The 43,923-nt window shown below is 73.1% G+C and carries 42 protein-coding genes and 1 riboswitch; of the genes, 22 read left to right on the forward strand and 20 right to left on the reverse strand.

From position 1 onward, the window contains the following. Positions 1-64: 64 nt before the first annotated feature. The 6 genes from ACIQV3_RS38605 to ACIQV3_RS38630 form a co-directional block, all read right to left on the reverse strand. Positions 65-949 (reverse strand): ECF transporter S component, encoded by an 885-nt coding sequence (locus ACIQV3_RS38605; RefSeq protein ID WP_403721485.1) that lies wholly within the window; start codon positions 947-949, stop codon positions 65-67. Then, entirely contained in the window at positions 946-3,036 is a 2,091-nt protein-coding gene (locus ACIQV3_RS38610) for an ATP-binding cassette domain-containing protein (protein WP_403721487.1), read from the reverse strand. The genes ACIQV3_RS38605 and ACIQV3_RS38610 overlap by 4 nt, the downstream gene beginning before the upstream one ends. A gap of 6 nt (positions 3,037-3,042) precedes the next feature. Next, the gene (locus ACIQV3_RS38615) at positions 3,043-4,194 is read right to left on the reverse strand and encodes an energy-coupling factor transporter transmembrane component T (RefSeq protein WP_403721570.1); all 1,152 of its coding nucleotides are present in this window, start codon (positions 4,192-4,194) and stop codon (positions 3,043-3,045) included. A gap of 272 nt (positions 4,195-4,466) precedes the next feature. Further along, on the reverse strand, positions 4,467-5,138 hold the full coding sequence (locus tag ACIQV3_RS38620; RefSeq protein WP_403721490.1) for an SCO2322 family protein: 672 nt from the start codon (positions 5,136-5,138) through the stop codon (positions 4,467-4,469). Further along, positions 5,138-6,403: a prenyltransferase/squalene oxidase repeat-containing protein gene (locus ACIQV3_RS38625; protein ID WP_403721492.1), complete on the reverse strand. Its 1,266-nt coding sequence runs from the start codon at positions 6,401-6,403 to the stop codon at positions 5,138-5,140. Before ACIQV3_RS38625 ends, ACIQV3_RS38620 begins: the two co-directional genes overlap by 1 nt. A 142-nt stretch (positions 6,404-6,545) precedes the next feature. Next, positions 6,546-6,627, reverse strand: a riboswitch (cobalamin riboswitch). A 79-nt stretch (positions 6,628-6,706) separates the two neighbouring features. Further along, positions 6,707-7,771 carry an MBL fold metallo-hydrolase gene (locus tag ACIQV3_RS38630; protein WP_403721494.1) on the reverse strand — a complete coding sequence of 355 codons (1,065 nt, stop codon included), beginning with the start codon at positions 7,769-7,771 and terminating at the stop codon, positions 6,707-6,709. Positions 7,772-8,025: 254 nt separating this feature from the next. Between ACIQV3_RS38630 and ACIQV3_RS38635 the strand changes: the two genes are divergently transcribed. Then, entirely contained in the window at positions 8,026-9,504 is a 1,479-nt protein-coding gene (locus ACIQV3_RS38635) for an aldehyde dehydrogenase (protein ID WP_403721496.1), read from the forward strand. Further along, on the forward strand, positions 9,504-9,737 hold the full coding sequence (locus tag ACIQV3_RS38640) for a ferredoxin (protein WP_403721498.1): 234 nt from the start codon (positions 9,504-9,506) through the stop codon (positions 9,735-9,737). The genes ACIQV3_RS38635 and ACIQV3_RS38640 overlap by 1 nt, the downstream gene beginning before the upstream one ends. Positions 9,738-9,992: 255 nt before the next feature. On the opposite strand, the gene ACIQV3_RS38645 is transcribed toward ACIQV3_RS38640, so the two are convergent. Further along, positions 9,993-10,580 carry a TetR/AcrR family transcriptional regulator gene (locus ACIQV3_RS38645; protein ID WP_403721500.1) on the reverse strand — a complete coding sequence of 196 codons (588 nt, stop codon included), beginning with the start codon at positions 10,578-10,580 and terminating at the stop codon, positions 9,993-9,995. A 433-nt stretch (positions 10,581-11,013) separates the two neighbouring features. Further along, positions 11,014-11,292: a hypothetical protein gene (locus tag ACIQV3_RS38650; RefSeq protein ID WP_403721502.1), complete on the reverse strand. Its 279-nt coding sequence runs from the start codon at positions 11,290-11,292 to the stop codon at positions 11,014-11,016. Positions 11,293-11,408: 116 nt separating this feature from the next. Here ACIQV3_RS38650 and ACIQV3_RS38655 point away from each other — a divergent pair, with 116 nt between their 5' ends. The 6 genes from ACIQV3_RS38655 to ACIQV3_RS38680 all read left to right on the forward strand — a co-directional run bounded on the left by ACIQV3_RS38655 (position 11,409) and on the right by ACIQV3_RS38680 (position 19,367). After that, complete coding sequence (locus ACIQV3_RS38655; protein ID WP_403721505.1) at positions 11,409-12,395, forward strand: helix-turn-helix transcriptional regulator; 987 nt, start codon at positions 11,409-11,411, stop codon at positions 12,393-12,395. A gap of 201 nt (positions 12,396-12,596) precedes the next feature. Next, on the forward strand, positions 12,597-12,764 hold the full coding sequence (locus tag ACIQV3_RS38660) for a hypothetical protein (RefSeq protein ID WP_403721508.1): 168 nt from the start codon (positions 12,597-12,599) through the stop codon (positions 12,762-12,764). A 288-nt stretch (positions 12,765-13,052) separates the two neighbouring features. Further along, positions 13,053-14,378 carry an FG-GAP-like repeat-containing protein gene (locus ACIQV3_RS38665; RefSeq protein ID WP_403721511.1) on the forward strand — a complete coding sequence of 442 codons (1,326 nt, stop codon included), beginning with the start codon at positions 13,053-13,055 and terminating at the stop codon, positions 14,376-14,378. 258 nt (positions 14,379-14,636) lie between these two features. Next, positions 14,637-15,938: an FG-GAP-like repeat-containing protein gene (locus ACIQV3_RS38670; RefSeq protein WP_403721513.1), complete on the forward strand. Its 1,302-nt coding sequence runs from the start codon at positions 14,637-14,639 to the stop codon at positions 15,936-15,938. A gap of 214 nt (positions 15,939-16,152) precedes the next feature. Continuing rightward, the gene (locus ACIQV3_RS38675) at positions 16,153-17,295 is read left to right on the forward strand and encodes an FG-GAP-like repeat-containing protein (RefSeq protein WP_403721572.1); all 1,143 of its coding nucleotides are present in this window, start codon (positions 16,153-16,155) and stop codon (positions 17,293-17,295) included. After that, positions 17,295-19,367, forward strand: a complete 2,073-nt coding sequence (locus ACIQV3_RS38680; protein ID WP_403721515.1) for an FG-GAP repeat domain-containing protein — start codon at positions 17,295-17,297, stop codon at positions 19,365-19,367. The genes ACIQV3_RS38675 and ACIQV3_RS38680 overlap by 1 nt, the downstream gene beginning before the upstream one ends. 171 nt (positions 19,368-19,538) lie before the next feature. Here ACIQV3_RS38680 and ACIQV3_RS38685 read toward each other — a convergent pair whose 3' ends face one another. Beyond that, positions 19,539-20,234 (reverse strand): TetR family transcriptional regulator, encoded by a 696-nt coding sequence (locus ACIQV3_RS38685; RefSeq protein WP_403721517.1) that lies wholly within the window; start codon positions 20,232-20,234, stop codon positions 19,539-19,541. A 272-nt stretch (positions 20,235-20,506) separates the two neighbouring features. Here ACIQV3_RS38685 and ACIQV3_RS38690 point away from each other — a divergent pair, with 272 nt between their 5' ends. From ACIQV3_RS38690 to ACIQV3_RS38700, 3 genes are all read left to right on the forward strand, one after another. Next, positions 20,507-21,871: a glycosyltransferase family 4 protein gene (locus tag ACIQV3_RS38690; protein ID WP_403721519.1), complete on the forward strand. Its 1,365-nt coding sequence runs from the start codon at positions 20,507-20,509 to the stop codon at positions 21,869-21,871. A gap of 61 nt (positions 21,872-21,932) precedes the next feature. Further along, positions 21,933-22,667 (forward strand): class I SAM-dependent methyltransferase, encoded by a 735-nt coding sequence (locus ACIQV3_RS38695; RefSeq protein WP_403721522.1) that lies wholly within the window; start codon positions 21,933-21,935, stop codon positions 22,665-22,667. Beyond that, positions 22,664-23,752: a prenyltransferase gene (locus tag ACIQV3_RS38700; protein ID WP_403721524.1), complete on the forward strand. Its 1,089-nt coding sequence runs from the start codon at positions 22,664-22,666 to the stop codon at positions 23,750-23,752. The genes ACIQV3_RS38695 and ACIQV3_RS38700 overlap by 4 nt, the downstream gene beginning before the upstream one ends. 85 nt (positions 23,753-23,837) lie before the next feature. Here the strand turns inward: ACIQV3_RS38700 and ACIQV3_RS38705 are convergent, their stop codons facing one another. Both ACIQV3_RS38705 and ACIQV3_RS38710 read right to left on the reverse strand, forming a co-directional pair. After that, a complete protein-coding gene (locus tag ACIQV3_RS38705; protein WP_403721525.1) occupies positions 23,838-24,026 on the reverse strand; it encodes a hypothetical protein in 189 nt (62 codons plus the stop codon). Positions 24,027-24,162: 136 nt separating this feature from the next. Further along, on the reverse strand, positions 24,163-24,465 hold the full coding sequence (locus tag ACIQV3_RS38710) for a hypothetical protein (protein ID WP_403721526.1): 303 nt from the start codon (positions 24,463-24,465) through the stop codon (positions 24,163-24,165). A gap of 126 nt (positions 24,466-24,591) precedes the next feature. Between ACIQV3_RS38710 and ACIQV3_RS38715 the strand changes: the two genes are divergently transcribed. Both ACIQV3_RS38715 and ACIQV3_RS38720 read left to right on the forward strand, forming a co-directional pair. Then, positions 24,592-25,236: a hypothetical protein gene (locus ACIQV3_RS38715; protein ID WP_403721528.1), complete on the forward strand. Its 645-nt coding sequence runs from the start codon at positions 24,592-24,594 to the stop codon at positions 25,234-25,236. 84 nt (positions 25,237-25,320) lie between these two features. After that, a complete protein-coding gene (locus ACIQV3_RS38720) occupies positions 25,321-25,761 on the forward strand; it encodes a hypothetical protein (protein WP_403721529.1) in 441 nt (146 codons plus the stop codon). Between the two features lie 116 nt (positions 25,762-25,877). Here the strand turns inward: ACIQV3_RS38720 and ACIQV3_RS38725 are convergent, their stop codons facing one another. From ACIQV3_RS38725 to ACIQV3_RS38740, 4 genes are all read right to left on the reverse strand, one after another. Beyond that, complete coding sequence (locus ACIQV3_RS38725) at positions 25,878-26,888, reverse strand: LLM class F420-dependent oxidoreductase (protein WP_403721531.1); 1,011 nt, start codon at positions 26,886-26,888, stop codon at positions 25,878-25,880. Between the two features lie 103 nt (positions 26,889-26,991). Continuing rightward, a complete protein-coding gene (locus ACIQV3_RS38730; RefSeq protein WP_403721533.1) occupies positions 26,992-27,813 on the reverse strand; it encodes a hypothetical protein in 822 nt (273 codons plus the stop codon). 148 nt (positions 27,814-27,961) lie between these two features. Next, positions 27,962-28,969: an N-acetylmuramoyl-L-alanine amidase gene (locus tag ACIQV3_RS38735; RefSeq protein WP_403721535.1), complete on the reverse strand. Its 1,008-nt coding sequence runs from the start codon at positions 28,967-28,969 to the stop codon at positions 27,962-27,964. A 104-nt stretch (positions 28,970-29,073) separates the two neighbouring features. Further along, entirely contained in the window at positions 29,074-29,715 is a 642-nt protein-coding gene (locus ACIQV3_RS38740; protein ID WP_403721536.1) for a class I SAM-dependent methyltransferase, read from the reverse strand. Positions 29,716-30,203: 488 nt separating this feature from the next. Between ACIQV3_RS38740 and ACIQV3_RS38745 the strand changes: the two genes are divergently transcribed. Continuing rightward, complete coding sequence (locus ACIQV3_RS38745) at positions 30,204-30,845, forward strand: gamma carbonic anhydrase family protein (RefSeq protein WP_403721538.1); 642 nt, start codon at positions 30,204-30,206, stop codon at positions 30,843-30,845. Here the strand turns inward: ACIQV3_RS38745 and ACIQV3_RS38750 are convergent. Then, on the reverse strand, positions 30,842-31,402 hold the full coding sequence (locus ACIQV3_RS38750) for an AAA family ATPase (protein ID WP_403721574.1): 561 nt from the start codon (positions 31,400-31,402) through the stop codon (positions 30,842-30,844). The two genes, ACIQV3_RS38745 and ACIQV3_RS38750, sit on opposite strands and share 4 nt — an antisense overlap. A 173-nt stretch (positions 31,403-31,575) precedes the next feature. Here ACIQV3_RS38750 and ACIQV3_RS38755 point away from each other — a divergent pair, with 173 nt between their 5' ends. Further along, entirely contained in the window at positions 31,576-32,655 is a 1,080-nt protein-coding gene (locus ACIQV3_RS38755) for a hypothetical protein (RefSeq protein WP_403721539.1), read from the forward strand. A gap of 57 nt (positions 32,656-32,712) precedes the next feature. On the opposite strand, the gene ACIQV3_RS38760 is transcribed toward ACIQV3_RS38755, so the two are convergent. Continuing rightward, a complete protein-coding gene (locus ACIQV3_RS38760) occupies positions 32,713-33,597 on the reverse strand; it encodes a LysR family transcriptional regulator (protein ID WP_403721542.1) in 885 nt (294 codons plus the stop codon). A gap of 77 nt (positions 33,598-33,674) precedes the next feature. Between ACIQV3_RS38760 and ACIQV3_RS38765 the strand changes: the two genes are divergently transcribed. After that, positions 33,675-34,400 carry a hypothetical protein gene (locus ACIQV3_RS38765; RefSeq protein ID WP_403721544.1) on the forward strand — a complete coding sequence of 242 codons (726 nt, stop codon included), beginning with the start codon at positions 33,675-33,677 and terminating at the stop codon, positions 34,398-34,400. A gap of 176 nt (positions 34,401-34,576) precedes the next feature. Here ACIQV3_RS38765 and ACIQV3_RS38770 read toward each other — a convergent pair whose 3' ends face one another. Further along, entirely contained in the window at positions 34,577-34,999 is a 423-nt protein-coding gene (locus ACIQV3_RS38770; RefSeq protein ID WP_403721547.1) for an ATP-binding protein, read from the reverse strand. An 84-nt stretch (positions 35,000-35,083) separates the two neighbouring features. On the opposite strand from ACIQV3_RS38770, the gene ACIQV3_RS38775 reads away from it, so the two are divergent. Both ACIQV3_RS38775 and ACIQV3_RS38780 read left to right on the forward strand, forming a co-directional pair. Beyond that, a complete protein-coding gene (locus tag ACIQV3_RS38775; RefSeq protein WP_403721549.1) occupies positions 35,084-35,932 on the forward strand; it encodes a helix-turn-helix domain-containing protein in 849 nt (282 codons plus the stop codon). Further along, positions 35,892-36,152 carry a DUF397 domain-containing protein gene (locus tag ACIQV3_RS38780; protein WP_403721551.1) on the forward strand — a complete coding sequence of 87 codons (261 nt, stop codon included), beginning with the start codon at positions 35,892-35,894 and terminating at the stop codon, positions 36,150-36,152. The genes ACIQV3_RS38775 and ACIQV3_RS38780 overlap by 41 nt, the downstream gene beginning before the upstream one ends. Before the next feature lie 26 nt (positions 36,153-36,178). On the opposite strand, the gene ACIQV3_RS38785 is transcribed toward ACIQV3_RS38780, so the two are convergent. Continuing rightward, positions 36,179-36,643: a hypothetical protein gene (locus tag ACIQV3_RS38785; RefSeq protein ID WP_403721554.1), complete on the reverse strand. Its 465-nt coding sequence runs from the start codon at positions 36,641-36,643 to the stop codon at positions 36,179-36,181. Between the two features lie 253 nt (positions 36,644-36,896). Between ACIQV3_RS38785 and ACIQV3_RS38790 the strand changes: the two genes are divergently transcribed. Continuing rightward, positions 36,897-38,969, forward strand: coding sequence for a serine/threonine-protein kinase (locus tag ACIQV3_RS38790; protein ID WP_403721556.1), 2,073 nt, complete (start codon positions 36,897-36,899; stop codon positions 38,967-38,969). A 15-nt stretch (positions 38,970-38,984) separates the two neighbouring features. Here ACIQV3_RS38790 and ACIQV3_RS38795 read toward each other — a convergent pair whose 3' ends face one another. Next, positions 38,985-39,854, reverse strand: coding sequence for a hypothetical protein (locus ACIQV3_RS38795; protein WP_403721558.1), 870 nt, complete (start codon positions 39,852-39,854; stop codon positions 38,985-38,987). Between the two features lie 60 nt (positions 39,855-39,914). On the opposite strand from ACIQV3_RS38795, the gene ACIQV3_RS38800 reads away from it, so the two are divergent. The 3 genes from ACIQV3_RS38800 (at position 39,915) to ACIQV3_RS38810 (ending at position 43,832) form a co-directional block, all read left to right on the forward strand. Next, complete coding sequence (locus tag ACIQV3_RS38800; protein ID WP_403721561.1) at positions 39,915-40,367, forward strand: DUF3592 domain-containing protein; 453 nt, start codon at positions 39,915-39,917, stop codon at positions 40,365-40,367. 132 nt (positions 40,368-40,499) lie between these two features. After that, positions 40,500-42,626 (forward strand): acyl-CoA dehydrogenase, encoded by a 2,127-nt coding sequence (locus ACIQV3_RS38805; protein ID WP_403721564.1) that lies wholly within the window; start codon positions 40,500-40,502, stop codon positions 42,624-42,626. A gap of 18 nt (positions 42,627-42,644) precedes the next feature. Then, complete coding sequence (locus ACIQV3_RS38810) at positions 42,645-43,832, forward strand: thiolase C-terminal domain-containing protein (protein ID WP_403721567.1); 1,188 nt, start codon at positions 42,645-42,647, stop codon at positions 43,830-43,832. Positions 43,833-43,923 lie beyond the last annotated feature (91 nt).

Raw genomic sequence — 43,923 nt, forward strand, 5'->3', positions numbered from 1 at the left:
TACTATCCCGCCTCGTATGTGACCTAGGTCCTGTGGGGCGGGTCACCGCCCCACCACCCCGATCTCACCCTCCGTGGCCGACCGTACCCCTTTCATGGGGAGGCGGCTGGGCTGATCCGGCCCCCGGATCGAAGGTCACGGGGGCGTCGAACGCCGCTTTTCGAGTGGCCCGCCGCAATGCCTTCAGCAGGGTCGCGCCGAGCGTGAGGGTCAGTACGACGGTCAGCGCGGCCCGGCCCAGGTCCCAGCCCACCGAGGTCGCCAGGCAGAACGCGAGGAAACGCACGAGGTTCGCCGGGAGCGGGTCCCCGGGGGTGAAGGAGATCCCCTGCGGGTGCGTGCCCTGCAGGATCACCCAGCCCTGCAGGTTCATGATCGTGCCGTACGCGAACGAGCCGAGGAACCCGTACAGCGCGAGCATCGCCAGCTCGGCCCGCCCCCGGATCCGGTCCGGACCCGGCAGCAGTCCGGCGCCCAGCGAGAACCAGCCCATCGCCAGCATCTGGAACGGCATCCACGGCCCGACGCCGCCCGTGAGCAGGGCCGACGCGAACATCGTGACCCCGCCCAAGACGAAACCGAAGCCCGGGCCGAGCACCCGGCCGCTCAGCACCAGCAGGAAGAACATCGGCTCCAGGCCGCCCGTACCGGCCCCGAGCGGGCGCAGGGCGGCCCCGACCGCGGCCAGTACGCCGAGCATGGCGACGGCCTTGGCGTCCATGCCGTCGTCCGCGATGGTCGCGACGACCACACCGACGAGGAGGGGCAGCAGGGCGGCGAAGAGCCAGGGGGCGTCCTGGGCGTGGGCGAAGCCGGACTGGCGGTCGGCGAGGAGCGGCCAGCCGAAGGCCGCGATGCCGATGAGGGTGACGAGGAGCAGGGCGGCGGCGGCGCGGGGGCCGATGCGGAGGGGGCGGGAGCGGGGGGTGCGGGAGCGGGGGGTGCTCATGAGGCCGACCCGGCGGTCGTGGCTGCCCCGGCCGGTCCGGATGTCCCGGGCGTCCCGGTTGCTCCGGCTGCTCCGGCCGGTCCGGCCGGGGCAACCGGTCTGGTGGAGAGGGCCGCCTTGACCTGGGAGACCGTGAGCCAGTGGCCCGGGGCCAGGATCTTGGCCACCTGCGGGGCGAAGGCGGGGGAGGAGACCACGACCTCGGCGGTCGGGCCGTCCGCGACGATCTCGCCATCGGCCAGGATCACCACGCGGTGGGCCAGCTCGGCGGCGAGCTCCACGTCGTGGGTGGCCAGGACGATGGCGTGGCCCTCGGCGGCGAGCCCGCGCAGGATCTCCACGAGACGGGCCTTGGCGGCGTAGTCCAGGCCGCGGGTCGGCTCGTCGAGGAGCAGCAGGGCCGGGCGGCCGGTCAGGACCAGCGCCAGCGCGAGGGCCAGGCGCTGGCCCTCGGACAGGTCGCGCGGGTGGATGTCGTCGGGGACGTCGGGGAGCAGCGCGGCGACGAGGGCACGGCAGGTGCCGGGCGCCTGGCCGGCGTCGTGGTCGGCGGCAGTGCACTCGGCGGCGACGGTGTCGGCGTAGAGGAGGTCGCGGGGCTCCTGGGGGACGAGGCCGACGCGGGTCACCATCTCGGGGGGCGGCGTGCGGTGGGGGGTGCGGCCGCTGACCGTGATCTGGCCGGTGGTGGGCTCCAGGGTGCCGATCAGGGTGGCGAGGAGGGTGGACTTTCCGGCGCCGTTGCGGCCCATGAGGGCGATGGTCTCGCCCTTCGCCACGGTGAGGTTGATGTCGCGGAGGACTTCGGCGCGGCCGCGGCGGAGGGAGACGGCCTTGACCGTGGCCGGAGTCGGCCCGGTCGGCCCCGTCGGCCCCGTGGTCCCCGTGGTCCCGTTGGGGTCGGCCGGGGCAGGCCGGGGGGTGCGGGGGCCGCGGCGGCGCAGCCGGGCGAGCAGGCCGAGGCGGGGGCCCTGCGGGCGGCTGTCCCCTACCCGCCCTTCGCCCGTTCCCCGGGGCTCCGCCCCGGACCCGGCCTGGGGCTGCGCTTCGGACCCCGCCGGGAGCTGCGCCCCGGCCCCGGTACGGGGGCCCGTGCCGGCCTCAGCCTGGAGCTGTGCCCCGGCCTCTGCCTGGGGCTGCGCTCCCGGCCCTGCCTGGGGCTGTGCTTCGGGCCCGGTACGGGGGCTCGTACTGGCCTCTGCCTGGGGCTGCGCGCCCAGCCTCGGCTGGGGCTGCGCCCCCGGCCCCGTGGTGGGTTGGGGTTGTGGGGGCTGGTTCAGGTGGGTTCGTAGGGGGGTGGCCTGGCGGCGGGCGTCTCGGATGGAGAGGGGGAGGGGGGACCAGCCGGCCAGGCGGCCGAGGGCCACCACCGGGGGGTGGACCGGGGAGACGGCCATGATGTCGGCGGGCGGGCCCAGGACGGGGGGTGCGCCCGGGGAGGGGAGGAGCAGGACCCGGTCGGCGTACTGGACCACCCGCTCCAGGCGGTGCTCCGCCATCAGGACGGTCGTGCCCAGGTCGTGGACCAGGCGTTGCAGGACGGCAAGGACCTCTTCCGCCGCCGCCGGGTCGAGGGCCGATGTCGGCTCGTCCAGGACGAGGACACGGGGGTGCGGGGTCAGGACCGAACCGATCGCCACCCGCTGCTGCTGGCCGCCGGAGAGGGTGGCGATGGGGCGGTCGCGGAGGTCGTTCAGGCCGAGCAGGTCGAGGGTTTCCTCGACGCGGCGCCGCATGACCGAGGGCGCGAGGCCCAGGGATTCCATGCCGTAGGCGAGCTCGTCCTCGACGACGTCCGTCACGAAGTGGGCCAGTGGGTCCTGGCCGACCGTGCCGACCACGTCCGCGAGTTCCCGCGGCTTGTGCGTACGGGTGTCGCGGCCGGCGACCGTGACCCGGCCCTTGAGGGTGCCCCCGGTGAAGTGCGGGACCAGGCCCGAGACCGCCCCGAGGAGGGTGGACTTGCCGACGCCGGAGGGGCCGACCAGGAGGGTCAGCTCGCCTTCCGGGAGCGTGAAGTCGGCGTGGGAGAGGGCGGGGGCGGCCGCACCCTCGTAGGTGACGGATACGTCTTCGAAGTGGATCACGGGGTCCTACGCCTCCTTCGGCGGTGAGGGGAGCGAGGGGAGCGAGGGTGGTGAGGGGAGCGAGGGGGGTAGCGGGGCCACCAGGGCCGGGAGGAGGCCGATCAGGATCGCCGCCGCCGGCCAGAGGGGGAGGGTCGGGACGACGAGGGGGACGACGCCCGGCCGCAGGGCCTCCGGGTCCACGGACACGGCCCGGATCAGCAGCGCCGCGACCGCCGCGCCCGACCCGGCGACCAGCCAGGCCCGTACGTCCCACCGGTCCGGCCGGTAGCGGGTACGGAGGGACCGGCGGCCGCCCAGGCGCAGCCCGGCCAGGGCCAGGGCGAGGGAGAGGAGGAGGAGGACCAGGCCGTACTCCGCGCCCTCCGCCGCCAGCAGCCCGTACGTACCCGCGCACATGCCGAGCAGCCCGCCGAGCGTGAGCACGTTGGTGGTGTGGCGGACGGCGGCGGGCACCTGCGCGGTACGGCCGTAGCCCCGCGCGTCCATCGAGGCGGCGATGGCCACCGAACGTTCGAGGGCGCCCTCCAGCACCGGCAGGCCGATCTGGAGGATCGCCTTGATCCCGCCCGTGGGGCGGCCGCGCAGGCGACGGGCCGTACGCAGCCGGACCACGTCCGCGACCATGTTCGGCGCGAAGGTCATCGCGACGACCACGGCGACGCCGACCTCGTACAGGGCCGCGGGCAGCGATTTCAGCAGCCGCGCCGGGTTCGCGAGGGCATTGGCGGCGCCGACGCAGATGAGGAGCGTGGCCAGCTTCGCGCCTTCGTAGAAGGCGAAGACCAGCTGCTCGGCGGTGACCCGGCCACCGAGCCGGATGCCCTGCGCCCAGGCCGGGAGCGGGACCTCGGGGAGGGTGAAGAGGACGTGCGTGCCGGGGATGGGGGAGCCGAGGAGCACGCAGAAGAGGAGGCGCAGGCCGATGACGACGAGGCCGAGCTTGACGAACGCCCCGTAGGAACGCGCCCAGGGGGCGTCGGTACGGCGCGCCGCGACCACGTACCCGGCGACGCCGACGATCAGGCCGAGGAGGAGCGGGTTGGTCGTACGGGAGGCGGCGGTGGCGAGCCCGAGGGCCCACAGCCACCAGGCACCCGCGTGCAGGGCGTTGCCACGCGTGGCCTCGGGGGCGTGCCATTTCTTGTACGTCGGCACGCTCGGGGCGCCGGTCGCCCGGTCGGGGGCGTTCGGCCCGGCCGGGGTGGGGACGTCGCCTGCGGGGCCGTGGCCGTAGGTGCGGGGGGCGCGTGCCGCGCCGTCGTGGGTGCGCCCGGCCTGCGGCCGGGCTGGGTTCCCACCCGCACCACCCGTGCGGGTGGAGGGGCGGGTGCGGGTGGCCCTGGTGGGTGGTTGCCCGCCGTCGGCGACCGTCCCGCCGTCGACGGCCTCGGCCGCGGCCGCGGCGCCGTTCACCTCGGGACCCTCCGTCATCGGCCGCGGCGGCGGCGGGACTGCCAGAACGCGGCCGCGCCCAGGAGGGCCACCGCCGCGATGCCGGCGAAGAGGCCCGCCGAGGGGCCGCCGCCCTCGGAGCCGGCGGCGGGCTTGCCCGGGGCGGTGGCGGTGGCGGTGGCGGCCGTGTCCGCGACCGGTTCGCCGCAGCCCTGCTTCGGGTAGCCCGAGATCGCGCACAGCAGTGCTGCGCTGTTGTAGCGCAGCGGCTTCGCCACCTCCGCCAGTGCCTCCGCCGTCGTGGCGTCCGGGCCGACCTGCGCGCATGCCGTCCGCGGGGTGTCCTGCGGCGGGGTCTCGCCGGCCTGGGCCTCGGCGGGCGTGCCGAAGTCGACGACCAGCGCGATCCGCTTCTTGCCCGCCACCGGGGCGGTGGCCGAGCAGATGGCCGCGAAGTCGGCGTCGGCGCGCGGCGGGGCGGCCTGATCGGCCGCGTCCTTGCTCACCACGAAGTGGAAGCCCTGCACGGAGCCGTCCGCCGGACGCAGCGAGGAGGGGCCCTGGGAGGCGTACGCCCACGTGCCGCCCGCGCCGTCCCAGAACGACCAGTAGCGGTAGGTCGAGGCCAGGGCGGGGGACGCGGCCAGCAGGGTCAGGATGAGACCGAGGACGAATACCGGCAGAGCCGGACGGCTGCGGCGCCGCATCAGAGCTGGTTCCGCTTCCGGCGGCCGCTCAGCACGATGCCGATGCCCATGCCGGCCGCGGCGCCCGCGAGGATCATCCACCAGACGTTGCTGCCGCCGGAGTCCTTCTCCTTCTTCTCGTCCTTCTTGTCCGCCGGCTGCTCCGACGCCTTCGCGGACGCGTTCTGCGGCGCCGGGCCCGTCGCGTTCAGCGCCGCGACCAGGTCCGTGCCGCCGAAGGCCTTCGGGTCGGTGCCGGTCGCGTGTGCGGCCAGGATCAGGGTGCCGAGGCCGGCCGGGTTGCCCTTGGACCACTCGGCGGAGTTGGTCTTCAGCCACTCCAGGGCGCCCGCAGCGGACTGCTTGTGCCCGGCCGCGGCCAGGGCGATCACCGCGTCGGCGGTGTTGCCGGTGTCCGGGGTCGGCTGGTCGGCGCCCGGGGTGAGGGCCGTGAGGTGGCCGTCCTTCCGCAGGGCCTGGGCCAGGTATCCGGCGGCCCCCTGGGCCGCCGCCGCCGGGTCACCGGCGGTCGCCGGGCAGGCGAGCGCGGCCGCGGGGGTGTCCGTGGGCGAGGAGGCGGGGGAGACGAGCGCGCCCTTGCCGAGGCCGGCCAGTACGGCGGCGGCCGTCGCGTCGGCGTTGGCGGGGAGCTTGCCGTCGGCCGTCGCCTGGTAGGCGAAGGCGCCCCGGTCGGCGGCCGGCTCGGACGTGCAGCCGAGCTGGAAGGCGAGCAGCCCCTCGTACGCGGACTTGCCGGCCTTCGACTTGACCTCGGCCGGCTTCTCGCCCGCCGCGGCCAGCGCGCTGATGACCACCGCGGTGGAGCTGGCCTCGCTCGGGGAGCCGGGGACGTAGGCCCAGCCGCCGTCGGCGTTCTGGACGGACTTCAGCCAGTCCGCGCCCTTCTTCACCGCCGCGTCCTGGCCGCCGAGCGCCTTCAGCGCCTGCACGGCCACCGCGGTGGCGTTCGTGTCGAGCATCAGCTTCGCGTCGCACGCGGCTGCCGTGTCCGCGCGGAAGGAGGCGAAGCCGCCGTCGGCGCACTGCTGGCCGACGAGCCAGTCCACGGCCTGCTGGGCGGGCTTCAGCCCCACCGTGTGCTGGGCGAGCAGCGCGAACGACTGCCGCCACACCCCGTCGTACGTCGGATCGTTCTTGCCGTAGAGCCCGGAGGGGACGACGGGCGCCGGGGACGGCGAGGCGACATCGGCGAGGGCCGCGGGGGCCGCGCCCACGCAGAGCACGGCGGAAGCGGCGAGCGTGGCGGCGCTGCGACGGACGTTCATGGCGGGGCGGGTGCCTCTCGTGCGGGGGACCCGGAGGCAGGCAGCACAGCGGCGATGGCTGGTACCGGGCTCCGGCTCCGTTTACCTCGACGGTGCCGGCCGCCGGAGGACCCGGCGGCACGAGCCGCGCACCTCCGGCACGGGGCGATCCGGCTCCCCGCCCCGAAGCTGCGGGGGGCGGGTCACGGTTGCGGGGTCAGCGCCGGATTCGCACCGGCTTCCCCCCGTACGGAAGTGTGGACGACGCCCATACTCTACCGGCCCGTAGCTCCGGTGCCGGGTGGCGCCGCCCACCCGCACCCCTTACACGGCGCGGTACGTCACGGGGTCGCTGCCCGGCACCGCCTCCGCGCGGCCCTGCTTCACCAGACGCCGCAGGTGGGCTTCCGCTTCCGAGACCGCGATGTTGCGGGAGCCGTACGGGATCTGCTCCCAGGGCCGGTTCCACTCCATCCGCTCCGCCAGCGCCCACGGGGTCAGCGGCTCGGCGGCGAGCAGTGCGCGCAGCCCGGTCAGCCGCTCCTCGTGGTGGTCCAGGAGCTCCCGTACGCGGCCCTGGGCGTCGGTGAAGGCGTACTGGTGGGCCGGGAGCACCTCGGCGGGCTGGAGGCGGCCGATGCGTTCGAGGGAGTCGAGGTAGTCGCCCAAGGGGTCGGTGACCTGCTCGGAGGCGGGGTCCTCGTAGAGGCCGATGTGCGGGGAGATCCCGGGCAGCAGGTGGTCGCCGGAGAAGAGGCGGCCGTTGCCGGGGAGGTTCCGCGGGTGCTTCTCCTCCAGGTGCAGGCAGACGTGGCCGGGGGTGTGCCCGGGGGTCCAGACGGCCCGCAGCCGGCGGCCGGCCAGCGGGAGCAGCTCGGCGGGCACGATCTCCCGGTCGGGGACGGCGGCCCGCAGCCCCGGGAGCGTGCTCATGCGGCCGCTCGCGCGGGCGGCGCGCAGCGGGGCGATGTGCTTCTCGGGGGCTCCGGAGGTGGCCAGCTTGTCGGCCATGTAGTCGTACCAGACGCCGGGTTCGGAGGACCGGGTCCGCACCACGATCTCGGTGTCGGCGGCGTGCATGGCGATCCAGGCGCCGGAGGCCTCGCGGACCTGGCCGGACAGGCCGTGGTGGTCGGGGTGGTGGTGGGTGATGACCACCCCGTGCACGTCGGCGACGGCGATGGAGAGGGCGCCGAGTCCGGCGACGAGGGTGTCCCAGGACGCGGGGTCGTCCCAGCCGGTGTCGATGAGCACCGGGCCGCGATCGGTGTCGAGGACGTGGACGAGGGTGTGGCCGAGCGGATTGTCGGGGATGGGGACCTTGATGCCCCACACGCCGCCGCCGTGATCGGTGACGTGAGGTGCCACGTCCGGGGTGTCCTCTGCCATGAGGGGCTCCGCTCTAACGGGAACAGGTCCAACGGGAACACGTCCAACGGGAACACGTCCAAAGGGAACAGGTCTAACGAGAACGTGTTGCATTAGTCGCCCAAGTCGACCACTTCTCCGGTTTCCTGACTAGTCGTTGGATCTTCGGGGTGGCGAGTGCGGGCCGATGCGCGGGCGGTTCGGTCAGCTCCGTGGACTCCTAGAACTAGAACTGGTATCAGTTCTGGAACGCCAAGCCGCAGGAGGCATCAGCCATGACCGAGCTCGTGGAACACGGAAAACTGTTCATCGGCGGTGAGTGGACGGATCCGCTGGGCTCCGACACGATCAAGGTCGTCTCGCCCCACACCGGGCAGGTCATCGGCAGCGTCCCGCACGCCTCGAAGGCGGACGTCGACCGGGCCGTCGCGGTGGCCCGCAAGGCCTTCGACGAGGGCCCCTGGCCGCGCACCACGCTCGAAGAGCGGATCGCGGTGGTGACCAGGATCAAGGACGCCATAGCCGTCCGGCACGAGGAGATCGCCCGCTCGATCAGCTCCCAGAACGGGTCCCCGTACTCCTGGAGCATCCTCGCCCAGGCACTCGGCCCGATGATGGTCTACGACGCCGCGATCACCGTGGCGCGCGACTACCCCTACGAGGAGTTCCGCCAGGGCGTCCTCGGCCCGATCCTCGTCCGGCGCGAGGCCGTCGGCGTGGTCGCCGCCGTCATCCCGTGGAACGTCCCGCAGTTCGTGGCCGCCGCCAAGCTGGCGCCCGCGCTGCTCACCGGCTGCACGGTGATCCTCAAGCCGTCCCCGGAGGCGGTCCTCGACTCCTACATCCTCGCCGACATCGCCCGCGAGGCCGGGCTGCCCGAGGGCGTGCTGTCGATCCTGCCCGCCGACCGGGAGGTCAGCGAGTACCTCGTCGGCCACCCGGACGTGGACAAGGTCGCCTTCACCGGCTCCGTGCCCGCCGGCCGGCGGGTCATGGAGGTCGCCTCGAAGAACCTCACCCGCGTGACCCTCGAACTCGGGGGCAAGTCCGCGGCCGTCATCCTCCCGGACGCCGACCTCGACACCACCATCGCCGGGATCGTCCCCGCGGCCTGGATGAACAACGGCCAGGCGTGCGTGGCCCAGACCCGCGTCCTCGCCCCGCGCGGCCGCTACGAGGAGATCGCCGAGGCGCTCGCCGCCGCGGCCTCGGCGCTGGTCGTCGGCGACCCGATGGACCCCGCGACGCAGCTCGGCCCGCTGGTGGCCAGGCGGCAGCAGCAGCGCTCGCTCGACTACATCCGGATCGGGCAGGAGGAGGGCGCCAAGATCCTGTCCGGCGGCGGACGTCCGGCGGGATCGGACCTGGAACAGGGCTGGTACGTGGAGCCGACCCTCTTCGGAGACGTCGACAACTCGATGCGGATCGCCCGCGAGGAGATCTTCGGCCCGGTCGTCTGCCTGATCCCGTACGGGGACGAGGCGGAGGCCGTACGCATCGCCAACGACTCGGAGTTCGGGCTCAGCGGCAGCGTCTGGACCGGCGACGTGGAACACGGCATCGACTTCGCGCGGCAGGTGCGCACCGGCACCTTCAACGTGAACACCTTCAGCCTGGACATGCTCGGGCCGTTCGGCGGCTACAAGAACAGCGGCGTCGGGCGGGAGTTCGGCCCGGAGGGGCTGGGGGAGTACCTGGAGCACAAGATGATCCACCTCCCGGCAGGGTACGTACCCCCCGCGGCCGGTGCGTGATGGGTGACCGCTGGCACGTCGAGGTGGACCGGGGGGTCTGCATCGGCTCGGGCATGTGCGTGAACCACGCCCCGGACGGCTTCGCCCTCGACACGGCGCGGCAGTCGCATCCGCGGGCCGCCGAGACGGACGCGAGCGAGCCGGTGCTCGCGGCGGCGGAGGGGTGCCCGGTCGAGGCGATCGCGATCACCCTGCTGGGCAGCGGCGAGGCGGTGTTCCCTCCGGAGGAGTGAGGGGGCGGGGGAGCAGGGGAGTAGAGGAGAGGTCCCGCGCTGGTAGTGCGGCCGCCGGGGAGGTGTCGCGGGCGCGACCACCCCTGGCGGCCGCCCCGCCGGCGCGGGACCTCTCGCCTTCGGCCCCTCCGACGCCTGGGGGCGTGGACCCCGAGCCCGCGACGTCGAACTCCGTTCGGGCCTTGGCTCCTTGGCCCCTTCGTCCCTTGGCCCCTTGGCCCCTTGGCCCCTTCGTACCGCCCTGCCCGGTGCGGGTCAGGCGGGACCGGCGGCCGGTTCCAGTGCGGGCCTGAGGGCCGACAGGACGGTTTCCATGAAGCGGGGAGGCACCGGGCGGGTGCGCAGGAGCCAGGTGTGGTAGATCGGGCCGTAGATGAGCTCGACGATCAGCTCCAGGTCGATGTCGGGACGGATCTGGCCGGCGTCGCGGGCTTTGGCGAGGCGGGCGGTGCACTCGTCGATGGATCCCCGGAGGATGCTCCGCACGCCCTCGGCGGCGACTTCCTCGGTCTGTGCGGCGGCGATCAGGCCGCGCCAGATCGCGCCGAACTCGGTTTCGAACAGCCGCATCGCGTTGGCGGTCTGACTGGCCAGATCGGCATAGACGTCGCCGGTGTCGGGGAAGCGGGCGGACGAGTCCCGTTGCGACGCCAGGCCTTCGATGAGGATCGCCGCTTTGGAGGGCCACCAGCGGTAGATCGTCGTCTTGCCGACGCCGGCCTTGGCGGCGATGGCTTCGATCGTGGTGGCGGCGAATCCGCGCTCGGCGCAGATCTCGAAGGCGGCTGAGACGATGGCCCGGCGGGCCCTCTCATTGCGGCGAGCCGGATCAGGTGGGGACATCCGCCAAGCCTACCCAAAACGGAACCCTACGCACCGTTGGGAATGGGTCGGCGCCGCTATCACCTTGCTGACTAAACGCTTCGTTGCGTATCGTCTGCTGCGCGGTGAGGCCACAGGGGGCGTGGTCGTTCGTCAGTGGCTGCTCGGGGGGCTAGACCACTGTCCCGCGAGGAGGGATGGGGGAGTGTGACGCTGTCTCGGTTGCCCGCGCGCTCGGCCCGCACTCTGACGCGCGGCGAGCATTGCGTCCGGGCCGCCATAGGTGCGGCGGGCGAACCCCCCTGGTCCGGTCCCTGGGCGTCGCCGGTGGGCGTGATCGCCGCCACGGCCGACGGCTGCTTGGGGGAAGCCCTCGGCGCAGGCCGTCGCGGTGACCCGCGCGGGCCCGCGCTGCCAGGCGTCGCGGGCCCGGCGAGATCCGAAAAGGGACGGCCTAGGCCCTGTCGACGGAGGACAGCAGCCACCCGTGCAGGGCGGGAGCCTCGCGGAGCGCGCGCTCGCACAGGGCGCGGACCCGTGTGGCGGCCTGCCCGCCGTCCTGGGCGAGGCAGAACACCACGCCGCGCGCCCCGGCCCGGCTCGGGTGGACCCGGATGTGTTCGATGCCATCTCCGGGTTGAGTCATCGACCACAGGGCGCCCAGCAGGGCCCGTTCGGGCAGGAGCTCCTCTCGGGGCGGCGGCTGGCTGAAGTTGAACGCGATGAGGTACACCCTTCAACTCTCGCGCCCGCGGGGTCGGAGCTGTGCCGGAAGCCGTAGCACGTTCGTGCCAAGGCTCGAACGTGCCATCTGAATGATCACTGCACGAACGAAGGGGGAGATCACTGATGTTGGGGGCGCTGGGACTCGACCGTGAGAGTGAGTCCGTCTACCGGCTGATGCTGGAGAATCCGGACTGGGGGGTGGCCCGGCTGGCCGAGGAGGTCGGTACCGACCGGGCCTCGGTGGCCAAGGTCCTGGACCGCCTGGCGGACCTGGCCCTGCTGCGACCGTCGCTGGCGGATCCGGCCGTACTGCGCCCGGTACCGCCGGGCATCGCGCTCGACGCCCTCCTGGCCCGGCAGCAGGCCGAACTCGCCCGCAGGCAGCAGGAGGTCGAGGAGAGCAGAATCGCCGTGGCCGGTCTGCTCGCTGATTACTCCTCACTGCGCACCGGTCAGAGCGTGGGCGGCGTCGAAAGGATCGTCGGCCTGGAAGCGATCCGCAGCACCCTGGAGGAACTGGCCTTCCGCGCCCGGCGCGAGAGCCTGGCCTTCGCGCCGGGCGGCGCCCAGACGCCGGAGAACCGTGCCGCCGGGCTGCCGCTGGCCGAGGCGGCCCTCGCGCGGGGCGTCCGGCTCAAGACGGTCTACCTGGCCAGCATCGCCAACGATCCCGGCAGCCGCGAGCACGCCGCCCGGCTGGCCTCCCTGGGCGGCGAGACCCGGACGGTGCCTTCGCTGCCGATGCGGATGCACATCGTGGACCGGGAGGTGGTGGTCGTACCGCTGGACCCGGCGGACTCCTCGCAGGGCGCCGTCATCATCCGCGAGGCCGGGGCGCTGACGGGCTTCTGCGCGCTCTTCGACCAGGTGTGGGCCGGGGCGCGGCCGCTGGGCGAGCCGGCCGCACGTGCCGCGGACGAGGTGGCGAGTCCGCAGGAGACGGCGCTGCTCAGGCTGCTCGCGGACGGCCTCACCGACGAGGCTGCGGCCCGCAAGCTGGGCATCTCGCTGCGTACCGAACGGCGGTTGATCACAGAGCTCTCGAACCGGCTCGGCGCCGGAAGCAGGTTCCAGCTCGGCCAGCGCGCGGTCGAGCTGGGCATCCTCTGACGAGCCCGGGGCCACGGCGTCGTTAGGCGCGCGGCCCGGACGCGGCACGACCGCACAAAGAATGCCTGGCACGAACGTGTCAGGCATTCTTTGTGCCACCCCGAACCCCTGGTGAGCCCGTTTTTCAGGCGGCAGGATTCTTCTCAGCAGCCAGCCGAGGCCGCCAGGGAACAAGAAGAACAAAAACCAGGGGTGGGAAAAATGAATTCCTTCAAGAACGTCGCCGGTGCGTCCTTCATCGTGCTCGCCGTCGCCATCGGCGCCGGGTCCGCGATCACCCCTGCGGCGCCGACCGCCGCGACCGCCGCGTCCGTCGCGGCGCCGGCCTTCGGGGCCGGCGAAGCCCCGAACGACTTCGGCTGGCAGTAACACAGGAAGCCTCGGGTGAGGGGTCCGCGCAGGTAACCAGCGCGATGCCCGCCCGCACCACTCGGAACCTCGTCCGCCCGGCACCTCGTGTGTTCCGTACGAAGTCCCGCTCGTGGGCAGTCCGGATCGAGAGCCGCACGGCAGCCGCACGGCAGCCGCACGTCAGCCGCCCGGGACGCGCCAGCCGGAGTATCGGCGCCCCTCGGAATTCTCTCGCCGGACATCAATTCATGAACGTGCCGCCGCGACAGGCGGAATTCGAACCTCGATATCAGAATGGGCACCTCCATGTCTTTTTCGCTCCGCAAGAAGCTCGTTTCCCTCGCCATTGCCACCGCCGCGGCCGCGCCGATCCTGGGTGCGGTACCGGCCGCCGCGGACTCCGCGGCCGTCGCCTCCATCGCCTTCAAGCAGGTCGGTAACGACTGCACCCCCTACTACGGCTGCGAGTGGCCGACTGCCTGGTGCGCCGACTTCGCCCGCTGGGTCTGGGGCCAGGCCGGGGCCGACTACACCTCGGCTCTCGATGCCCGTGCGGTCAGCTTCTACGAGTACGGCAGCAAGTACGGCACGCTCCACTCGGTGCCCCAGGTCGGCGACGCCGTCCTCTACGACACCGACGGCAGTGTGACCGACGGCGAGGCGAACCACGTCAACCTGGTGGTCAAGGTCTCCGCGGACGGCACCAAGATCCAGACGGTCGGCGGCAACGAGAGCAGAGGGGTGCGCCACCGCGACTGGTTCGACTGGAAGAACAACCCCGCCCCGGTCGGTTCCAGTGCGGGACGCGTGCTGAAGTTCATCGGTCCCAAGGGCCTGGCCGACACCTCCACCCCGTCCGGTGCGCCCGCCCCCGTCTCCGCGGTGGGCGACCTGACCGGCGACGGCAAGCCCGACCTGCTGGCCCGTGCGGAGTCCGGCAGCGGGAACCTGTACGTGTATCCCGGCGCGGGCAACGGCCACTTCGGCACCCGTATCGACAACGGCGGCTGGTCATCCATGGAGCGGGTCTCCGGCATCGGTGACGTGACGGGCGACGGCAAGGCGGACGTGGCGGCGGTCGAGAAGTCCACCGGCAAGCTGTGGATCTACCCGGGCCAGTCCAACGGCCACCTGGGCACGCGCATCGACAACAGCGGTGGCTGGGGCGACATCCGCATCACCGGCGCCAAGGACCTCAACGGCGACGGCCGCGGCGACCTGCTGGCCGTTGACGAGGCCAGCGGCAAGCTCTGGATGTACCCGGGCCGGACCGACGGCCACTTCGGCACCCGCGTCGAGGCCGGCAGCAGCTGGGACTCCATGAACCCGGTCGGCTCGGCCGGCGACCTCACCGGCGACGGCAAGAACGACGTGGCCGCGGTCGAGGACGCGACCGGCAAGCTCTTCGTCTACCCGGGCCTCGGCAACGGACAGTTCGGCGCCCGTATCCAGGCGGGCACCGGGTGGGACGTGATGTCCAGCATCTCCGGCGCGGGCGACTACACCGGCGACGGCAAGGACGACCTGATCGCGCGTGACAACACCGGCAAGCTCTGGGTCTACCCCGGCCAGGGCAACGGCCAGTTGGGCGCCCGCATCGACAACGGCGGCGGCTGGAACTTCACCGGCTGAAGCGACCACCGCTGAAGCGGCCACCGGCCGGGCCCGGCCACCTGCTCGGCCCGGCCGCAGATCGACCGCCGCAGATCGACCGCCGCAGGTCGGCCCGGGCACGGGCGCACCCAGTCATCGGGTGTGCCCGGCCCCGGCCCCGGCCCGGCCCCGGCCCCGGCCCGGCCCCGGCCCCGGCCCGGCCCCGGTCGACCGGGCCACGCCGCCCGTGCACACCTCCTCGCGTCACCTCCCTGCCGTCCCTTCCGAAGGAACCCCATGTCCAAGCGTGCCCTCGCCACCGCCCTCGCCGTCACCGCGCTCGCCGCCGTCGTCGCCATGCCCACCGCCCACGCCGCCGAACGGCCCGCCTTCCAGCTGCCCGTGCCCTGCGGAGAGACCTGGGTCGCCACCACCTACGCGGGCCATCTGCCCACCTACTCGGTCGACCTCAACCACTACCCGGGTGACGACACAGGCCGCCCCGTCACCGCGAGCGCCGCCGGTACCGTCACCGCGTCCGGAGCCAGCAACGGCTGGGCCGGAACTCACGTCCGCATCGACCACGGTGGCGGGTGGACCACGCACTATGGCCACCTCGACAGCACCGCCGTGTCGGTCGGCACCACGGTTCAAGCCGGTCAGATGATCGGCCGACTCGGCAACACCGGCAATTCCACCGGGCCGCACCTGCACTTCGAGCAGACCCTCGACGGCGTCGGTCAGCCCGCGACGTTCGACGGTGTGGGGTACCCGTACGTCAAGCGCAGCATCACGAGCAACAACTGCGGCGTCCCGACGAACCCGGCCTCACCCGCGCCCGTTTCGGCGGTCGGCGACCTCACCGGCGACGGCAAGCCCGACGTGCTGGCCCGCGCGGGGACCGGCAGCGGGAACCTGTACGTGTACCCCGGCCTGGGCAACGGGAAGTTCGGTACCCGGATCGACAACGGCGGCTGGTCGAGCATCGTGCAGGTCACCGGCGCCGGCGACGTGACCGGGGACGGCCGGGCCGACGTGCTCGCCGTCGAGAAGTCCACCGGCAAGCTGTACGTCTACCCCGGGGGGACCAACGGCCACCTCGGCGCCCGGGTCGACAACGGCGCCGGCTGGAACGCCCTGCGCACCGCCGGAAGCGAGGACCTCAACGGTGACGGTCGCGGCGACCTCCTCGCCATGGAGACGGCCACCGGCAACCTGTTCCTCTACCCCGGCCTGACCAACGGCCACTTCGGCAGCCGCGTCCAGATCGGCACCAACTGGGACAGCATGAGCGTGATCTCCGGTGCCGGTGACCTGACCGGCGACGGAAAGAACGACGTGGCCGCCGTCGAGGAGGCCACCGGGAAGCTGTTCGTCTATCCGGGCACCGGCGACGGCAAGCTCGGCGCCCGCATCGAGGCCGGCACCAACTGGGACAGCATGTCCAGCGTGAGCGGGGCCGGCGACTACACCGGCGACGGCAAGGACGACATCGTCGCCCGCCAGAACGACGGCAACTTGTACGTCTATCCGGGCATCGGCGGAGGCAAGCTCGGCGCCCGCATCGCCAACGGCGGCGGCTGGAACTTCGACTCCTGACCCCGCTCCGGTCCTGACCCCGCTCCGGTCCTGACCCCCCTCCCGTCCTGACCGTCCGGCGTGCCCACCGCGCCGGACGGTCAGGGCGGAGTCCTCCCCGACCGGGCACCGGCCCCGACACATTCCGGCCCGTGCCCCGATCCCCTCCGCCGCTCCACCACCCGTGCGGGCCGGCCCCAGACCGGCCCTTCGCTGCCAGGAGAACTCCGTGTCCATGCGACGTACCTACGCCACCGCCCTCGCCACCGCCTCGGCGGCGGCCCTCCTCTCGCCGCTCCTCACCACCGGTCAGGCCTCCGCCGCCTCGGTGGCGACCTGGGACAAGGTCGCGCAGTGCGAGTCCAGCGGAAACTGGCAGATCATCGACGCCACCGGCAGGTACTTCGGCGGCCTGCAGTTCTCCGCGTCCACGTGGCGCTCGTACGGCGGCGAGGCCTACGCCGCGTACGCCCACCAGGCCACCAAGACCGAGCAGATACTCATCGGCGAGAAGGTGCTGGCCGGCCAGGGCGAAGGCGCCTGGCCCAACTGCGGACCGAAGGCGGGGCTCGGCGCCGACGACGCGGACCCGTTCCCGCAAGCGCCGCCCGAGCCCGCCCCCGTCGTCGCCTCCGGCGACCTCAACGGCGACGGCAGGCCCGACCTCCTCGCCCGTGCCAACACGGGCGACGGCACTCTGTGGCTCTACCCCGGCACCGGCAACGGCCACTTCGGCGCCCGCGTCGACAACGGCGGGTGGGGCTCGATGAACCAGGTCACCGCCCTCGGCGACGTGACGGGCGACGGCAAGACGGACGTGGCGGCGGTCGAGAAGTCCACCGGCAAGCTGTGGATCTACCCGGGCCAGTCCAACGGCCATCTGGGGACCCGTATCGACAACAACGGCGGCTGGGGTGCGATGCGCATCGCCGGAACCAAGGACCTCAACGGCGACGGCCGCGGCGACCTGATCGCCACCGAGACCTCGAACGGGAACTTCTACGTCTACCCGGGGCTGTCCAACGGGCACTTCGGCACCCGCGTCCAGATCGGCAGCAACTGGGACACCATGTCCGTGGCCTCCGGCGCGGGCGACCTGACCGGCGACGGCAAGAACGACGTGCTCGCCGTCGAGCACGCCACCGGCAAGCTCTACGTCTACCCGGGCCAGGGCAACGGGAGCCTCGGCGCCCGCATCGAGGCCGGCACCAACTGGGGCAGCATGACCAGCGTCTCCGGCGCGGGCGACTACACCGGCGACGGCAAGGACGACGTCGTCGCCCGCCAGAACGACGGCAAGCTGTACGTCTATCCGGGCATCGGCGCGGGCAAGCTCGGCGCCCGCGTCGACAACGGCGCCGGCTGGAACTTCAACTGATGGCCGCCGTCCGCACACGGCTCAAGGGCCTGGGCCTGCTCCTCGCCGCCGTTCTGGCGGCGGGGTCGGCCCAAGCCCTCCCCGCAGCCGCAGCCGCATCCGCAGCCGCCACCACCACCGTTCCCGACGGCGCCACCGTCGCGCCGCCCCTCGTACCGCAGGACCCCTCCGGCTACCGCCTCTGGTACGACGCGAGCGCCAAGGCCGCCACCACCGCCCTGGAACAGTCCTACGCCGACCGGCTCGCGCCCGTCTCCCTCGCCACCGTCCTCGACGCGGCCGATCGCGTCGGCCGCCCGGCCACCTGCCCGGCCCCCGCCAAGCTCGCCAACGACGGGGCCTACAACTCCGGTGCCTCCGGCTTCTGCTGGGACGAGGCGGACACCACCACCAGCACCTGGATCCCCCAGGGCATCACCGCCAACGCCACCCCCTTCGCCCCTGTCGACGGCCGCCGCGTCCTCGCCGCCAGCTGGTACAAGTCCGGCAACACCCAGGTCCGCGTCAGCTTCGCCGACACCACCGACCCGGCCCGCGTCCGCTACGTCCACGTCCTCCTCGTCCTCCCCGGCAGCGGCACCTTCTCGGCGCTCACCGGACACGGCGACGACGTGGTCTGGTACAAGAACCGGCTCTTCGTGGGCTTCGGCCAGGGCTTCCACGTCTTCGACCTCAACCACCTCTGGAAGGTGAACGCGGCCGGTTCCGGGATGGGGAGGGACGCCTCCGGGACCTTCTCCGCGGAGAACTTCGGCTACGTGCTTCCCGCCGTCGGCACCTTCTCGTACCAGAACCCCACCGGCTGCGGCACCTACCTGGCCACCCCGTCGCCCAACCCGTGCAACGCGGGCGCTTCCCTCGACCTCAGCGGCGCCACCCCCGCGATCATCACCACCGAGGTCACCTCACGCGCCACCCAGGGGTTCGTGGGCACCGGGGGCAAGATCGTCCGGTGGCCGCTCGACCCCGCCACCGGACTCCCGCGCACGGTCGCGGAGGGCACGGGGAGCGCCGTTCGCGCCACGGCGGCCTGGTCCTCGCCGATCGTGGGCGCACAGGGCGTCGTCTCGTACAACGGGACGCACCTCATCTCGGCGCCGTGCCCCGAGTACGTCGAATGGGTACCCGGTGGCCCCGCGGTCGAGCCGGTCAACAGCTGCGTCTACCGGGCCCTTCCCGGCCAGCCGGTCCAGCTGTGGAAGCGCGCCTCGGTCCACCTCCAGAACATGGCGTACGACCCCCAGCGCGACGCGCTCTGGCTCCTCAACGAGAACCAGCCCCAGCGCGTGGTCTACAGCATCCCCTTGCCCCGCTTCACCGGCCCCCTCACCACCCTCACCGCCACCGGCGACCTCACGAACGACGCCCGCCCCGACCTCCTCGCCGTCGACGCGGCCGGGAAGCTGTGGCGGTACTCCGGCACCGGCGCCGGTGGCTACGGCCCGGCGGCGGGTCTGGGGGGCGGCTGGGACGTCTTCACCCGGCTGGTGGGTGCGGGTGACCTGACCGGTGACGGCAAGTCCGATCTCCTCGCCGTGGACGGTGCCGGGCAGCTGTGGCGCTACCCGGGTACGGGTGCGGGTGCCTTCGGCAGCCGGGTGGCCATGGACGGCGCCTGGGGCGCCTTCACGCAGTTGGTGGGTGCGGGCGATCTGACCGGTGACGGCAAGTCCGATCTCCTCGCCGTGGACGGCGCCGGGCAGCTGTGGCGCTACCCGGGTACGGGTGCGGGCGCCTTCGGCAGCCGGGTGGCCATGGGTGGTGGCTGGGACGTCTTCACGCAGTTGGTGGGTGCGGGTGACCTGACCGGTGACGGCAAGTCCGATCTCCTCGCCGTGGACGGCGCCGGGCAGCTGTGGCGCTACCCGGGCACGGGTGCGGGTGCCTTCGGCAGCCGGGTGGCCATGGGTGGTGGCTGGGACGTCTTCACGCAGTTGGTGGGCGCCGGCGACCTGACCGGAGACGGCAAGCCCGACCTCCTCGCCCGCGAGCGCGCGGACGACGGCCGCATGTGGCTCTACCCCGGCACCGGTACCGGTGGCTTCGGCACCCGGGTGGCTTGGACCTTCTAGCCTGACCCGGTCCGCCGCGCCCACGGGCTCCGGCGGACCGGGCGGGTCCGCCCCGCCGGCCGGTGCGGGCGCGTCCTCGGCGACCTCCGGCGGGTCCCGGGCCTCTGAAGGAGCAGGGCTGGGTCCCGCCCTCGTTCCGCCCGCGGCACGTGTGGCGCCCGACCAGTCAGATCAGGACTTTTTCGGAGGCGTCCGAGGCGTCGAAGGCGTCGAAGGCGTCGGAGGCGTCGCCGGGTGGGGCTGCGGGGCCGTGAGGTCGATCAGGCGGCAGACCGTTTCGATGTCGATCTTCACCTGGGCGATCGACGCGCGGCCCGAGAGCCAGGTGATCAGGGCCGAGTGCCAGGTGTGCTCGATGACCCGGACCGCCGACAGCTGTTCCGCCGTCGGCGGGGCGTCCAGGCCCATCGCGTCCAGGATGATCGCCGTCGTCAGCCGGGAGACCGTGTCCACCTCGGGGCTCACGCTGCGGTCCGCGAAGGTGAGCGCGCGGACCATCGCGTCCGCCAGGTGCGGCTCCCGCTGGAGCGCGCGGAAGGCGCGCATCAGGGTCTCCGCGACCCGGGCCGCGGGCTCGTCCCCGGCCGGCGGGCGCTTGCGCAGCGTTCCGTGCATGTGCTGGAGCTGGTCCTGCATGGTCGCGACGAGCAGGTGCACCTTGGAGGGGAAGTACCGGTAGAGGGTGCCCAGGGCCACGCTGGAGGACTCCGCCACCTCCCGCATCTGCACCGCGTCGAAGCCGCCCCGGCTCGCCAACTGGGCGCTGGCGTGCAGGATCCGCCTGCGGCGCGCCTCCTGGCGTTCCGTCAGGGGCGGAGACGCCGGTGTGGTGACGGCTGGGGTCACGGCCTTCGCTTCCGCTGTCATCTGTCCCGTTCCGGTTCCAAGGCGTTTCAGTTCCCGTTCCAGTGCCCAAGCGTTCACGTCCGCGCCGGGGTGACCGCGCGCGCCGCCCCGGGCTGTCGCGCGCCCCAGCATGGCAGGCGCCCGATCCGTGGCGCGAATCACCCGCCACCCCTCTTACGGTGTGGTTTCCGGCCGGTAGATTCAATGCTCTTCAGCGGATCAAGTCTGAAACTTGTTCTACATTATCCGAGCGGTTACGCTCCGGCGAAAAGGCAGGGAGAAGGGGGCCGAGAGTGACCGCAGAGGCCATGGTGACGAGCCCTACGAGCCCTTCCACGGGGGCCGCCGCCGACGGCAGCCGCCCGTTGCGGATCGCACTCCTCACCTATAAGGGGAACCCGTTCTGCGGCGGCCAGGGCGTCTACGTCCGCCACCTCGCCCGCGAGCTCGTGAAGCTGGGCCACAGTGTCGAGGTCATCGGCGCGCAGCCCTACCCGGTGCTCGACAGCGACGCCCTCACCGGCGCCGGCGCCACCCTCACCGAGCTGCCCAGCCTGGACCTCTACCGCAGCCCCGACCCGTTCCGCACCCCCAAGCGCGACGAGTACCGCGACTGGATCGACGCCGTCGAGGTCGCCACCATGTGGACCGGCGGCTTTCCCGAGCCGCTGACCTTCTCGCTGCGCGCGCGCCGCCATCTGGCCGCCCGCGCGGGCGAGTTCGACGTCATCCACGACAACCAGACGCTCGGCTACGGACTGTTGGCGGACCTCGGCGCCCCGCTGGTCACCACCATCCACCACCCCATCACCGTCGACCGCAAGCTGGACCTGGCCGCCGCCAAGGACCGCCGCAAGCGTGTCTCCGTGCGGCGCTGGTACGGGTTCACGCGCATGCAGGGCCGCGTGGCCCGGCGGCTGGCCTCCGTGCTCACCGTCTCCGGCTCCTCCAAGAAGGAGATCGCCGAGCACCTCGGGGTCCGGGACGAGCGCATCCACGTCGTCCACATCGGCGCCGACACCGACCTCTGGTCGCCCGACGCCTCCGTGGCCGAGGTGCCCGGGCGGATCGTGACCACCTCCAGCGCCGACGTCCCGCTCAAGGGGCTCGTGCACCTCGTCGAGGCGCTCGCGAAGCTCCGTACCGAACAGCCCGAGGCGCACCTCGTCGTCGTCGGCAAGCGCGCCGAACGGGGCCCCGTGGCCCGCGCGATCGAGACGTACGGACTCCAGGACGCGGTCCGCTTCGTCAAGGGCATCACCGACACCGAACTCGTCGACCTCGTCCGCAGCGCCCAGATCGCCTGCGTGCCCTCGCTGTACGAGGGCTTCTCGCTCCCGGCGGCCGAGGCCATGGCCACCGGCACCCCGCTGGTCGCCACCACCGGCGGTGCGATCCCCGAGGTCACCGGCCCCGACGGCGAGAGCTGCCTCGCCGTGCCGCCCGGCGACGCGGGCGCGCTGGCCGCCGCGCTGGGCCGGCTGCTGGGCGACCCCGAACTGCGCACCCGGCTCGGCGCCGCCGGCCGCGAACGGGTGCTGTCCCGCTTCACCTGGGCCAGGGCCGCCGAGGGCACCGTCGTCCACTACCGCGCCGCCATCGAGCGCGCGGCGGCGGACGCGAAGTCCCGCGCGCCGAAGGCCCGTACCGCCCGGTGACCTCCTCCTTCCGTCCGATGCAGTTCCCCTCCCCACCCCGCGACCGCGAAGGCAGGACCACGTGCTGACCGTCGATTTCTCCCGGTTCCCGCTCGCCGCAGGCGACCGCGTACTCGATCTGGGCTGCGGCGCAGGCCGGCACGCCTTCGAGTGCTACCGGCGCGGCGCCCAGGTGGTCGCCCTCGACCGCAACGGCGAGGAGATCCGCGAGGTCGCCAAGTGGTTCGCCGCGATGAAGGAGGCCGGGGAGGCCCCCGCAGGCGCCACCGCCACCGCCATGGAGGGCGACGCCCTCGCACTGCCCTTCCCCGACGAGTCCTTCGACGTCGTCATCATCTCCGAGGTGATGGAGCACATCGCCGACGACAAGGGCGTCCTCGCCGAAATGGTCCGCGTCCTGAAGCCCGGCGGGCGCATCGCCATCACCGTGCCGCGCTACGGCCCCGAGAAGATCTGCTGGGCGCTGTCCGACGCCTACCACGAGGTCGAGGGCGGCCACATCCGCATCTACAAGGCGGAGGAACTGCTCGGCAAGATGGAGTCCGCGGGCCTCAAGCCGTACGGCACCCACCACGCGCACGGCCTGCACTCGCCGTACTGGTGGCTCAAGTGCGCCTTCGGCGTCGACAACGACAAGGCGCTGCCCGTCAAGGCGTACCACAAGCTCCTGGTCTGGGACATCATGAAGAAGCCCGCGCTCACCCGGCTCGCCGAGCAGGCCCTGAACCCGGTCATCGGCAAGAGCTTCGTCGCCTACGCCACCAAGCCGCACCTCCCCGTGAGTGCCGCGCAGTGAGCTCTCCCGGGCGCACCGCACCCGAACACCTCGTACTGGACGGCGTGCTGACGGCCGATCAGGCCGCCGCCACCGTCTCCGGGATCCTCGCCGCGCAGCGCGCCGACGGGGCCATACCGTGGTTCCGCGGGCACCACCTCGACCCGTGGGACCACACCGAGGCCGCGATGGCCCTGGACGCGGCCGGCGAGCACGAGGCCGCCGAGCGCGCCTACGACTGGCTGGTCCGCCACCAGAACGACGACGGCTCCTGGTACGCGGCCTACGCCGACCGCGAGGACGGGGTCGACACCCGCGAGCCGCAGGACGCGAGCCGCGAGACCAACTTCGTCGCGTACCTCGCCGTCGGCGTCTGGCACCACCACCTGTCCACCGGCGACGAGGCCTTCCTCGACCGGATGTGGCCCGCCGTGTACGCGGCCGTCGAGTTCGTCCTGCGGCTCCAGCAGCCGGGCGGCGAGATCGGCTGGAAGCGCGAAGCCTCCGGCGAGGCGGTCACGGACGCACTGCTCACCGGGTCCTCCTCCATCCACCAGGCACTGCGCTGCGCGCTGGCCATCGCCGAGTACCGGGGCGATCCGCAGCCGGACTGGGAACTGGCCGCGGGCGCCCTCGGGCACGCGATACGCCGGCACCCGGAGCGGTTCCTCGACAAGTCCCGCTACTCCATGGACTGGTACTACCCGGTTCTCGGCGGGGCGCTGACCGGCGCGGAGGCGAAGGCCCGGATCGAGGAGCGGTGGGCGGAGTTCGTCGTCCCCGACCTCGGCGTACGGTGCGTGCTGCCGAACCCCTGGGTGACCGGCGGGGAGTCCTGCGAACTGGCGCTCGCGCTCTGGGCGACGGGGGAGGCGGACCGGGCCCTGGAGATCCTGCGCTCGATCGGCCACCTGCGGGCCGACAACGGTATGTACTGGACCGGGTACGTCTTCGACGACCGGGCGGTCTGGCCCGTGGAGCAGACCACCTGGACGGCGGGCTCGCTCCTCCTCGCGGTGGCCGCCCTGGGCGGCGACGAGGCCACCGGCACGGTCTTCGGCGGCCTGACCCTGCCGGCCGGCCTGGAACCGGACTGCTGCGGCTGACGGGTGACGGCTGACGGGTGACGGGTGACGGCGGGCCACCCGTACCGGCGCAGCCCGCCCCGCGTCCCGCCGTGCGCCGAGGACGTCAGCGCACGGCGGCGTAGTTCTCGGGGTCGTACGCCCGCCCCTCGGTGGGGACGGCGAAGTGGAAGACGGTGCGGGGATCCCCCGGGGCCGCCGCGACCCGGTCCGGTGCGGCGGCGGCGGACGCCGCAGGTGGATGGGGCGCGGAGTGGGCGGGCAAGGCCTGCTCTGTCGCCGTGTTCTTCTTCACAAGAGCCCCCCGGGCGAAGTCCAACTGATCAACTCTCGCCCGTACGACCCGCGGCGGGCGCGGATGGTTGCCCTCGCACACCGGAATCCGAGAAGAAGCACGGAGAAAGACAGGGAAGTACACGGCCGCCGACGGTCTAGCGGCGGTAGAGCCGCCCCGCTATGGCGTGGCCGATGACCAGGTAGGCGACGGCCGCGATGCCGTAGCCGACCACCACCTGGACCCAGTCGCGGTCGAAGGTGAAGAGGTCGTAGGACCATCCGGCGAGCCAGCTCGCCGCATCGTGGATGAAGTCGACCAGGGCGTTGCCCTGGTTGGCATCCAACAGGTACAGCAGGATCCACAGGCCGATGATGAAGGCCATGACGTCGACGACGACCGCGACGGCACGGCCCGCCTGACTGCTTCCTCTGGTGTGTGCTCGCGTGTGTGTGCGCATGCCGTGCTTGTGGCCGCTCCCGGGCAGCGTAAACCCAAGGGGGAGACCCGAACGGCCCGCCCCGGTGGCGGAGTCGGGTGGCCGGGGTGAGGCTGCGGGGGACGCCTCAGTCCCCGGAGGAAACCCGTGTCCCTACCCACCACAGCCGTCCGCTTCCGCCGCGCCCTCACGGCGGTGCTCCTGTCCTGCGCCCTGCTCGGCGGTGCCACCGCCTGCGGTTCGGGCGGTGGCGACAAGACCGCCGCCGGTCAGGCCGACGAGGTCTCGGTGGCCATGGCCGCGTTCGCCGAGGCCGACGCCGCGGCCTCCGCCGAGGAGGCGGAGGCGGCCGCCGCGACTCCCTCGCCCAGCACCCCGGCGGAGAAGCAGAAGTTCGCCAAGACCCGCTTCGTCGCCAACGCGGGGCTCGCGGCCGGCGCCACCTACCAGTGGATCATCAAGCCGTACAAGGCCGGCAAGTTCAAGAAGGGCACCAAGGGCCGCACCTTCGCCCTGGTCAAGGCGGGCCTCGCGGGCGCCTTCGCCTACAACCGGCTGAAGGCGGCCAGCGAGAACGCCAAGGGCGACCCGCTGCTGTCGAAGGCCGTGGGCCCGCTGACGGCGGGCATCGACTCCCTCAAGGGGCTCGGCACCAAGCTGCGCAAGGGCCAGGCCGGCGACGCCGACATCGGTGCCTTCGAGGACGTCATCAACAGCGTCAAGGAGGCCGGCAAGAGCGCGGGCGCCACGGTGACCGACAAGGTCCCGAGCGCGGGCCAGCTGACCGGCTGACCGGCTGACGCGATCTCCGTGAAGCGGGCCGGACCGGAATCCTCCGGTCCGGCCCGCTTCCGTTCCACCTGTTTGAATGGGCCGATGATCGAGTTCGTGTTCTTCGCCGGCGTCGCCGCCGCGACCGGCTGGCTGATGCGCCGCAAACACCGCCGGCGCCAGGCCGCCGGCTCCCCGGCCGGACTCCCGGGCATGGCTCGCCGGCCCGCGGGCAGCGGCCGCTGGCGCAGCGGCCGGGTGTACGCCGACCAGGGCGCGGCCCGCTGGGTGCCCGGCCGGGGCGAGCCCGTGCTCCTGACCGGCGCCCGGGCCACCGGCGTACGTGTTCCCTCCGTACGGGAGGGCATCTCCATCAACCCGGGCTCGCGGATCGTGACGGTCGAGTCCGCCGAGGACGGCGGCGGCATGGAGATCGCCGTGATGCCGCTGGACCTGCGGGAGCTCCTGACGGCCTTCCCGGAGGCGGTGCCCGGGTCCCTCCTGGCGCCCCTTCCGGAGCAAACCCCGGATTCCGAGCCGCGGTAGCCGCACCGCCCCCGCTCCCGTCCCGCCGGCCCGGCCGCGCCGGCCGGGGTTCCGGCGCCGGCCGTGGCTCCGGCGGCGGACGGGGTCCGGAGGGTGCGCGGGTCCGGCGGGGCGTCCTAGGTGTTCAGCTCCGCCAGGACCCGCAGGGTGTGCGGGTCGGGGGCGGTCAGGAGCAGGTCGGTCACCGGGCCCTTGCGCCACAGCTCCAGGCGCTCGGCGATCCGCTCCCGCGGTCCGACCAGGGAGATCTCGTCCGCGAAGGCGTCCGGGACGGCCATGACGGCCTCTTCCTTGCGCCCGGCCAGGAACAGCTCCTGGATCCGCTGCGCCTCCTCCTCGTAGCCCATCCGCCCCATGAGGTCGGCGTGGAAGTTGCGTGCCGCGTGGCCCATTCCGCCGATGTAGAAGCCCAGCATCGCCTTCACGGGGAGGAGTCCCTCCGCGACGTCGTCGCAGACCTTCGCGCGGGCCATCGGGGCGATCATGAACCCCTCGGGGAGTTCGGCCAGCGAGGCCTGGTAGACGTCCGTGCGGGTCGGCGACCAGTACAGGGGGAGCCAGCCGTCCGCGATGCGGGTGGTCTGGGCGATGTTCTTCGGGCCCTCCGCGCCGAGCAGGATCGGCAGGTCCGCGCGCAGCGGGTGGGTGATGGGCTTGAGCGGTTTGCCGATGCCGGTGCCGTCCGCGCCCCGGTACGGGTGGCTGTGGAAGCGCCCGTCCAGGGCGACCGGGGCCTCGCGGCGCAGCACCTGGCGGATGACGTCCACGTACTCCCGGGTCGCCGTCAGCGGGCTGGAGGGGAAGGGGCGCCCGTACCAGCCTTCGACCACCTGCGGTCCGGACAGGCCGAGGCCCAGCATCATCCGGCCGCCGGACAGGTGGTCCAGGGTCAGTGCCTGCATGGCGGTGGCGGTCGGGGTGCGGGCGGCCATCTGCGCGATGGCCGTGCCCAGGTGGATGCGCGAGGTGTGCGCGGCGATCCAGGTGAGCGGGGTGAAGGCGTCCGAGCCCCAGGCCTCGGCGGTCCACACGGAGTCGTAGCCGAGGTTCTCGGCTTCGGCGGCGAGGTCGAGGTGGTCCGGATTGGGGCCGCGGCCCCAATAGCCGAGTGCGAGTCCGAGGCGCATGTGACGGTCCCCTCCACGAATCTGACGATGCGTCAGGTGACTGTAAGGCAACGGTCCCCCGCCCGGAAGGGCGGGGGACCGTTGTGCGTGGGCGTGCCCGGGATCAGCCGCGCTGGATGCCCGAGGTGTCGTTGAGGACGCCGCGGCGGCCGTCCTGGGTCTGGGCGATCAGGGTGGCCGGACCGCGCTGCTCCACCGCCAGGTACCAGGTGCCGGGCGCGAGCTCCGCGATCGGGGCGGGGCTGCCGTCCTCGGCGAAGAGCGGGCGGGCCACCGGAACGGCGAACCAGAACGGCGTGAAGTCCGCCGCCGGCGCCGGCGGCGGGGTCGCGTCCTGCGGGGCGTGGGGCTGCTGCTCGTGACCGCCGCCGTAGGGCGGGACCGGCTGCGGGGCGGCCCCGTACGGCTGCGGCTCCTGGCCGCCCGGGTATCCGTACCCGGCGCCCGGCTGCTGCGGCTGGCCGCCGTACGGCGGGACGGCGGCGGTGGCGGGCTTCGGGTCCGGCACCAGCTGCCCGGCGAGCGCGGGCACCTTCGCGCCGAAGAGGGTCACGCCGGCCAGCACCGCCGTGGCGAGGAAGGCGATGACGGCGCCCGCGCCGAGGTCGGCCCCGGTCGGGCAGGTGATGAGGCCCCAGAGCGCGGACCAGGCCGCCGATACGGAGAGCACCGTGCCCCAGGCCTGGAAGGGCAGGCCCAGGAGCTGGCGCCCGGCGGGCTGCAGGCGGGCGGCGACGAGCAGGCCGACGGCGATGAAGGCGAGCAGGAAGATGCTCGGCAGCGCCAGGCGGTAGACGTCGGTGTCCCATGCGCTCGGTGCGTCGACGTTGGGCGCGGAATAGAAATCGAGGAACGAGGCGATGAACAGCAGCGCCGCTGCTCCGATCACCACGCCGTCGCCTCGAGTGAGGGATCGGATGTTCACGTCTCAGGTGTCCTTCTCGGTCTCGTCGTCTCGTGGTGCCGTGGGCGCCCGCCGTGACGCAGGGGGCGGGCGGCACCATGGTACGGAGCTTCGCCGCGGCCGAGAGGGTCGGGGCTGCGGGCCGTCCGGAAGGACGGTCCTGGTGGCCCTACCCGCCGAGGAAGCCGACGATGCCGTCCGCGATGCCCTGGGCCGCTTTCTGGCGCCACTCCGGACTCGACAGCTGTGCCGCGTCCTTGGCATCACGCATGTTGCCGCATTCGATGAACACCTTGGGGCGGGTCGAGAGGTTCAGTCCGCCCAGATCGTCGCGCACGACCAATCCGGTTCCGCTGCCGAGGTAGTTGGCGGGGGCGGAACCGGTGGTCCGGGCGAAGTTCCCGGCGATCCGCTCGCCGAGCTGCCGGGAAGGTCCGATGATCTTCGCGGTGTCGGCCCCGCCGCCCTTGACCTTGGCGGGGAGGATGACGTGGAAACCGCGGCTCCCGGCCGAGACCCCGTCGGCGTGGACGGAGACCACGGCGTCGGCGACGGCCTCGTTGCCGATCCGCGCGCGCTCGTCGATGCACGGGCCGAAGGGGCGTTCCTTGCCGGCCTCGTGGGTGAGGATCACCTTGAGGCCCTTGGCCTCCAGGACGGTGCGCAGCCGCCGGGACACGTCCATGCTGAACTCGGCTTCCATGTAGCCGGAGTTCGTGGTCGTGCCGGTGGTGTCGCACTCCTTGCGGTTGGTGCCGATGTCCACCTGGCGGTTGATCTCGGTGGTGTGCTTGAAGTTGCCCGTGTTGTGGCCGGGGTCGATGACGACGGTGCGGCCGGCGAGTGTCCCCTTGGCGGCGGGGGCGGCGGGGGCGGCGCTCGCGCCCGGTGCGGGGGTCGGCGCCGCCGAGGCGGAGGATGCGGCCGACGCCGAAGGTGCGGCCGACGCGGAGGTCGCGGCGGCCGAGGCCGCGAGCGGCATCACGATCCGTGGCGGCCGCGAGTCGTCGCTCGTGCCCCCGCTCAGCACCTCGGTCAGTACCCACCCGGCCAGAGCGGCCGGGGCGATCGCGGCCGCCGCCACGACCAGGGTCGACCGGCGGGCGTACCAGGGCCGGTCCGGACTGATGGACGTCGAGGACTCGGGGAGCGGCGGGGAGCTTTCGTCGTAGCGCACCCGGCGATGCTAGACCGGAGGTCGGTCGGGTGTACGGACCGTGGGCCATCCGGGGGCGCGGTGAGGTTATATGCCGGGGCCTGCCCCGGGGCGGCCCCCGAAGGTCAGATGCCCGCGCCCGTGCGCCGGAGCACGCGCAGGGAGTCGGTCACCGAGACTTCCTCGAAGGCGCCCGAGGCCAGGGCGCGCAGGTAGACGCGGTACGGGGCCTGGCCGCCGTCGGCCGGGTCGGGGAACACGTCGTGGATCACCAGCGTGCCGCCCTCGGCGAGGTGCGGGGCCCAGCCCTCGTAGTCGCCCGTGGCGTGCTCGTCGGTGTGGCCGCCGTCGATGAAGACCAGGCCGAGCTTGCCGCCCCAGGCGGCGGCGACCTGCGGGGAGCGGCCGACGATCGCGATGACGTGGTCCTCCAGGCCGGCCCGGTGCAGGGTCCGGCGGAAGGTGGGCAGGGTGTCCATCAGCCCGACCTCCGGGTCCACGACGCTCGGGTCGTGGTACTCCCAGCCGGGCTGCTGCTCCTCGCTGCCCCGGTGGTGGTCCACCGTGAGCGCGCTCACCCCCGCCTCGCGGGCGGCATCCGCGAGCAGGATCGTGGAGCGCCCGCAGTAGGTGCCGACCTCCAGGAGCGGCAGCCCGAGCCCCGCCGCGGCGGCGGCCGCCTCGTACAGGGCGAGCCCTTCCCCTACGGGCATGAACCCCTTGGCGGCCTCGAAGGCGGCGAGGGTCTCCGGCTTGGGGCTGGCCATGGTGTTCCTCCTGCGGGGGTGGGTGGCATGCGGCCTGGATCGGCGTACGTCGGCGCCCCATGCTGCCTTACCCGCTGGTAGGACGCCATGCCCGGGCCCGCCCGGGGTGCCGGGCGCGGGCCCGGGCGCGGGCCGCGGGGCGGCGGACGAGCACTTCGACCCCGCCCCCATGGCCGCCCCCGACGTACAACCCGCCCTGCTGCGGGCGCTGTACGAAGCCAAGCGGTCCGTCGACCGGATGGCCGAGAGCGCCGCGACCGTCGCGGGCCGCAGCGGGGCCAGCTATACGCCGAGGCCATCGCCCGCGCGACCGAGTTCCTCCTGGGCGGCGCCGAGTCCACCGGACCGGCGGCTCCCTGACGAGAAGCCCGGCCCGGGTCCGGGGCAGGTGGTGCGCAGGTGGCAGATCGCGGACGGCACAGGTCTCGGCGAACGCGACGTCGGAAATCCGCCAGCGTGCTCGCGGTCGGTCGGGCGAGAATCCGCTCATGACCGCTGAAGCGCAGGGAATCCGCATCCGGCACCGCGGGCACGAACCGCAGGTCCATCCCACCGCCTACGTCGCCCCGACGGCCACGCTCGTCGGTGACGTCCGCGTGGGGCCGAGGGCGCGGGTGATGTACGGAGCGGTGCTCGATGCCGAGGGGTCCCGGATCGAGATCGGGGAGGCGGCGGTGATCTGCGAGAACGCGGTGTTGCGCGGCTCCGCGGTCGCCGGCGATCAGCCGGTGCTCGTCGGCGACCACGTCTTCGTGGGGCCGCATGCCACGCTGCTGGGCTGCGAGGTCGGCAGGTGCGTCTATGTGGCGACCGCGGCGACGGTCCTGCAGTCCGCACGGTTGGGGGCCGGCTCGGTCGTTGCCGTCGGCGCGCTCGTCCACGCGCGGACCGTTGTGCCGGACGAGTACTTCGTGCCGCCGCACACCGTGGCGCTCGACGAGCCGGTGCGGCTGCTGGCCCCTGGCGATCCGGGCCTGGCCGAGGCCATCGGGCGGGTGGGCTTCGCGCAGGTGGCGTTCGGCGTCGACGCGGAGTGGACCGACCGGATCAGCCGGTACGAGCGCATCGCGGAGGTGCGCGTCGCCGAGTTCGGCGCGCACGCGGACGACGAGGTTCTGGATCTCGGCTAGCGTCTCGCGGCGCCGGTCTCGGACCCCAGGCCGGTTGCGGAGAGGATCGTTTCGACCGTCTCCTCGACCGATTGCGCGGCGTTGTCGATCCACGTTCCTTCCTGCCCGAGTTCGGAGCGCTGGGCCTCGTCCAGCGGGGACCAGTCCACGGCGAGAGCCTTCTCGCGGGCCTGGTTCCGCTGCCACGCGACCGCCGGGCCGGGAGCCAGTACGACGAGGTGCAGCGGCACGGCCGTGAGCGTCGCGCGGTAGAAGTCGAGGTGGGAACGGCGGACCACGACGTCATCGAGCACCGGGACGAAACCGGCCCGCGCGAAGCTGTCCGCCAGGAGGCAGGCGTTGCGGGCCCGCAGGAAGATCTGACGGTCGGCTTCCGCGTTCGCGTCCGGGGACGGCCACTGCCCGCCACTGACGATCATGTCCTGGAGCGCGTCCACCTCCACGTGGGCCGACCTGCTCAGCCGCGCGGCCAGTGCGGCGGCCACGGTGGACTTCCCGCTTCCGGGGATGCCGGTCAGGAGGACCGCTCCGGCGGCCGGTTCGCGGTCGATGGGCATCAGCTGCAAGGTCACGGGAACTCTCCGGTCGGTTACTGGGGTCGGGGGCTGTCCTGTAGGCCCCTGCTGTCATACCCGCACTTTATGATCACGCCGATGTGATGGACCGACAGGGGGAGCGGGCGATGGTCCTGCGCGGGCGTGCGTGGAGCGCGATGGGAGCCGTTGTCTTAGTGGGGACGGTCTTGGCCGGGTGCACGAGTGGCGGCGGGGCCGCCGGACCCCCCGGCCGGGCTTCGGCCGGCACCGCAGGCGGCGCCGCGCCGCTGCTGACGGAGGCGCAGGCCAAGGGGGTCTTCGACGGGTACGTGCTGGAGAAGGCCGCGGCCGTCGAGAAGGGCGACACCGAGGCGGTCGCCGCAGTGGAGGGCGGTCGGCTGCTGGAGGAGAGCCGGGCCGCGGCGCGGCTGGACCGGGCCAAGGGCACCAAGACGACGCCGGTCCGGTACGTGCAGCCGGTGTTCCTGATTCCGGCGGTGGCGGAGGGGGCGCCGGCTCCCCGGGGATTCGCCGTGCTGAGCAAGAGGGAGGGGGCGGAGAAGGACCGGAGCTCCGTCCTGCACTACTTCACTCGTCGCGCGGGCAGTGGAGACGGCGCAGCCGGCGGAGGTGCTGGGGACTGGAAGGCCGTGGCGGCCACTTGGGTCGTCACCGTGCCTCCTCCGGCGACCCCGAGCGCCTCGCCGACCGCGTCCCCCAAGGAGGGGGTCATCAAGGTCCGCCCGAAGGTGCTGCCGGAGCCGGCGCGGGGAGCGGCCGACAGCGCGGAGCTGTCGCCGACCGCGACGGCGGACACCGCTGTGTGCGGGCGCTACGCGGACCACTTGAGCTTCATCGCGCCGGCGGGGGAGCCGGACAGCCCGCACTTCGCACCGGGGGACTTCACCAGCAAGATGGTGGACCACTTCAACGGGTGGGACGCGGAGAAGTTGCAGCGGAGCTTCTCCTACCGTCCGGTGGGGGAGGAACTGCCGGTGTTCCGGCTGAAGGACGGCGGCTCCCTGGTCACCTGCACCCTCGAGGGAACGTACCGGAACAGGGGTGTCACCGTGGCGAACTGGGCACTGCTGGGTCCGGAGAGCGACTCCGAAGCCCTGCTGGGCGGGGGCCACCGCAAGTGGGCCGGCATCGAGGAAGTGTGGAGTGTGACGGCGGTCGTGGAGGTCCCGCGGGGCGGTGGACCCGCGACGGTCCTCTCCACCAATGCCTACGACGCGACGAAGCTGTCGGTGAAGGGCGTGGAGTGGAAGTAGGGCCGCTGCGTGAACTCCCCGCTGCGGCCCCGGGGGCCAGGTCCGGACGGGCCGGGCCTACCCCGAGCCCGTGAGGAAGACCGCCAGCCCGGCCGCGTGCGGGGTCGGGGCCGTGGGGTGGAGGAGTTCCGTGCGGTGGACCAGGCGCGGGGTGCGGACCGGGACCGCCGTGGTGCCGGGGAAGGCGGTGGCCAGGGAGAGGGGGAGGGCGGTCAGGCCGTGCCCGGCGGCGGCCAGGGCGGCCAGCGCCTGCGGGTCGGTGCCGTGGTGGCGGATCCGGGGGTGGAAGCCGGGGGTGTGGCTGACCTCGCGGAGCCGGGCGAGGGGCACCGCCGTGTCGGGGGCGTCGATCCACTGCGCCTGCGCCAGGTCGGGCAACCGGACCGAACTCCGCCGCGCCAGCGGGTGGGTGTGCGGGAAGAGCACGGCCAGGGGCTCTTCGGCGACCGCGAGGGTGACGGTGGGCCCGAGGTCCGGCAGCGGGAGGGGGTCGCTGGGCGCGGCCACCCCGTCCACGAGGCCGAGGTCGGCGCGGCCGGTCAGGACCGCTTCGAGTACGGAGTCCCGGCCCAGGACGTGGAGGTCCACCTCCACCGGCCCGGCGGCGCGCAGCCGGGCCAGGGCGCGGGCGGGCGCCGGGCCGAAGGCCGCGGGGGAGCAGGCCAGCGTCAGCCGGGCGTCGGGGGCCCGGTGCAGCCGGGCGATGTCCGCGCGGGCGGCGTCCAGGCGCAGCAGCAGCGCGGGGGCGTGTTCCATCAGCCGGGCCCCCGCCTCCGTGGGGGCGACGGGCCGGCGCTCGACCAGCCGGGCACCCAGGTCGGTTTCGAGGGCGGCGATGTGCTGGGAGACGGCCGACTGCGTGTAGCCGAGGACGGACGCGGCGGCGGAGAAGGAGCGGTGTTCGAGGACCGCGACGAAGGTGCGGAGGAGATGCGGATCCATGGGCATCAGTATCGCTTATGCGGGTAGTGCGGATCATCGTTGGACGTGATGGGCCGGGCGCTCGGAGGATGGTGGTCATGAACGCGAACCCCTCCACGCCGCCCGCCCGCATCGCCCTGATCGCGGACCGTTCCGACGCCGTACGCTCCCACGCCCGCGTCCCCGGCCTGCTGGAGGCGCTGCGCCTGCGCGAGGGCCTGGACCTGGACGCCTACTGGATCCCCACCGAGGAGGCCGGCGAGGGCATGGACGGCTTCGACGCCGTCTGGGTCCTGCCCGGCAGCCCGTACCGCAGCGAGGACGGCGTGCTCACGGCGATCCGGCACGCCCGCGAGAACGGCATCCCCTTCCTCGGCACCTGCGGCGGCTTCCAGCACGCCCTGCTGGAGTTCGCCCGTACGGTCTGCGGGCTGGACCGGGCCGCCCACGCCGAGAACGACCCGGCGAGCGCCGAGGCGGACGCGGTGGTCGTCCCGCTGGCCTGCTCGCTCGTGGGCCACGAGGGGACCGTACGGGTCACCCCCGGATCCCGCGCCGCCCGGCTGCTCGGCGCGGACCGCACGCAGGCCCGCTACCACTGCAACTACGGCCCCAATCCCCACCACCTGGACCTCCTGCGTGCCCACGGCATGACCTTCACCGGCACCGACGAATCCGGCGACATCCGCATCGCCGAACTGGCCGGGCACCCCTTCTTCCTGGCCACCCTCTTCCAGCCCGAACTGGACGGCGACGGCACCCGCGCGCACCCGTTCGTGGCGGGCCTGGCGGCGGCGGCCGTCGAGCACGCACGGGTCCGCTGATCGAGGGGCGGAAGGGGGTGTTCCTTACCGGGGGCGGGGGAACGACACTGCTTCGGAGCGCCGCGTGATACCGGGGGGTGCGAGGGGTCCGGCTCAGAGCGGGAGGCGGAGGAGATCATGCGGATGATCTGCGACCGCGCCCGGGCCGCTCAGGCGCGCGGCTGACCCGGAGCGGGTCACCGCGAGGCGGCGTCGCACTCGAACCACACCGTCTTGCCAGTGGAGTTCGCGTCCGTGCCCCAGCGGTCCGTTACCGCCTCGACCAGGAGCAGGCCGCGCCCGCCCTCGCTCAGTTCCCCGGCGTCGGGCGCCGCCGGCCGCGGGGGTGAGGGGCACCCGTCGGAGACCTCCACGCGCAGCCCGTCCGGCCGGCGCAGGATGAGGACCACGCAGCCGCGTCCGGGTACGTGGCGTACGACGTTGGCGACCAGCTCGGTGAGCGCGAGCTCCGCCGCCCCGGCCAGGGCGTCGAGCTCCCACTGCGCGAGGAACATCCGCAGGATGCGGCGCATGTGGCCGGCGGAATGGTCACCGACGGTGAAGCCCATGCGATAGCTGGCGTCAACTTGTTCCGCTGAGCAGTCAGTTGTGAGATTCATGGCACCAGACTGGAGCGGCGTGGTTACGCTCGGCTATGGACCGAAACGAACGCCGCCCGGCGTGTACTTGGGGGTGACCGCTCCATGGTCAACATCCGCAGTCTCGACCCCAGCGCCTCTCCGCTGGACTACTACGGCGCCGAACTGCGCCGCCTGCGGGAAGCCGCAGGGCTCAGACAGGGGCAGTTGGGCGACATCATCTTCTGCGCGGGCTCGCTGATCGGGCAGATCGAGACCGCGCGGAAGGTTCCGACCCGCGACTTCTCGGAACGGGTCGACGCCGCGCTGGACACGGGCGGGGTGTTCTCCCGTCTGGTGGGGCTGGTGCTACGGAGCCAGCTGCCGACCTGGTTCCAGGCGTACGAGGAGATGGAGGCGAAGGCGACCTACATCTCGTCGTTTCAGGCCCAGATCGTGGATGGCCTGCTGCAGACGGAGGGATATGCGCGGGCCCTCCTGGGCGTGCGGGGGGACGACGCTCTCGACGGCAAGGTGGCGGCCCGGATGGAGCGGCAGCGCATCCTGGAGCGCCGCGAGCCGCCGCTGATGTGGGTGGTGCTGAGTGAGTCCGCGCTTTACCAGGAGATTGGCGGTCGGGCTGTCATGCGAACCCAACTCGCGCACTTGTTGGCGGTGCGAAGTCGGGAGTGGGTGAATGTGCAGATCCTCCCCTTCGAGGCGGGAGCTCATGCGGGGCTTCAGGGCTCCTTTAATCTCCTGCGGTTTGACGGCGACCCGGATCTCGTTTACACCGAGGACTTCGTCCAGGGGCATATGACGGCCAATCCACAGGCCCTCAGGGAGGGTTCGAGCCGATACGATCACCTGCAGGCCGCCGCCCTCTCGGTGGAGGACTCGGCGGTACGGATCGCCCGTGTGATGGAGGAACGCTATGGACAGCATCCAGGACCTGACGGGCGCGCAGTGGCGTAAGTCCTCGTACAGCGGAGACGCCGGCGGCCAGTGCGTCGAGTGCGCTCCGCTCGGCGATGTCGCCTGGCGTAAGGCCTCGTACAGCGCGGACACCGGCGGCGACTGCGTGGAGATCGCCCCCCAGCCCTGCCGGATCGCCGTCCGGGACTCCAAGGTCCCCGACGGCCCCGTCTTCACCGTCGGCCCCGCCGCCTTCGCGGCCTTCGTGCGCGGGCTCTGAGCGAACGAACGACGGCGGCGTCCTGGTCAACGGGCCCGGCTGCTCAGGACGCAGTTCGGGTAGTCGTTGTCCGGATCGCCGGTGGCGGTCCAGAGTTTCAGGACCTTGTCTTGCCTCAAGGCGGCGTAGGAGTCGGGCTTCCGCACCGTTTCGGGGTGGGTGGCGCTGTAGCCCACGGCGTGCGCGGTGTCGAAGGACACGGTGAGGAAGCTCTGCTCCTCGTTGGAGCTCTGCTTCCAGGTGCCTGTTCCGGACCAGGCCAAACTGTCGTACCAGCCGACGGCGACGCAGACCTCATCGGCGAGGAACGTGCCGTCGCGGCTCAGGGTGAGGGTGCCGCCGTCGGCGTCGACCCAGGTGGTCGCGAGCGCGGCCGGCTCCAGGAGGACCGGTTCGCCTTCGGGCGGCGGCATGACGGTGAGCCTGCCGCAGGCCGTCAGGGCGAGGGCCGCGGCGAGCAAGACCAGCGCGGTACGGCAGGAACGCGGCACAATCCACCCCCGGTGAGTTCCGCGGGCCGCGTGCGCGACCGATGGGCTCAAGAACTCATGTCGCACCCTCGCATAGGGATTGAACGCGTTCAAGTCGTCATGGTCGGCCTTGTGGATCGCTTCGTTCCGTCCGCGTTCCGCCCGCTCGTCCGACCTCGCCTTCGGGGTGCTGATGAACTGGTCCTAACCTGAGGTCAGTTCGAGGGGGCGGACCGGACGGCCGCCCGCAGGGGATCACCGGGGGACGGGCAGCATGGGCAGCGGCAGTGATGACAACGTCGACGGCGGCATAAAGCCGCTCGCGCCCGGGGATCCGAGCCGGATCGGGCCGTACCTGCTGCTCGGGCGGCTCGGGGCCGGCGGGATGGGCCGGGTGTTCCTGGCCCGGTCCGAGGGCGGGCGTACGGTCGCGGTGAAGGTGGTGCACGAGGAGCACGTGGCCGACGCGCAGTTCCGGGCCCGGTTCCGCCGCGAGATCGACGCCGCCCGGAAGGTGGGCGAGCGGTACACCGCGCCCGTCCTGGACGCCGACCCCGACGCCGAACGGCCGTGGGTGGCCACCGGATACGTACCCGGGCTGTCGCTGGAGCAGATCGTGCGCCGGTTCGGCCCCCTGCCGGTGGAGTCCGTACACGCCCTCGCGGACGGGCTGCTGCACGCGCTGAAGGACATCCACACCGCCGGGATCGTGCACCGCGACCTCAAGCCGTCGAACGTGATGCTGACCGTCGAGGGCAGCCGGGTCATCGACTTCGGGATCTCGCGGGCGCTGGAGACCTCCGTCGAATCGCTGCTCACCAGCACCGGCATGGTCGTGGGATCACCCGGGTTCATGTCGCCCGAGCAGGTGCGCGGGCAGCGGGCCGGGGGGAAGAGCGACGTGTTCACGCTCGGCTGCGTCCTGATGTACGCGGCCACGGGCGAGCTGCCCTTCGGGCACGGCGCCAGCAACCAGCACGCGGTGATGTTCCAGATCGTGGAGGGCGACCCGGCCCTGGAGCGGGTGGCGGACGCCCCGCTGCGCGCGCTGATCGGCCGCTGCCTGGTCAAGGGCGTGGAGGAACGGCCCGGCGTGGACGAGCTGCTGGCGGACCCGGAGCGGGTCCGCCCGGCGGCGCGCGGCGGGGCGTGGCTGCCGCCCGAGGTGGTGGAACGGCTGGCCCGGCAGGCGGCGCGGCTGCTCGACGCGGAGGCGGTACCGGCCCCGGTCGCGGAACCGGAGCCGGAGCCGGAGCCGGAGCGGGTGCCCGCGCCCGTGGGGGACGGGGGAGCGGGCGGCGCGCGGACTCCCGACCGGGGGACGCTCGGGCTGCGGCCGGAGGCGGGAGCCCCGGGAGGGTCCGGCGAGCAGGTGGTCGGGGTGGCCGGGGTGGCCGGGGTGGCCGGGGTGGTCGAGCCGGCGGGCGGGGCGGCGGCCGCGCCTGCGACCGGCCCGGCCACGGGCGGCGGCGGTACCGGCGGGGCTTCCGGAGAGCGCGAACGGCGCGGGGCGCGGCGGCGGTTGACCGTCGCGGTGCCGGTGGTCCTGGTGCTCACCGTCGGCGGGGGCACGGTGGCCCTGCTCCAGCCGTTCGGCGGCGGTGGCGGCGGGGCGCAGGCTTCGCCCCCGGGGAGCAGCGCGCCCGTGACGCCCGGGGCCTCCTCCGGCTCCCCTTCGGCGGCGAACGGTTCGCAGGCCCCGGGTACGCAGACCCCCGGGAGCCCCCAGGCCGCGCAGAGCCCTCCCGTACCGGCGCCGGACGGGCAGGCCGCCGCCGGGCAGGGCGCGGCGGCGGGCGCCGGTACCCCCGGCGGAGGCTCCGGCACCCCGGGCGGCGGCGCGGGCCAGGGCGGCGGCGGTGGCCCGGCCGCCGGAGGCACCGGCACGGGCACCGGCCCGAGCGCCACCCCGGGGGGCGCGGCATCGGGCTCGGGCTCGGGCTCGGGCTCGCCGAGCGGCGGTGGCTCGCCGAGCGGTGGCGGCTCTCCCGGCGGCGGTGGCTCCGGCGGAGGCGACGCGGTGCCCGCGTACTTCGCCGGTACCTGGAAATACAAGGGCGACCTCAACATCGGCCAGCCGGGCACGGTGATCATCAGCCGGTCCGGGGCGGTCCGGCTGATCAACGAGACGCAGATGGGGCACTGCGAGCACATCGCCAAGGTGACCTCACTGGCCGCGGGCGGGACACGCATCAACATCGGCTCGGCGGCGATCGACAAGTCCAAGTCCACCAGCCAGTTCTGCGGGGTCCTGGACCCCTCCTTCTTCACCAAGAGCCTGCCGGCCGGCCTCCAGCACAACGTCGGCCCCTCGCACGGCGAGGGCTACTACTACGAGAAGTCCTGACCGCTCCCCGGCGCGTCAGCGGAAGGCGGGGAGGGCGAGGGCGAGAGTGCCCCAGCCGAGGAGGACGGTGACGGCCACGAGGACCACCGGGAAGGCCAGCCACTCGAGGACGTGGCGCGAGTTCCTGGATGCGACCGCGCGCGCGGGGTAGGTGGGGTGGTAGGCGACGCGGTATGCCGTACCGGGCGCTCGGTGGAAGGGGGCCGGCCGGACCCTGCCGTCGGCGGCGGTGTAGCCGTGGGTGACCCGGCCGCCGGTCAGGAGGGGCCGCGCCTCGACCGTGATGCCGTGGCGGGGCAGGTACCACTCGTTCCACCGGATTCCCACCGCTCGGACCACCAGGCGTCCGACCGTCAGAGCGGTGGCGCCGACGAGCAGCACGGCGAGCGCGCGGCTCACGTAGTCCCCGGCGATCACCACACCCGCGGCGAGGGCGACCAGTCCGAGGCCGGCCGCGACCGTCACGCAGCGGATGACCAAGGTGGCCGGCTGCATCGGCTCCGCGTCTTCTGCCTCGCCGTCCGCCTCGCCGTCCGCCTCCCGGCCGGCGCCCGCGGCGTCCCGGAGAGTGACCGTCACGAGCGTCGAACCGTCCACCGGGTCATCGCCGGTGGGGCGTTCGGGCAGTATTCCGTTCACCGCGGCCCCGAAAACAGTGGCCGCGGCTCGGCTCACGCCCTCGATCCGGTACAGGGTCGACTCGGTCCCGGCCGGAGCCGTCAGCTCCACGGCCACCACCCGCCCGTTCGCGTGCACGCGCGCGACGGCGGTGAGGGGGATGCGGACCTCCTCGCGGGGGCGGCGCAGGAGCAGGACGTCGCTCTCTGCGCGGAGTTCGGCACCCTGGTCACCCAGGAGGACGGGTATGGACGAGATGATCGGCATGCGCGAGATCGTACGAGGTGGGGGTTCCCCGGAGGTAGGGGAAGACGTACGGTCGCCGCTGTGGACATGGTCATCGGGGTACTCGTTTTGTTCGTCTTGGCGGGCCTCGGCCTGGTCTTCTTCGGCCTGATGTGGCGCTGGGGCGAGAGCGGCAACGTCAAGGAGCTGCGGGAGCTGGAGGAGACGGGCATCGAGGTCCAGGCGGTCCTGGTCGCGCTGGAGCCGCTGAGGAGCAGCGACACCCTGCGCGCCCACTACGACTACCCGGCGCCGGGTGGCTCGACGGCCCGGCACACCGAGGGTGTCGGCCCCAGCACCCTGCACGTCGTGGGTGAGAGGTACCCGCTGGTGCGGCTGCCGCGCGTGGCGAAGAGGGTCCAGATGGGCACGATGGCCGTGGTGCGGGAGGAGCGCAGGGACCGCGAGCGGTCCGTCCGCCAGGCCGGGTGGATCGCGCTCGTGGGCTTCGCGGTGTGCGCGACTGCCGTGACGGGCCTCGCCCTCGCCCCCTGACCCCGCTCCGCCGCCGTTCCCCTTCCGTCTCCTCCAGGGCCCGGACCCCTCCCCGACGCGCCCTCCGCAAAGTGAGAACACGTTTCAGTTCTGACCTTCCGTCAGAATGCAACGTGTTCTACTCTGCCGCGCATGGGCATCGGAATCACACAGGAACAGCGGGAGTTGGCCGAGGCCGTACGCGGCTGGGTCGCGCGGGCCGTGCCGCCCGAGGAGGTGCGGGGGCTCCTCGACACCCCGCCGCAGACGGGCTCGCGGCCCGCCTACTGGGACGGGCTGCTCGCCTCCGGGCTGCTGGAACCGCACCTGGAGGGCGGCACGCTGCTCGACCTCGCCGTCGTGGTGGAGGAGGCCGCCCGGGCGGCGCTGCCCGGGGCGTACCTGCCGAGCGTGCTGGCCTCCGTACTCCTGGACCGGGCCGGGGCCGAGCCCCTCGGCGGACGGGTCGGCGCCGTGGCGCTCGGGCCCGGGGACCTGACCGCCGTCGCCGTGGAGGGCGGGTACCTCCTCGACGGGACCGCGCCGCCGGTGCTGGGCGCGGGCGAGGCCGACCTCGTGCTGCTCGCCGCCGAGACCGCGCACGGCACCCGCTGGTTCGCCGTCGACGCCGCCGCGCTGGACGTCCGTACCCAGGACAGCGCCGACCCGACCCGGCCCACCGCCGAGGTCCGCGCCCGTGGGGTCACCGCCGGGCCCGGCGCCCTGCTGGAACTCGACGCGGCCCTCGTACGGGACCTCGCCTGCGTACTGTTCGCCGCCGACGCCTGCGGCACCGCCGCCTGGGCGCTGCACACCGCCGCCGAGTACGCGAAGGTGCGCGAGCAGTTCGGCCGTCCCATCGGGCAGTTCCAGGGCATCAAGCACCTGTGCGCCGACATGCTGGTGCGCGTGGAGCAGGCCCGGGCGCTCGCCTGGGACGCCGCGCAGGCCATGGAGGAACCGGCCGAGGTGCGCTCGCTGGTGGCCGCACTGGCCGCCGGCACCGCGCTGGACGCCGCGTACTCCTGCGCCAAGGACTGCGTCCAGGTGCTCGGCGGCATCGGCTTCACCTGGGAGCACGACGCCCACATCTACCTCCGCCGGGCCCTCGTCGCCCGCCAGCTCCTCGGCTCCGGCGACGGCCACCGGGTCCGTGCCGTACGGCTCGCCGCCGCGGGCGCCCGGCGCGAGCTGCGCCTTGAGCTGCCCGCGCGGGCCGAGACCCACCGCGCGAAGGCCCGTAGCGCCATCGCGGACGCGGCCGGGCTCGACCCCGCCACCGCACGCCGGGTCCTGGCGCCCACCGGGTACGCGGCCCCGTACCTGCCGGCCCCGTACGGGCTCGGCGCGGGACCTGTGGAACAGCTCGTCGTGCAGCAGGAACTGGCGGCCGCCGGGGTCAAGGTCGCCGACCTCGGCATCGCCACCTGGGTGGTGCCCTCGCTCCTCGCTTACGGGACCCCCGAACAGCAGGAGCGCTACCTGCTCCCCACGCTGCGCGGGGACGTCACCTGGTGCCAGCTCTTCTCCGAGCCGGGAGCGGGCTCGGACCTGGCCTCGCTGCGGACCAAGGCGGAGCGGGCGCCGGGAGGCGGCTGGATCGTCAACGGGCAGAAGGTGTGGACGAGTTCCGCGCAGAGCGCCGACTACGGGATCCTGCTGGCACGCACCGACCCGGACGCCCCGAAGCACAAGGGGCTCGGCTACTTCGTGGTGGACATGAAGACCCCCGGGATCGACATCCGGCCGCTCAAGGAGATCACCGGCGAGGCCCTCTTCAACGAGGTCTACTTCGACGACGTGCCGCTGCCGCCGGACGCCCTGGTGGGCGCGGAGGACGGGGGCTGGAAGGTCGCCCGCAACACCCTCGGCAACGAACGCGTCCACATGGCCGACCAGATGACCTTCGACACCGGACTGGAGGCACTGCTCGCCCGCTCCGCCGAACTCGAAGGCGGGTACCGGGTCCGGATCGGGTCCCTGGCCGCCGAGGCGCACGCCCTGGCCTGCATCGGGCTGCGCACCACGCTCCAGCAGGTCTCGGGGCTGGAGCCGGGGGCGGGCGCGTCCGTACGCAAGCTGGTGCAGACCCCGCACCAGCAGAAGACCGCCGAGCTCACGCTCGAACTGCTGGGGCCGGCGGGCGCGGTGAGCGAGGGCGCGGGGAAGCGGGCCGTGCACGGCATGCTCATGTCCCGCTGCCTGACCATCGCCGGAGGCACCACGCAGGTCCAGCTCAACGTCGTCGCCGAGCGGATTCTCGGCCTTCCGAGGGACTGAAGGGTAGTGGGGATACGTATGAAGTCGTACATCGTGGGCGTCGGCATGACGAAGTTCGAGAAGCCGGAGTCGAGGGACTGGCAGTACTGGGACATGGCGAAGGAGGCCGGTGACGCGGCGCTCGCCGACGCGGGCATCGGCTACGGGCTGGTCGAGCAGGTGCCGGTGGGCTACTGCTTCCAGGCCTCCACGGCCGGGCAGCGGGCGGCGTACGAGCTGGGGCTGAGCGGGGTACCCGTCTACAACGTCAACAACAACTGCGCCACGGGCTCGACGGCGCTGATGATGGCCCGGCAGTTCGTCGAGGGCGGGATCAACGACTGCGTGCTGGCGCTGGGCTTCGAGAAGATGAAGCGCGGCGCGCTGGGCGGCGGGGCCGACGGGGGCGACTTCAAGACCTCGCCGGTGGCCCGGCACTACGGGATCATGGCCGCCGGGCACGGCTTCGAGATGTCCCCGCCGACCGCGCAGATCTTCGGGAACGCGGCGCGGGAGCACATGAAGCTCTACGGGACCACGGCCGCGCAGCTGGCGGCGGTCGGGGCGAAGAACCACCGGCACTCGGCGAACAATCCCAACGCGCAGTTCCAGGACGTGTACACGGTCGAGGAGATCCTCGCCGCGAAGGCCATCCACGAACCGCTGACCAAGCTCCAGTGCTCGCCGACCTCGGACGGGGCGGCTGCGGCCGTGGTCGTCTCGGAGCGCTTCGTGGAGCGGCACGGGCTGGGGGAGCGGGCGGTGGAGATCGTCGCGCAGTCGATGACGACGGACACCGAGGCGTCCTTCGCCTCCGGGTCGTGCATCGACGTGGTCGGCAAGCCGATGTCGGCGGCGGCGGGACGGGCGGTGTTCGCGGCGTCCGGGCTGGGGATCGGGGATGTGGACGTCATTGAGCTGCACGACTGCTTCTCGATCAACGAGCTGCTGACGTACGAGGCGCTGGGCATGTGCGAGGACGGCGGCGCGGGGGTGTTGGTGGAGTCGGGTGCGACGACGTACGGCGGGCGGTGGGTGGTCAACCCTTCGGGCGGGCTCATCTCCAAGGGCCACCCGCTGGGCGCGACGGGGCTCGCGCAGGCGGCGGAACTCGTGTGGCAGCTGCGGGGGGAGGCGGGGCCCCGGCAGGTGGCCGGGGCGAGGGTTGGGCTGGCGCACAACATCGGGCTGGGGGGTGCGGCTGTGGTCACCCTGCTGCGGCGGTAGCGCTGGTGGGTGCGGCGCCGTTGCCGGGGACCAGTCCCCGGGCCCCTGCGCCTCAAGCGCCGGCGGGGCTGGGGTGTGCCGGGGCTCGGTG

The sequence above is a fragment of the Streptomyces sp. NPDC099050 genome, assembly GCF_044759865.1.
In the GTDB taxonomy this organism is placed as follows: domain Bacteria; phylum Actinomycetota; class Actinomycetes; order Streptomycetales; family Streptomycetaceae; genus Streptomyces.

Excerpts from the sequence above, each read along its gene's own strand:
- ACIQV3_RS38605 (WP_403721485.1), bottom strand. The coding sequence starts at position 949 with ATGAGCACCCCCCGCTCCCGCACCCCCCGCTCCCGCCCCCTCCGCATC.
- ACIQV3_RS38620 (WP_403721490.1), bottom strand. The coding sequence starts at position 5,138 with ATGCGGCGCCGCAGCCGTCCGGCTCTGCCGGTATTCGTCCTCGGTCTC.
- ACIQV3_RS38625 (WP_403721492.1), bottom strand. The coding sequence starts at position 6,403 with ATGAACGTCCGTCGCAGCGCCGCCACGCTCGCCGCTTCCGCCGTGCTC.
- ACIQV3_RS38630 (WP_403721494.1), bottom strand. The coding sequence starts at position 7,771 with ATGGCAGAGGACACCCCGGACGTGGCACCTCACGTCACCGATCACGGC.
- ACIQV3_RS38635 (WP_403721496.1), top strand. The coding sequence starts at position 8,026 with ATGACCGAGCTCGTGGAACACGGAAAACTGTTCATCGGCGGTGAGTGG.
- ACIQV3_RS38640 (WP_403721498.1), top strand. The coding sequence starts at position 9,504 with ATGGGTGACCGCTGGCACGTCGAGGTGGACCGGGGGGTCTGCATCGGC.
- ACIQV3_RS38645 (WP_403721500.1), bottom strand. The coding sequence starts at position 10,580 with ATGTCCCCACCTGATCCGGCTCGCCGCAATGAGAGGGCCCGCCGGGCC.
- ACIQV3_RS38655 (WP_403721505.1), top strand. The coding sequence starts at position 11,409 with ATGTTGGGGGCGCTGGGACTCGACCGTGAGAGTGAGTCCGTCTACCGG.
- ACIQV3_RS38660 (WP_403721508.1), top strand. The coding sequence starts at position 12,597 with ATGAATTCCTTCAAGAACGTCGCCGGTGCGTCCTTCATCGTGCTCGCC.
- ACIQV3_RS38665 (WP_403721511.1), top strand. The coding sequence starts at position 13,053 with ATGTCTTTTTCGCTCCGCAAGAAGCTCGTTTCCCTCGCCATTGCCACC.
- ACIQV3_RS38670 (WP_403721513.1), top strand. The coding sequence starts at position 14,637 with ATGTCCAAGCGTGCCCTCGCCACCGCCCTCGCCGTCACCGCGCTCGCC.
- ACIQV3_RS38675 (WP_403721572.1), top strand. The coding sequence starts at position 16,153 with ATGCGACGTACCTACGCCACCGCCCTCGCCACCGCCTCGGCGGCGGCC.
- ACIQV3_RS38680 (WP_403721515.1), top strand. The coding sequence starts at position 17,295 with ATGGCCGCCGTCCGCACACGGCTCAAGGGCCTGGGCCTGCTCCTCGCC.
- ACIQV3_RS38685 (WP_403721517.1), bottom strand. The coding sequence starts at position 20,234 with ATGACAGCGGAAGCGAAGGCCGTGACCCCAGCCGTCACCACACCGGCG.
- ACIQV3_RS38710 (WP_403721526.1), bottom strand. The coding sequence starts at position 24,465 with ATGCGCACACACACGCGAGCACACACCAGAGGAAGCAGTCAGGCGGGC.
- ACIQV3_RS38720 (WP_403721529.1), top strand. The coding sequence starts at position 25,321 with ATGATCGAGTTCGTGTTCTTCGCCGGCGTCGCCGCCGCGACCGGCTGG.
- ACIQV3_RS38725 (WP_403721531.1), bottom strand. The coding sequence starts at position 26,888 with ATGCGCCTCGGACTCGCACTCGGCTATTGGGGCCGCGGCCCCAATCCG.
- ACIQV3_RS38740 (WP_403721536.1), bottom strand. The coding sequence starts at position 29,715 with ATGGCCAGCCCCAAGCCGGAGACCCTCGCCGCCTTCGAGGCCGCCAAG.
- ACIQV3_RS38745 (WP_403721538.1), top strand. The coding sequence starts at position 30,204 with ATGACCGCTGAAGCGCAGGGAATCCGCATCCGGCACCGCGGGCACGAA.
- ACIQV3_RS38750 (WP_403721574.1), bottom strand. The coding sequence starts at position 31,402 with ATGCCCATCGACCGCGAACCGGCCGCCGGAGCGGTCCTCCTGACCGGC.
- ACIQV3_RS38760 (WP_403721542.1), bottom strand. The coding sequence starts at position 33,597 with ATGGATCCGCATCTCCTCCGCACCTTCGTCGCGGTCCTCGAACACCGC.
- ACIQV3_RS38765 (WP_403721544.1), top strand. The coding sequence starts at position 33,675 with ATGAACGCGAACCCCTCCACGCCGCCCGCCCGCATCGCCCTGATCGCG.
- ACIQV3_RS38770 (WP_403721547.1), bottom strand. The coding sequence starts at position 34,999 with ATGAATCTCACAACTGACTGCTCAGCGGAACAAGTTGACGCCAGCTAT.
- ACIQV3_RS38775 (WP_403721549.1), top strand. The coding sequence starts at position 35,084 with ATGGTCAACATCCGCAGTCTCGACCCCAGCGCCTCTCCGCTGGACTAC.
- ACIQV3_RS38780 (WP_403721551.1), top strand. The coding sequence starts at position 35,892 with ATGGACAGCATCCAGGACCTGACGGGCGCGCAGTGGCGTAAGTCCTCG.
- ACIQV3_RS38790 (WP_403721556.1), top strand. The coding sequence starts at position 36,897 with ATGGGCAGCGGCAGTGATGACAACGTCGACGGCGGCATAAAGCCGCTC.
- ACIQV3_RS38795 (WP_403721558.1), bottom strand. The coding sequence starts at position 39,854 with ATGCCGATCATCTCGTCCATACCCGTCCTCCTGGGTGACCAGGGTGCC.
- ACIQV3_RS38805 (WP_403721564.1), top strand. The coding sequence starts at position 40,500 with ATGGGCATCGGAATCACACAGGAACAGCGGGAGTTGGCCGAGGCCGTA.
- ACIQV3_RS38810 (WP_403721567.1), top strand. The coding sequence starts at position 42,645 with ATGAAGTCGTACATCGTGGGCGTCGGCATGACGAAGTTCGAGAAGCCG.